Here is a 55,942-nt window from a genome sequence, read left to right on the forward strand (position 1 = left end):
CAAAAGACATGTCTTTTCCCTTTCCGTGTGCCGGTCTGTGGGCGCGTGTGTGCCGTGACCGGGTTGGGCTTGCTCTGGGGTAGACGGTGGGTCGGGGGTGGGTCTGACGGTGTGAACCGCAGGGTGAGCCCATCGACCGAGCCCGGCCTGTATCGGCACGGCATCCCCCCGTCATTGCGCTCGGTCGTTCTCGTCTGTCCCGCTGCACGGGGCGTTCCGGGACGATGACGAGGAGCAAGACGATGAGCACTGATGGCAGCCGGCGCAGGATCGCCGTGCTCTACGGGACGAGGCCCGAGGCGGTGAAGATGGCGCCCGTGGTGGCGGCGTTGCGGGCGTCTCGTGATCTGACGCCCGTCGTGGTCACGTCGGGTCAGCATCGCGAGATGCTCGACCAGGTGAACGACCTGTTTGGGATCGTTCCGGACCACGATCTGGGGCTCTTGCGGCACGGTCAGTCGCTTGACGACGTCGTGGCCGGCGCTCTCCAGGGTTTCGGTGCTTACCTGGACCGTCACCCGGTCGACGCGGTCGTGGTGCAGGGGGATACGAGCACCGCCTTCGCGGGGGCGCTCGCCGCGTACCACCGCCAGATCCCGGTCGTGCACGTCGAGGCTGGCCTGCGGACCGGTGACGTGTACTCGCCGTTCCCTGAAGAGGGAAACCGAAAGTTCGTGGGGTCGGTCGCGGCACTGCACTGCGCCCCGACCGAGGCTGCGGCCCACAACCTCTACGTCGAGAACGTGCCGCGCGAGAAGGTCGTCGTCACGGGCAACACCGTGATCGACGCCCTGCTGCGTACGGTCGAGCGGCAGGGCTCGACGGGCGACCCGGTGATCGATGTGGCCGTGTCCCAGGGGCGCCGTATTGTGCTCGTCACTGCGCATCGTCGTGAGTCGTGGGGTGCGGGGATCGGGGAGGTCGCGGGGGCGTTGGTCCGCGTCGCCAACCTCTACCCGGACGTTCTCGTGGTCCTCCCGATGCATCGCAACCCGCTCGTGCGAGACGTCGTCGTCCCGATCTTGTCCGAGGTGCCGAACGTCCACCTGACCGAGCCCATGGACTACGCGCCGTTCTGTCATCTGCTCGCGCACTCGACCGTCGTGGTCACGGACTCGGGTGGGATCCAGGAGGAGGCGCCGGCGGTCGACGTGCCCGTGATCGTCACGAGGGACACGACGGAGCGGCCCGAGGTCGTCCAGGCCGGCGGCGCGGTCCTCGTCGGCACGGACCAGAACCGCATCGTGCGCACGTTGCGCGAGCTGCTCACGAACGAGCAGTTCCACGCCCGCATGGCTCGTGCCGAGAACCCGTTCGGGGACGGTAGGGCGGCCGAGCGTACGGTGATCGCGCTACGAGCGATGCTCACAGCGCGTGGAGCGGCCACCGATGCCGGGGCGGCGGACCGCGCCGAGATCCTGGTCTCGTAGGTAGTGGTCGCGATGACGCTCTGGGGAGCGACGAGCGATCCTGCCGACCCGGACTGCGGTCTGCTGACGTCCTCGACCGCGTCCCGGCTGTTCGGCGTGGACGAGACCGTCCTCGTCGAGCTCGGTCGACGCGGTGCGTTGCGCACCCTGCGAGCATCGGACGGGCGCGCGCTCTACACGGCGGGCGACCTGCTCGATGTCGTGCGCAGCGGGTCCCCGCGGGAGAACGACCGATGACGGCGGACCTTCCTACCTACACGGAGACGTGGCCTCTCCTCACCTCGGCAGACCGGCGTCGCCTGGACGAGCTCGACGCGGCGCAGCGGGAGATCCTCGAGCGGCTCCTCGCGGTGCCGGCGGACGAGGTCGACGCGCCGCTGTTCGCCGAGCTCCAGGTGGAGAGACTGCGGGTCTATCGGACGGTGGTGAGTCACGCGGGCGGCAGATCGTCTCCGCCGCCCGCGGGATAGCGCTGGTGCCGGCTCAGAGGCCGGCCGCCTCCGCGCCTCGCAGTCGCGCGGCCGTGCGGCGCGCCTCCCGGTTCGCGTCCATCGTGCGACGCACCGTCGCACGAGCGCGGACGAGGAGCGCGGAGACGGCGTTCGGAGTCGTGTCGAGCTCGGTCGCGAGCTCTGCCACGGTCCGTCCGGCCATGGCGACCTGCCAGAGGACGTAGCGCTGGCGTTCCGAGCAGCCGGACATGCCCTCCACGGCCTCGTCCAGCTCCACCGAGCTCGTCGCGTGCGAACCGAGGTCGTAGGCCGAGGGGACGTCGACGGCCTCGTCGATCTCCACCGTCGGGAGCGTCTTGCGTCGAGAACGGTCGGTGGCGGCGTTGCGCACGGCCCGGGCGATGTAGGTCCGTGCGTACTCGACGGGTCCCTGACCGCGTCGGAAGAGGATGAGGATGCGGGTGAAGGCCTCCGCCGCGAGGTCGTCCGCTTCCCACTGGGAGCGGGTGTAGCGGCGGGCGACCACCAGGGCGTACGGGTAGTGCCTGCGCCAGAGCTCGGCGACCGCCTCCTGGTCTCCCTCGCGTGCACGCTCGCAGAGCACGGTGTCGGTATCGCCCGTGTCGAGGTGGCGCGGTGCATACCGGCGCCCGGTCGTCGTCTGCTCGTCGGTAGTGCTCAGGTCCATCCGTGGTGCCCCGTCCTCAGATGCTCGTCGTGGCCGCGCCGCCGCCCCGACGAGGCAGGTCGTGTGTGACTTCACCCACTGAGATGCGAGACGGTGCACATCGTGTCGCGGATCGAGGTGGTGATCGAGAGGGTGATTCAACATGCCCGGAAGGGGTGAGGCAGGGATGCTCTCGTGCGGTGTCGAGGCTGGTCAGGGTGTTGGGGGTCGGACGAGAGCCGAACGGCGGGTGCATGAGGCGGGGCGAGGGACGGTGCCGGGATGCGGCACCATCACACGTCGGGCCACGTGAGGACGGAGGCGACACGAGTCGTCCTCCGGAACGGAACGGTTGGACAGGGGTGGATGGAATGTGCCTGAGGAGAAGCACGTGACGGTGCGGGAGAGCGTGGCGATCTGGGCAGCGGGGACGGCCGTGGTCGTCATGCCGCTGAGCGCGAGCGTGTGGGACACGGAGGCCGACGCCGCAGCAGACGACGGGTACTGCCCGGTGCGCGTGGAGTGGCTCCAGGAGCTGCGCACGACGTTGGACGCCGATCACCAGGTGGTCTGTGCGCCGCTCGAGGATCCCGACTGGCTGGTCCTCCCGGAGGCAGACCTCGCGCAGGTCCGCCGTGTCCTCCGGGAGGAGGGGTACGACGTCGTGGTGGCCGACCCCGTGGCGGAGATGCCCGGTGCCGGGGGTGCGCCGGTAGAGCTCGAGATCGACGATCTTCTCGGGAGCGTTCCGCTGCCCGAGCAGTGAAGGACGGACGCCCCCCCGCTTGCGCCGCGGTCCTCGACGCGCTCGGAGCCGCCACGAGAAGCCGGATCCGCTCAGTCGGCGGCGTCGGTCTGGATGTTGGGGTCGTTGAACGGCATGTACTCCGACAGGAGCGGGAAGAGCCACTCGAAGCACGCGAGCACGACGGCGGCCAGCAGGACGAGCAGGATCCCCGCCCGGACCCACGCGGGCCCGGGCAGCACGCGCCACAGCGCCCCGTACATCACGCGCTCCCTTCGGCAGCAGGCGCCGCCTGACCGACCAGGTCCGGCGGCGTGCCGTCCTCGACCGGCATCCAGTAGTCGAGCTTCGCATTCACGATGAACCGGGCCACGAGCGAGTTCAACCCGATCGGATGGCACGTCGTCAACGTCAGATACCGCTCCGTGGGCTCGACGCCCGGCTGCCACGGCACCGGGGCCACGGCCTCCACCTGGTCAGGCTTGACCGCCTGCAGGTGGTCCACCCGGTACACGTACCAGATCCCACCGGCCTCCACGACGATCGGGTCGCCGACCTGCAGCTCCTCCACGTCGTGGAAGATCTTGCCGTACGTCTGCCGGTGGCCCGCGAGGGAGAAGTTCCCGACGTCGCCCGGCATGACCGTCTCCGCGTAGTGGCCCGCCTGGCCCTGGTCGAGGATCGTCCGCTTGTCCGTCCCCTCCGCGATCGGCATCATCTTCCCGTCCCACCGCGGCACGTACAGCGTGCCCCACACCTCGCCCAGCGCCAGCGCCTCCATGACCGGAGGCTCGTCCCGCCGGACGGTCGTCGCGACGTCGCCCGCGTCCGGCGTGGGCGCACCCATCTCCTCCAACACCTGCGCCTGCACCCGGTCCGCCTGCACGTCCGTCCACCACAGCTGCCACACCACGTACAGGCCCAGCACGATCCCGAGCGTGATGAGCAGCTCCCCGAGAACACCCACGACCGACGACACCGCACCACGCCCGGAGCCCGGTCCGGTGGCGGCGCGACGATGGTGCGGAGGGGGTGGGGGGAGCGGACTCCCGGCGGCCATCTCCTCGAGCTGGTCCCACAGCGTGGGATGCGTCATGGTCTGCTCCTCGTCCGCAGAGGCCCCCGAGGCGTGCCTCTCTGTGAAGACAGACTGGTGAAGCGGACGGTCATGGCGGACCACCGTGGGTGAACTGGCAGGTGAAGCTTGTCGGTAGCGTGCCGCGCCCCCGTCACGCAGGGAGCCACCGGGCGTCGCTCGAACCCGCGGACAGGGCGCGGTGGGACGGACGCGCATCTCGCGGCCGTCCGTGAAGCTGGGGAGGCCCCGCAGGGCCTCTGAGCTTCTTCAGCTGCCCAGCGCGAGCAGCAGGGAGGCCGCGACGCAGCAGAGACCCGCCGCGCAGACGGCGGCTGCGAGCCATGTGCCGAGTCGCGATCCCGTCACGACGGTGTCTCGCTCGTCCGGCCGGTGCGTGCGGATTCGATCAGGCGCTCGATCTCGTCGGCGTCGAAGCGTCGGTGGCCACCGAGCGTCCGGACGGACGTGATCTTGCCCGCCTGGGCCCAGCGGGTGACGGTCTTTGGGTCGACCCGGAAGAGAGCCGCCACCTCGGCCGGGGTGAGCAGTGACGGCCGTTCGCCCTCGTCGCGGCCCGCGGCCGCGCGTCGTCGTGCGATCATGCGGCGGCTCCTACGGCCGTGGCGGGCACGGGGTCGAGGTCGTCTCGGTCGAGCGGCTCGGCCGAGCGGAAGGCTCGCGCGAGCAGCGGGTCTCGTACCCCGAGATCGGGCTGGGGAAGCCACGCGAGCAGTGCGAGATCGAGGTCGTCGGCCACTGCCGCCGCAGCGCGCGCCCGGCAGCCCGGTGGGACGCCGAGCGCGCGGAGCGTCGCGCACAGGTCCTGCACGGCCAGGTAGAGAAGGGCCGCGTCCGCTCCGGCCGCGTAGGCCTGGCACAGCGGCACGATAGCGTCGACGACCGTCCTGCTGAACAGGCCGGTACGCCGCCAGTGCAGGCGCTCCACCCGGTTCACGTACGCCCCGATCTCGTGCACGAAGTCATCCACGCCCGTCCGCCTCTCTCCGGTCGACCCCCCGCTCCACATCAGACGTCGCCCGCGCTCGTTGCGACCGGTCGGACGAGGGTGATGAGTGGGATGAGATCGGGCGAACACGGCCGAACCGGCCCGAGCAGGGCTTCACGAGTCCTCCGCGAGGCTGCGCAGGTCCGGCCGGTTCGCCGCGGTCAGCCCGCGGAGTGCACCGGCGGCCCTGAGGACGCTGTCCGTCTCGCCCACGCGTGCGGCACACAGGCCCGCCCAGAGCAGCTCGCGCGCGAGGGCCTCGCCCGTCACGGTGAGCGGGGCGGCCTCCACGACGACCATGGTTCGCAGGAGGCGGGCCACCGGAGAGCCGTGACCGGGGTGGTCCGGTGGGCACTGCAGCACGGTCGTCGTCCGGACGTCGATCGCGTGCGAGAGGGCATGGCGTGCCGAGCGGCTCGCGCCGAGGAGCAGTGGGGTACGGCCCCACCACCTGCGAGGCCGGGCGTCGAGACGATCGTGCAGGTCCTCCAGCTCGTCGGGCGTGAGCACGGGCGCCAGCACGGTGTCCACCCGCTGGGTGGTGGCGCACGGCAGCGCTCGGTGGCGCGTCGTGGTGAGCGTGGCGTACCCCCAGATCGTCGGGAGCGCAGCCGTCGTCGAGCGTGCCAGTTCCATGTCCCGTCCTCCCACGTGCGGGCCCACCCCGTCACGTGTTCAGACGGCGCTTGGCTCCTGCCGTGACGGGCGTCACGCGAGGCCGAGGTCGGGGGCCGTGGTCGTCGCCCCCCCGCCAGGTCACCGATCGTGACGGTCAAGGACCCAGCAGCGCGGCCGGTACGACGGCGATCCCGTCCCGCCGCCGATAGGCGTGGGGCCCGGGCGTGACGACGGCCGCGTCGAGGAGGTCGGCGCCGATCCTGTCGCGGAGCCATGCGAGGTGCCGGACGTCGTGGTCGGTGACCGTGGTCGCGAGCTTGACCTCGATCGCCAGGACCCGGCCGTCCGGACGCTCGACGATGATGTCGACCTCGTGCGCGCCGTCAGCCGTCCGGAGGTGACGTACCCGTGCTTCGGACCGTTCGGCATAGACCTGGACGTCCAGAGTGACGAGGTGCTCGAACAGCGATCCGAGCAAGGTCCCGTCGCGCAGGTTGGGGACCGGGCCGTCGCTGCCCCCGAGAAGCGCGGACTGGTCTGCACCGAGCAGATGAGCGGCGAGACCGGGGTCCGCGAGCTGGTGCTTGGGTCCGCGCGCGAGCCGGGTGAGGTGATTCCTGCCTGGGAGCCACGCTTCGACGGGATCGAGCATCCAGAGCTGTTCAAGCACGTCGCGGTACGCGGTCACGGTGCTCCGAGCGGGCTTCTCGGAGAGGCCGGGTGTGGCGGCGTCAAGGATCCGTTGGTAGGTCGCAGTCGTCGACGTCGCGGCTGCATAGGCCGTGAGCCACGCGCGCAGGACGCCCGGGCGACGCACGACGAGTCCTTGCTCGGGGAACGCCCTCGTGACGATCAGGTCCACGTATCCCTCGAGCCGGTGCCGACGGGCTCGCGGCGCGAGGGCGTGGATGTCCGGGAACCCGGAACGCACGATCTCGTCGACGTAGTCACGTGTGCCGCGTCTCGACGACCCGGTGATCTCGGGCCGAGACCCGTCCAGCAGGTCGCCGAGGCTGACGGTGGGTTCTGCAAACCCTCGCTCCAGGAGGCTCATGGGACGCATGCGAAACGTGACGAACCGGCCTGCCCCGGAGTGGACGGGTGCTTCGAGGGGGACGGAGCTGCCGGTCAGCAGGTAGGTCCCGATGCCGTCGTCGACCGCTCGTCGAACCACGTCCCACGACTCCGGGACCCGCTGCCACTCGTCCACGAGCAGCGGGTGCTCTACGGCGCGGATTCGTGCCGGGTCGCTGGCGAACAACTCACGTTCGCGAGGATCGTCCAGGCGCATCACCGTGCGGGCGCGTTGTTGCGCGGTGGCTGTCTTCCCCACGCCTTTCGGCCCGTGGAGCTCGATCGTCGGCAGCTCTGCGACCAGCTCGTCGAGCACGTCGTCGATGACGCGCCTGCGGTAGTCCATCACTGATCGGCTCCCTGGTGCTCGCGTGCTCCCGGCCCCGGTAGAGAACCGACCAGGAGGCTCGTCGGCCTCCTACGCTACAGATTTCAGGACTCTTACGCTACAAATTTCATGCCCTCCACGCTACAGATTCCCGGCCCTTCTACGTGTTCCGGTGCTCGCGTCCTCACCCTGCCTGTCTGCCGGGGGTCACGGCCGGCGGCGCTCCGGCACGTGCAGGCGCTGCAGGAACCGGTCGGTGCGTAGCGGCGGGCCGTGCCGGTCGAGCAGCGACACGACGACGACGGTCGCGGTCGCGAGCGGGATGGTCCAGGCCGCGGGCTGGGCGAGCAGCGCGCGCACGACGCCGGGGACGCCGTCCGCCGTCGCGCCTGACGAGACCGTCCCGTAGCCCGCGGCGACGAGCGCGGACGAGGCGAGCAGCGCCGTCGCGCACAGGACGGAGCCCACGACCATCCCCGCCACGGCGCCGCGCGCGGTGAGGCGGCGCCACCACACGCCGAGCAGGATCACCGGCGACAGCGCGGAGGCGGCGAAGACGAACACCGTCCCGACGCTCGTCACGAGGCCCTGCGGGATGGCGACGAGCGCGAACGCGAGCGGGATGAGCGTGCACGCGACGGCGGACCACCGGAACGAGCGCACGGTCCCGCCGAACAGGTCCTGGCTCACGACGCCGGCGAGCGCCACGACCAGCCCCGACGACGTGCCGAGGAACGCCGCGAACGCGCCGGCGACGACGAGCGCCGCGAGCAGCTCGCCGCCGAGGCCCGGCACGAGTCGGGTCGGCAGGGTGAGCACCACCGTGTCGGCGACGCCGGGCGCCGCGAGGTCGGGCGCCACCACCCGGGCGACGAGCCCGAGCGTGCTCGACACCATGTAGAACACGCTGATCATCACGAGCACGACGACGGTCGTGCGGCGGGCCGAGCCGCCGTCGGGCGAGGTGTAGAAGCGCACGAGCACGTGCGGCAGCCCGGTCGTCCCGAGCAGCAGCGCGAGCAGGAGCGACGCGGTCGCGTACGCGTCGAGACCGCCCGGCCCGGCCTCGGGCGGGAAGACGGCGGCGGGGTCGAACGTGACGACGGCGCCCCCGGGCTCGAACGCACCGCCGAGCGCCATGAGCACGAACACGAGCGGCAGCGCGAGCGCGGTCAGCTTGACCCAGAACTGGAACGCCTGGACGAAGGTGATGGAGCGCATGCCGCCCGCCGCGACGACCGCGCTCACGACGACCGCGATCCCCACCGACCCGACCCACGGCGGGACGGGCGCGACGCTCGTGATGACGAGCGCCGCGCCGTGGAGCTGCGGCACCACGTACAGCCACCCGATGACGAGCACGAGCACGCTCGTGACGCGGCGCGCGACGACGGAGTCGAGCCGGGCGTGCACGAAGTCCGGGATCGTGTAGGCGCCGCTGCGCCGCAGCGGTCCCGCGACGAACAGCAGGACCAGCAGGTAGCCGGCCGCGTACCCGACGGGGAACCAGAACGCCTCCGCTCCCGAGAGCAGCACGAGCCCCGAGAGGCCGAGGAACGTGCCCGCCGACAGGTACTCGCCGCTGATCGCCGACGCGTTCCACACCGGCCGCACCGTCCGCGACGCGACGAAGAAGTCGCTCGTGGTGCGTGAGATGCGCAGGCCGTAGAACCCGATGAGGCCGGTCGCGAGCAGCAGCAGCCCGATCGCGACGAGGGGCAGCGCGCTCACGCGGCGCCCGCCTCGTCGGGTCCTGCCTCGTCCGGGCCGGCCTCGGCGGACCCGCCCGATCCCTCTGCGAGCGCGCGGTACCGGCGCTCGTTGTGCGCCGCCGCGACGGCGAACACGACCGCGAACGCGACGATCACGGGGTAGAAGCCGTACGCGTGCACGAGCCACGGGAGCGGGACGCCGGCGACCACCACCGCGTCCAGCGCGGGCACCGCGCTCATCGTCACCGTGAGCAGCGCGACGACCGCGAGGAACGAGACGACGCACGCGAGCCCGAGCCGGAGCTGCGCCCGGACGAGGCCGCGCGTGTAGTGCGCGGCGGCGTCGTCCGGCTCCTCGGGGCGACGCGGAGACGCCGTGGGCGTGCCCGACGACGGTCCGCCCGCCGGGACGCCGGCCGGGGGATCGGTCGACCGGACGCGCACGCGCTCGGGACGACGCCCGTCGGGCGCCGCACTCCGGGCCGGGGGATGCACCCCGGGGTGCGGCTCTCGACCGGGAGCGCGTCCGTCGTCGGTCGGGGGCGGGGCCGACGAGGGGTCCGGGCCGCTCACGACGGGCCCCGGTGGGGACCGAGCAGCGCCTCCCGCACGGCCGGGACCATGCGGCGGCTCACCGGCACCTCGTGCCCCGCCACGACGAGCGCGGGCTGCGCCCCGCCGAACCGCGCCGCGGTCACGGCGGCCCGGTCCACGAGGTACGACCGGTGGACGCGCAGGAACCCGGCGGGCGCCCACCGCTCCTCGAGGTCGGACAGCGGCTCGCGCACGAGGAACTGCTCGGTGTCCGTGACGAGGCGCGAGTAGTCGCCCTGCGCCTGGACCCACCGCACCGCGCTGCGGCGGACGAGGCGCGTCGTCGTCCCGACCGTCACGACGAGCGTCTCGTCCTCCGGGGCCCCGCGCGGCGGGGCGGCCGGCGCGGCGGGAGGGGCGGCGCTCGCGGGCGGCGACCCTGCGCCGTCGGGCACGCCGCCGGCCCCGACACCTCGCCCGGCGCGGTCCGCGACGCGCTCCACGACCCGGTCGACGGCGCGCGTCAGGCGCTCGCGGCGCACGGGCTTGAGCACGTAGTCGACGGCCTCGACGTCGAACGCCTCGAGCGCGCGGGCCTCGTCCGCGGTGACGAACACGACCGCGGGGCGGTCGGTGAACCGCGAGAGCGCGCGAGCCAGGTCGAGGCCGGTCAGCCCGGGCATGTGGATGTCGAGGAACGCCGCGTCGACCGTGCGCGAGGAGAGCTCGCGCAGCGCCTCCGACCCGGTCGCGACGCCGAGCACGGTCCGCACGCGCGGGTCGCGCCGCAGCAGGGCGACGAGCTCGTCGAGCACGGGCCGCTCGTCGTCGGCGACGAGCACGTCCAGCCCGACGGCGGGCGGGTCCTGGGGCGCCGGGCCGGGGGCCGGGTCGGTGCCGGTCACGGCACGCTCACCTCCGTCTCGTGCAGGGGCTGGGAGCGGGGCACGCGCAGGCGCACGAGCGTGCCGGAGCCGGGGGCGGTCTCGATGTCGAGCGCGTGGTCGTCGCCGTAGAGCTGGCGCACGCGCCGGTCGACGTTGCGCAGGCCCACGTGCTCGCTCCCGCGCGACGTGAGGAGCTCGCGCACGACGGCCGGGTCCATGCCGACGCCGTCGTCCTCCACCGTGATCTCCGTCTGGGTGCCCTCGTCGCGCGCGGTGATGACGATCGTCCCGCCCCGCTCCTGGGGTTCGAGGCCGTGCCGGACCGCGTTCTCGACGAGCGGCTGCACCGACAGGAAGGGGATGACGGTCGTGAGGGACTCGGGCGCGATCTGCAGGGTCACGGCGAGGCGCTCGCCGAACCGGGCCCGTTCCAGCTCGACGTAGGAGTGGATGGAGCGCAGCTCGTCGGCGAGCGTCGTGAAGTCGCCGCGGCCGCGGAACGAGTAGCGCGTGAAGTCGGCGAAGTCGAGCACGAGGTCGCGCGCCCGTTCCGGGTCCGTGCTGATGAACGACGCGATGGCGCCGAGCGCGTTGTAGACGAAGTGGGGGCTGATCTGGGCGCGCAGCGCGCGCAGCTCGGCCTGTGCGAGCGCGGTGCGCGAGGCCTCGAGCTCGCCGAGCTCGAGCTGCGCCGAGCACCACTGCGCGACCTCGCCCGTCGCGCGCACGAGCGGCGGGCGCACCGTGCCCGCGAACGCGACGACGACGCCCGCGACGCGCCCGCCCGTCACGACCGGCGCCCCGACGGCGTCCGCGACGTCGCCGCCCGCCTCGTCGCCGTCCTTGTGGTCCCGGCTCTCGACGTGCCGCCGACCGGTGGCGAGCACCCGCTCGGCGACCCGGCGCGCGTCGGGCTCCAGCGTCGTGCTGCCGTCGAGCGCGACCGCGCCCTCGGCCGTGACGACGGCGAGCGCGTCCGCGCCGAGGAGCTGGCGCAGCGAGCGGGCCGCGCGCCCGACGTCGTCGCCGTCGAGCCCGCCCCGCAGGTGCGTCGCGGCACGCGACGCGAGGTGCAGGGTGCGGAACGTCGCGCGGTCCGAGTCGCTCCCGAGCTCGCGCGACCCGCGCGCGAGCCGCCACGCGAGCACGAGCCCGAGGGTGAGCAGCACGCCCACGACGAGACCGGCGACGGCGCCGGCGAACACGGGCCCGGACATGCAGCGATCGTAACCAGCGTCACGTCCCGTCCTGTGTCGGCGCGAAGGTAAGGTGAGGCAACCCTACGGAAGGCGAAGCCCTGTGCCCATCTCCCGGACCACCTCGTCCAGCCCTCGCGTGCGCGGCGTGCTCGCCGGTGCCGTCGTGCTCGCCTCCGGTCTGCTCGCGGCCTGCTCGTCCGACCCCGCGCCCGCCGCGACCGGCGCGCCCGCGCCGGACGACACCGCGTCGGGGTATGCCGTCGAGCACGCGCGGGGGACCGCCGAGCTCGACGCGGCGCCCGTGCGCGTCGTGACGCTCGAGCCCGTCGAGACGGACACCGCGGTCGCGCTCGGCGTCGTCCCCGTGGGCGCCGCCGTGCTGAGCGTCGAGGCGGGCGTGCCCGCGTACCTCGGCGAGGAGGCGCAGTCGATCGAGGTCGTCGGGACCGTGCCCGAGCCGAGCCTCGAGGCCATCGCGGCGCTCGAGCCGGACCTCATCCTCGGCACGGAGTCACGCCACTCCGACCTCTACGACCAGCTCGCGAGCGTGGCACCGACCGTCTTCATGGCGACCCAGACCGACCCGTGGCAGGAGAACGTGCTGCTCGTCGGCCGCGCGCTCGGCCGCGAGACGGACGCCCAGGCCCTGCTCGACGCCTACGACGCGCGGTGCGCCCAGCTCCAGGAGGACTACGACGTCAGCGGGACGGCACAGCTCCTGCGCCCGCGCGACGGCATCGTGTCCGCTTACGGGCCCCGGTCGTTCGCCGGCAGCACGCTCGAGTGCGTCGGGTTCTCGACGCCGGCGCAGGACTGGGGCGAGGACATCTCGGTCGACCTCTCGCCCGAGCGCGTGACCGAGGCCGCCGCCGACCTCGTCCTCGTCTCGGCCGCCGACCCCGACGACGCGTCCGCGGTCCCGGCCGAGATCCCGCTCAACGCCGCGTCGTTCCCCGACGTGCGCGTCGTCGACCAGTCGTACTGGATCAGCGGCGTCGGCCCGCTCGGTGGCCAGGCCGTGCTCGACGACGTCGAGCAGTTCCTCCAGGACCGTGCCGGGTCCTGACCGGCCGGCCGGGCCTCCGGTCGCGGTCGGGAGCCCGGCCGGGAGCACGGTCGGGGGCGAGGCCGGGTGCCGGTTCCACCGGTCGCCCAACGTCCTCTTCCCGACGGCGGTCGCGCGCGTGCACGACGTCGGCCCGCGCCTGGTGCGCGTGACCCTCGCGGCCCCCGCCCTGGCGGGGTGCGCCGACGTCGGGCTCGACCAGCGCGTGAAGATCCTCCTGCCCGGACCGGGGGCGGACGAGCTCGCGCGGCGGGCGCGCCTGGCGGGCGAGAGCGCGTGGCGACGCGAGTGGGCGGCGCTCGACGACGCGGTGCGTCCGGTGATGCGGTCGTACACGCCCGTCGCCGTCCGGTCGCGGGACGCCGAGGTGGACCTCGACGTGTACCTGCACGAGCCGGCGGGCCCGGCGAGCGCCTGGGCGCGGCGCGCGGCGCCCGGGGACCGCGTGCTGCTGTCCGCGCCGCACGTGCGGTTCGGCGTGACCGACCACGGCACCCAGTGGGACCCGGGGCCGGACGTCGCGCACGTGCTGCTCGTCGGGGACGAGACCTCGGCGCCCGCGGTGCGCGGCATCCTCGCGAGCCTCGGACCCGACGTCCGGGCGGACGTGCTCGTCGAGGCCGACGACCCGGCGGACGCGCCGGTCGGCGACGTGCCCGCGCGCGTGCGGGTCGAGCACGTGCCTCGGCACCGTCGTGGGGGCGAGCGGGCCGTGCTGGGCGCGGTCCGCGCCTGGGCGGTGGAGCACGGCCGGTCCGCGGCCGACGCGGGCGCGGGCTTCTACGCGTGGTGCGCGACGGAGAGCGCGACCGTCGCGCGGGTCCGCGCCGAGCTGGTGGCGGCGGGGATCCAGAGGTCGCGCGTGCACGCCCAGGGCTACTGGCACGACCGGCCCCGGCGTCGCCCGGGGGACGCCGACGCGGCCTGAGGCCCGCACCGGCCGTCCGGCGTGCGCCCCTCGCCGCGCTCAGACGATGATCGCGACCACGACGACGAACAGCACGACGCACACCAGCAGCGTGCCGATCCCGACCAGCAGGCCGAGGGCGACCGGGTGCGCCTGCGGCCAGGGCACGAGCCGCCGGTCGAACGCACGGAGCTGGGCCGGCGTGACCGGCTGGTGCCAGGGCGTGAGCGGGACGCCGCGGCGCGCCAGGTCGAGCGCGACGGCGGAGAGCTGGTCGCGGTCCCACATCTGCCCGACGAGCAGGAGCAGCCGCTTCGACGGCCCGACCACGATGAGGTGGTGCGTCGCTCCGGCCGCCCCGAACGCCATGCGGTCCACGGTGACGACGCGGTCGACGTCCGCGACCGTGAACCGCTTCGACCGGCCCCAGCCGTGCACGGCGTACGTCCCGTCGCCCAGGACGAGCCGCGCGCGGTCGACCATGCGGCGCGCGAGCGCGTACGTCAGCGGGATCATCGCGAGCGCGAACGCGAGGAGGCCGAGGGCGAGCGCCGGGTAGCCGCCCGTGATCGCCGCCGGGAGCTGGGCGAGGCCCACGAGCGGCGCGAGGATCGAGACCACCGTCATGTTGGAGCGCAGCACCTGACGCTTCGCGGCGTCACCCATGGCCAGCACGGTCAGGGCCGGGACCGCCCCGCCACCCGCGATCGCCTCAGCCACGGCGGAAGAGCTTTCGTCCGGTGGCCGGGTGCAGGGGCGACCCGGCGGGGATCTCGACGGCGTTCGCCCAGACCGGCATGTCGTCCGGGCGCAGCGCCCCGGCGCGGACGGCACGGTCGCACACGCCGCGCGCGACCGCGGCGAGGCTCTCGCGGCAGGAGAAGACGCCGTCGACGAGGGACAGGGCGACGGTCGTGGCGGGAGGCCGGCCCGCGCCCCGGTCGAGGGGCCCGACCGTGGCGACGGCTCGGCCGTGCGCGACGAGGGCCGTCACGCGCGGGGTGACCCAGCGCAGCACGTCGAGGTCGTCGAGGAAGAAGGCCCGACCGGCGCCCCCGATCTCCCACAGCGCCGCACCGGCCTGGTGGGCGGCGTCCGAGGCGCGGCGCTTCCAGCGCTGGGAGCCGAACGCCTCGGCGACCCAGCCGGCCGCGGTCGCCGGATCGGTGTCGAGCGCGACCGACACGGTGGGGATCTGACCCCGCGGCGGGTCGAGCGTGATGGGAACAGGAGGACGAGCCACGCGGTCACGCTAGCGCTCCGGAGGCGCCGTCCGCGCCCCCGGGCCAGGTGCCGAACACGACGTCGGTGTCGTTATCGGGTGGATGACGACACCGACGTCGTGCTCGACGGCGCGCAGGGTCGTGCTCGACCGGCTAGAGGGCCGCGAGGGGACCGCGTGCGGGCCGGTCAGCAGCAGCGCGAGCCCGGGTTGGCGTCCTGCTCGGCGTGGCGCATGCGCCAGAACTCGCGCTCGGTCATCACGACCCCGCCCGGGTGCACCGCACGCTGGTGCGCGGCGTAGGTCGCGTACGCGTCGTCGCCCATGACCTGCCGCACGTACCAGCGGACGGACGCGGCGCCGTCGCGCACCCGACGGGCGACGCCCGCCGCGAGCGCGGGGAGACGGGAGCGGGACCCCGCCGCGACGGCCGGGACGACCGTCGCGGCGGAGCCCTGCGAGCCCTGCCGCACCGTCACCGGTGCCCCGTCGCGGCAGGACGCTTCTCGGGCGGCAGGGCCGCCCACTCCTTCTGGATCTCCTTCTCGGCCTTCGTCGCGAACAGGTCGGCCGGGGCGAACCGGCGCGACGCGACGGGCGGGTCCTCGTGGTTCGTGCCGCCGCCGTCGCGCAGCGCCTTCGCGGTCACGAGGACCGACGCGACGATGACGACGATCGCGAGGACGACGAACACGATCGACAGCGTGCCCTGGACGAACGTGTTGCGGACGACCGCCTCCATGGCCTCGACCGAGCCGGCGGTGCCGAACGACGTCTCTCCGGCGGCGAGGGCGTCCTTGAACGCGTCGTGGTTGGCCCAGTACCCGACCGCGGGGACGGGCGAGAAGATCTTCTCGATCGACGCCCAGATGGTGATGACCGCGGTGAACGCGAGCGGCGCCGCGACGATCCACAGCCAGCGCTGGTAGCTGCGCCCGCGCTTGGCGACGATCGCCAGCACGACGGCGAGCGCGATGGCCGCGAGGAGCTGGTTGGCGATGCCGAACAGCGGGAAGAACGTGTTGATGCCGCCGAGCGGGTCGGTCACGCCGAGGTAGAGGATCGATCCCCACCCGGCGACCATGATCGCGGTGCACAACCACACCCCGGGGCGCCACGTCACGTCCCGGAACCTCGGCACGACGTTGCCGATCGTGTCCTGGAGCATGAACCGCGCGACGCGCGTGCCGGCGTCGACGGCGGTGAGGATGAACAGCGCCTCGAACATGATCGCGAAGTGGTACCAGAAGCCCATCATCGCGGTGCCGCCCACGAGCTGCTGCATGATGTGCGCGAGTCCCAGGGCGAGCGTGGGGGCGCCGCCCGTGCGGGACACGATCGACGGCTCACCGACGGCCTCGGCCGTGGACGTGAGCATGTCCGGCGTGAGGTTGACGCCCATGAGGCCGAGCCCGTTGACGAACGCGACCGCGCCCTCCACGGTGCCCCCGGTCGCGGCCGCGGACGAGTTCATCGCGAAGTAGACGCCGCGGTCGATCGAGATCGCGGCGACGAGCGCCATGATCGCGACGAACGACTCCATGAGCATGCCGCCGTAGCCGATGAAGCGCGTCTGGCGCTCCTTCTCAACGAGCTTGGGCGTCGTGCCCGACGCGATGAGGGCGTGGAACCCGGACAGGGCACCGCACGCGATCGTCACGAACAGGAAGGGCCAGAGGGCGCCGGACACCACCGGGCCGGTCTCGCCGCTCGCGAACTCGCTGATCGCGGGGACGGTGATCTCCGGTCGCACGACGATCACCGCGACGGCGAGGACGACGATGACGCCGACCTTCATGAACGTCGACAGGTAGTCGCGCGGGGCGAGCAGGAGCCACACGGGCAGGACGGCGGCGACGAAGCCGTAGACGATCACCCCGACGGCGATGGTCGTGCGGTCGAGGGTGAAGAGGTCGGCGCCCCACGCGGTGTCGGCGATCCAGCCGCCGCCGATGATCGCGGCGAGCAGCAGGACGAAGCCGATGACCGAGACCTCGGTGATCTTGCCCGGGCGGAGGTAGCGCAGGTAGACGCCCATGAAGAGCGCGATCGGGATCGTCATCGACACGGAGAACACGCCCCACGGGCTCTCGCCGAGCGCGTTGACGACGACGAGCGCGAGGATCGCGACGATGATGATCATGATGAGCAGCGACGCGACGATCGCGGCGGTGCCGCCCACGCGCCCGAGCTCCTGGCGCGCCATCTGGCCGATGGTCCGCCCGCCCCGGCGCATCGAGAAGAACAGGACGAGGTAGTCCTGCACCGCGCCCGCGAGCACGACGCCGACGATGATCCAGATCGTGCCTGGCAGGTACCCCATCTGGGCGGCGAGCACCGGGCCGACGAGCGGGCCGGCGCCGGCGATGGCGGCGAAGTGGTGGCCGAACAGCACGTGGCGGTCGGTCGGGACGTAGTCCTTGCCGTCCTCGCGCGACTCGGCGGGCGTCGCCCGGCGGTCGTCGGGGCGCGTGATGTAGCGCTCGATGACCTTGGAGTAGAAGCGGTACCCGATGAGGTACGTGCACACGGCGGCGAACACGAACCAGATCGCGTTGACGGTCTCGCCGCGGACGACCGCGAGCATGACCCAGGCGATGCCGCCGAGCAGCGAGATCGCGACCCAGAGGGCGATCTTCTGCGGGGTCCAGCGGGTCCGGGTGCGGTCCTCGGGCACCGCCGTGGGGGGCAGCGACGGGTCCGGCACGATCTCCGGCTCGTCGGGGGCGGCGTTCCGCGCCGCGCGGGTGTCTGTCGTCATCGAGCCTCTCCAGGGTCGCGTCGTTGCGTCCGACCTCGGAAGGCTAGGGAGCCCGCGCGGGGGTGATCCAGGTCACGTCGACCGGCGGTCGAGGTGTGCGACGAACGGTGCCCCGCGTGCGACGAACGGCGCCCGCCGCGCGTCGCGACGAGCCCGGCGATACGTTCGATCCGACCCTGCCGGAGGTGCCCGTACCGATGCCGTCCCCCTCGCCGCCGCACTCGACGCACCCGACGTCCCGCACGCCCGGTCCCGCCGCGGCGCTCGCGGCGGTCGTCGCGCTCGTGCTCGCCCTCGGCACCGTGCTCGCGCTCGCCGCGGCCGGTGCCCTGCCCGCGTCCGCGCAGGCCGAGACGGGCAGGCTCTCGCTCTTCAAGCGCATCGAGAACCTCGACACGGGCTCGTCGGAGGGGCGGCGGGAGCTGTGGACGATGCACGCGCGGAACGTCGAGACCGGAGAGGTGATCGAGGGCGACGGCCTCAACGGCGTGCAGTCGCTCGAGGTCCCGGCGGGCACGTACCGGATCTGGGAGACGGGCGGCGTCGCGGGCTTCCGGTTCCAGAACTGGAACTGCGGCGGGGAGGACATCCTCGACCCCACTCCCGACGTCGTCGTCCCGCCGGGCGGCACGCTCACGTGCACGGTGGACAACGAGGCGATCTCTCCGACCCTCACGCTCGTCAAGGAGGTGGTCGGGGGCACGGCGTCGCCCGCGGACTGGACGCTGCGGGCGCAGGGACCGTCGTCGATCGCCGGCCCGTCCGGGTCTGACGCGGTGACCGACCAGGCGGTCCGTATCGGCCAGTACACCCTCTCCGAGGAGGGTGGACCGGCCGGCTACCGCGACGACGGGTGGGTGTGCGAGGGCGCGGAGGTCCTCGGGAGCACGGTGACGATCGACCTCGCCGACTCGGTGACGTGCGTCGTCACCAACGTCGCGCCGATGCCGCCGACCGTGCCGACGCTGACTCTCGTCAAGGAGGTCGTCGGCGGTCCGGCCACGGCAGCAGACTGGACGCTCACGGCGGAGAACGGCGCGGCGACCCTCACCGGGACCACGGGGGCCGCGGCGGTCACGGCGGCCGAGGTGAGCCCCGGGCGGTACGCACTGTCCGAGGACGGTCCCGCCGGGTACGACGGCGCGTGGTCGTGCACGGGCGCGACGTCGGGCGACGGCTCGGACGGCGCCGTGACCGTCGCGGAGGGCGAGGACGTCGTCTGCACGGCCACGAACACGTGGGCCGGCGGCACCCTCACGCTCGTCAAGGAGCTCGCGGGCAAGACCCTCGCTCGTCCGGTCGACTGGACGCTCAGCGCGACGGGGTCGGACGCCGAGGTCGTGGGCCGCTCCGGGACCGCGGCGGTCACGGACGTCCCGGTGCCCGCGGGCGCCTACACGCTCGCGGAGGACGGCTGGTCGGGCTTCACCGCGGGCGACTGGGTGTGCGACGGCGGCCCGGTGACCGGCGCCGTCGTGACGGTCGAGCCGGGCGCGGACGTCACGTGCACGATCGTCAACACGCCCCTGCCCTCGCGGCTCACCCTCGTCAAGGTGGTCGACGGCGGACCCGCGGCTCCTCGGGACTGGACGCTGTCCGCGACCGGTCCCCAGGCCGACGGGACGACCGGGGCGATCTCCGGCCCCTCGGGCGGCGCGGCGGTGAGCCACGTCGACGTGGGGGAGGGGATCCACGAGCTGTCGGAGTCCGGCGGGCCCGAGGGGTACGAGCCGGGGGAGTGGGTCTGCGTCGGCGGGGTCCAGCTCGGCGGTGCGAGCGTGCTCGTCGGGCCGGACGACGACGTGGTCTGCACCGTGACCAACACCTACGTGGGGTCGATGCTGACCCTCGTGAAGGTCGTCGTCGGCGGGTCGGGCGACCCGGAGGCGTGGACCCTCACGGCGACCGACGCGGGCGGGCAGACCGTCGCGAGCGGGCCGGTGGGCAGCGACGCGGTCACCGCGGTGCCGCTCCCACCCGGGGCCTACGACCTGGCGGAGTCGGGGGGCTACAGCGGCTACGCGTCGGAGGGGTGGACGTGCGGGCCCGCACCGGTCGAGGGGTCGACGGTGACGCTCGGTCCCGGCGACGACGTCACGTGCGTCGTGACGAACCGGGCCGAGCTGCCGCACCTCACGCTCGTCAAGGAGCTCGACGACCGCGGCTTCACCGGCGACGTCGCCGCGACGGACTGGACCCTGACCGCCACGGGCGAGGGGCGGGAGATCTCGGGTGTCACCGGGTCCGCCGACGTGTCGCACGTGACCGTCGCGCCCGGCCGGTACCTCCTGTCCGAGTCCGGAGGTCCGGACGGGTGGACGGCCCTGCGCTGGGTGTGCGACGACGCGCGCGTCGTGCAGACGCCGCAGGCCGGGTCGCTGATCTCGACCGTCGTGGTGGAGCCGGGCGACGACGTGACGTGCACGGTCACCAACCACTGGCTCGCGGGCACGCTGACGCTCCACAAGGAGGTGGTCGACGGCGCCGCGCCCGCCGACGACTGGCAGCTCACCGCCGCGGGACCGACGGCGATCTCCGGCTTCGACGGCAGCGAGGACGTCACGCTCGTCCCGGTGGCCGCCGGGACGTACGACCTCACCGAGTCGGGCAGCGACTGGGACTACACCCAGGAGGAGTGGGCGTGCGACGGCGGCGTGCTCGTCGACGCGGACACCGTGCGGGTCGACGACGGCGCGGACGTCGAGTGCACGGTGGTGAACACGGTCCTGGACCCCCCGACCCCGACCCCGACCCCGACCCCGACCGACCCGACCTCGCCCCCGACCGACGGGCCGACGCCGGGCACGGACGACACCCCCACGCCGGGAGCGACGCCCGGCGAGGACCTCGCCACGACCGGGACCGACGTCGTCGTGCTGCTCGCCGCGGCCCTCGCGGCGCTCGTCGCGGGCGGGACGCTGCTCGGGGTCCGGCGCCGGCGCGGGTGAGCGGGACCGCTCCGGCCCGCGGCTGACCGCGGCTCGCCGCGCGACACCCGGTCCTGCGGGCTACTGTCCTGCCGTGGCCGACGAGGGCGAGCAGACCGAGCGGACCGCGCAGCCGGAGCAGGTCGCGCGGGCAGGGCAGGGCGACCCGGGCGAGACGAGTGAGACGGCGCAGCACGGCGGGCACGCGGGCCGGTCGTGGCGCGAGACCGTGACCGTCGTGCTGCTCGCGGTGACGGCCGTCCTCACGGCGTGGAGCGGGTTCGAGGCGAGCAAGTGGGGCGGCGAGATGTCGATCGCGTTCTCGCGCGCGTCGACGCAGCGCATCGAGGCCTCGACGCACCGCGCGCACGCGGACACCGCCCGCTCGATCGATCTCCAGGTCTTCAGCCTCTGGCTCGAGGCGTACGCGACGGGGGACACGGAGCTGGAGGAGTTCACGCGCGCGCGCTTCACGCCGCACTTCCGGCCCGCGTTCGAGGAGTGGCTCGCCTCGCGCCCCCTCCAGAACCCCGACGCCGCCCCGAGCCCGTTCGCGCTCGACGCCTACGTCCCGCCGGGAGCCGTCGAGGCGGTCGAGGCCGACGAGCGCGCGGACGCCCTCTTCGCGCAGGCGCTCGTCAACAACCAGCGGGGCGACAACTACACGCTGACCACCGTGCTGTTCGCGCTCGTGCTGTTCTTCGGCGCGTTCGCCGGCCGGTTCCGCTCCGAGCGCGCGGCGTGGGCCATGGTCGGCCTCGCGTGCGCGGTCCTCGTCGTCGGCGTCGTCTTCCTCGCGACCTTCCCCAAGATCGTCTGACCCCGCCTCGGGGGGCGCGCACCCTCGTAGCCTGGGGCCATGCAGACCCTCACGACGGCCCGGCTCACCCTCCGCCCGTGGCAACCCGACGACGCCGACGCCGCCCTCGACATCTACTCGCGCTGGGACGTCATGCGGTTCATCGGGGTGACGCCACGCGTCCTGGAGCACCGCGACGAGGCGCTGGAGCGGGTCGAGCGCTGGGCAGCCGTCGACGACGGCACGCACGGGGTCTGGGCCGTCGTCCCGCGCGAGGGCGAGGGGGCGGACCTGCCCGACGCCGCGCCCGTGGGGACCATCCTGCTCAAGCTCATCCCGGCGTCGGGCACGGGCGACCCGTCGCAGCCCTCGGGCGACACGGAGATCGGGTGGCACTTCCACCCCGACGTGTGGGGGCGCGGCTACGCGACGGAGGCGGCCGCCGCGGTGCTCGCGCACGCCTTCGAGCGCGGGCTCGACCGCGTCGTCGCCGTCACGCACCCCGACAACGCGGCGTCCCAGGCGGTGTGCCGGCGGATCGGCATGACGCACCGCGGCACGACCGACGCGTACTACGACACGACCTGCGAGCTGTTCGACGTGACCGCCCCCTGACGGGAGCGCCGGTCAGAGGACCTGCGTGAGGCGCCGGACCGCGCCGAGGACGTCGACGTCGTCGTGCGGCTCGGTGTCGAGCGCGCGGTGGATGGTCATGCCCTCGATGAACGCGTCCAGCACGCGGCACGTCGCGGGGTCGAAGTGACGCCCGAGCGCGTCGCGGCTGCGGCGCATCCAGTCGTTGGTGAGCGTCCGGTAGGCCGGGTCGCGCGCCGCGAGCGTGTAGAGCTCGTGGGACAGGACGAGGTCGCGCTGGGTCGCGAAGACGTCGTGCGTGATGAGCGTCGTGACCGCCTGCACGGCCTCCTCGGGCGTGCGCGCGGCGCTCATGCGGCGCTCGAACTGGGCGGCCGCGTCGCGCGCGAACCGGCCGAACGCCTCGCGCAGCAGCTCGTCCATCCCGGCGAAGTGGTAGGTCATCGACCCGAGCGGGACGTCGGCGGCGGCCGCGACGCGCCGGTGCGACGTGCCGGCGACGCCGTGCTCGGCGACGACGTCGAGGCACGCGTCGACGATGCGGTCGCGGCGCTCCGGGTCGTGGCGGCGGGCGCGGGGGGTCGGCCCGGTCGGGGCCTCGGGGGCGCTCATGGTCAGATGTTCTCGCGGATCACCCGGGCCGGGTTGCCCACCGCCACCACGTTCGCGGGCAGGTCGCGCGTCACGACGGACCCCGCGCCCACCACGGTGTTGTCGCCGATCGTCACGCCGGGGCACACGATCACGCCGCCGCCGAGCCACACGTTGTCGCCGAGCGTGATGGGCTCGGCCGCCTCGAGCTTGTCGCGCCGGGGCTGCGGGTCGACGGGGTGGGTCGGCGTGAGGAGCTGGACGTTCGGCCCGAGGAGGCAGTCGTCGCCGACGGTGATCGCCGCGACGTCGAGCGCGGTGAGCCCGGAGTTGACGAACGTCCGGTCGCCGAGGTGCACGTTGCTGCCGAAGTCGACCGCGAGCGGCGGCTTGACCCACGACCCCTCGCCGAGCGACCCGAGCAGGTCGGCGAGGATCGCGCGGGCGTGCGTGTCGTCGCCGTCGCCGTCGAGGACGGCGCGGTGGAACGCGTCGACGAGGACCATGCCCCGGTGGACCCCGCGCGCGATCTCGGGGTCGTCGGCGACGTACAGGTCGCCCGCGGCCATGCGCTCGTAGCTCGTGCGGTCGTCACCGGCGAAGTAGTCGGTGGTCATGCGGTGGTGGCCTCCTCGGGCGCGGTCGTGCGGCGGTCGTGGTCATCATGCCGGTCGTGGCCGGCCGGGCCCGGTCGGCCCGCGGAGCGCCGGCGCGGGGCGAGCACGCCGGCCAGGAGCACGACGACGAGGCCGGCCAGCGGCAGGACGAGCAACCCGGCGCGCAGGCTCGTGGCGTCGGCGACGAGCCCGACGATCGGCGGGGACAGGAGGAACCCGAGGCGCAGGAGCCACGACACGAGGGTGAGCCCCGTGCCCGCGCGCAGTCCCGGGAGCTCGTCGGCCTGCTGCATCGCGGCGGGGACCAGGGTCGCGACGCCGAACCCGGCGGCGGCGAACCCGGCGATCGTGCCCGGGACGGAGGGGAACGCGAGCGCGAGCCCGGTGCCGAGCAGCACCAGCGCGCCCCCCGTCCCGGCGACGGCGCGCTGGCCGAAGCGGTCGACGAGGCGGTCGCCGACGAGCCGACCGACGAACTGCGCGCCGACGAGCGCGACGAACCCGGCGGCGGCGAGCGTCGCCGGGGCGCCGAGCGACCCGGAGAGGTAGACCGCCGCCCACGTGCTGCCCGCGTCCTCCACGAGCGTGCCCGCGACGGCGACGAGGACGAGCGCGGCGAGGACGGCGGCGGTGCGCGTGCGGGACGGGCGCGCGGCGGCGCCCGCCGCGGCGGCCTCGGCGCTGGTCGGGGCGCCCGGGGTGGTGAGCGTCCCGGCCTCGCCCGCGACGCCGTCGGGCACCTCGCCGTCCAGCCCGGGCAGGCACGCGCGCAGGGCGACGAGCGCGACGACGGAGAACAGCGCGCCGGTGATCGCCAGGTGCACGGCGAGCGGGAGGTCGAGCGCGATCGCGGCGGCGGCCATGCCGCCGCCGACCACGGCGCCGACCGACCACAGCGCGTGGAAGCCGTTGATGATCGACCGGCCGTAGCGGCGCTGCACCCGGAGGCCGTGCGCGTTCTGCGCGACGTCGGTGAACGCGTCCATCGCGCCTGCGGCGAACAGCGCGACGACGAGCAGCGGCAGCGCCGGGGCGAGGCCTGCGAGCAGCAGCCCGGCCGCGGTGAGCACCGTGCCCGCGACGGCGACGCGTGCCGAGCCGAAGCGCCGCACGAGCGCCGCAGCCGCGAGCCCGGCGGTGATCGCCCCCGCGGGGAACGCGGCGACGGCGAGCCCGTAGGTGGCGTTGCCCAGGTCGAGCCCGGCCTTGATCTCGGGGTACCGCGGCACGAGGTTCGCGAACAGCGCGCCGTTCGTGAGGAACAGCGCGGCGACGGCGACCCGCGCCCGCCGCACGTCCGGCGCCGGCCGCGCAGGGGGAGGCGACGACATGCGGACGATCGTACACACGATGTGTACGTCCGTACACACACCTGGTGCCGAACCCGGGGTTGGTCCCCACCTCGGCACCGAGGTGGGGAACAACCCCGGGTTCGGCGGGGTGGGGGAGACGACAGCACGGGTGCGGGGGCGGCGTCTGCACCTAGGCTGGCGGGCATGGACACCGAGGAACGCCTGGCCGTCTTCATCGACTACGAGAACCTCGCGCTCGGCGCGCGCGAGCACCTGGGCGGCATGACGTTCGACTTCGGCCCGATCGCCGACGCGCTCGCGGTGCGCGGGCGGGTGGTCGTGCGGCGCGCCTACGCCGACTGGTCGTACTTCGACGAGGACCGGCGCTCGCTCACGCGGCACCAGGTCGAGCTCATCGAGATGCCGCAGCGCATGGGCGCGTCGCGCAAGAACGCCGCCGACATCAAGATGGTCGTCGACGCGATCGAGATGGCCTTCGAGCGCGACTACATCTCGACGTTCGTCATGTGCACGGGGGACAGCGACTTCTCCCCGCTCGTCCACAAGCTGCGCGAGCTCAACAAGCGCGTGATCGGGGTGGGTGTCGAGAAGTCGACGTCGCGCCTCCTGCCGCCCGCGTGCGACGAGTTCCTCTTCTACGACCGGCTCGAGGGCGTCGACGTGCCGGACGAGCCGGAGCCCCGGTCGGTCCGGGGCTCGCGCGCCGGGGCGAGCGGGACGACGACGGGCGCCGGCAAGGCGAAGCGCGGCGGCGGGCGCTCGACCGGGCGCCGCAAGGCGACCGAGATCGCCGAGCCGGAGGTCGAGACGCCGGCTGCCGCGGCGCTCGCCGAGCTGGGCGAGGCCGTCGGCCGCACGACCCGCCGCGGCGAGCCCGTCGTGACGGAGAGCGACGAGGTCGACGTGACGACGACGCCGGTCGCCGAGGCGTCGGGCTCCGTCGAGGCGTCCGCGGCGGTCGAGCCGCCCGCGTCCGAGGCCGACGACGACGCACCCTCCGGCGAGGACCTCCCCATGGAGGTGCGCGTCGCGCAGACGCTCGCCGACCTCGAGGCCTCGACGAGCGGCGCGGTGACCGCGTCCGTGCTCAAGCGCACGCTGCTGCGCAAGGACCCGACGTTCAGCGAGGCCGACTACGGGTTCCGCAACTTCGGCGAGTTCCTGCGGTTCCTGGCCGACCGGGGCTTCGTCGAGCTCGCACCGGGGCCGGCGACGGGCGACCCCGAGGTCTCCCTGCCCGCGCAGGGCGACACCGACCAGGCGTTCGCGCTCGTGCGCGAGGTCGTGCAGGAGGAGGGCGGCTCGACCGTCCTGTCCGGGCTGAAGAACGCGATCCGCAAGAAGCGCCCGGACTTCAGCGAGAAGGCGCTCGGCTACCGCGGCTTTCTGCAGTTCTGCAAGGCGGCGCAGGCCGCCGGCGCCGTCGACCTGGCCTGGGACGACGACGCCGACGACTACCGCGTGTCGGTCGCCTAGCGGGCCTAGCGGGTCACCTAGCGGGCGACGAAGGCGAGCAGCGCCGCGTTGACCTCGTCCGCGTGCGTCACGAGCAGACCGTGGGGCGCGCCCTCGATCTCGACGTACTCGGCGTCCGGCACGAGCTGGCGGAAGCGGCGCCCGGTCGCGTCGATCGGCAGGATGTTGTCCTTCGTGCCGTGGAGGATGAGCGTGGGCTTGCCCGCCGCGCGGACGGCCTCGACGTCGGCCCGGAAGTCCTCGATCCACGTGGGCACGACGGCGTACGCGGCGACCGGCGCGGACCCGATCGCGGTGATCCAGCTCGCGCGCACGGTGTCCTCGCTGATGCGCTTCCCGAGGTTCTCGTCGAGGTTGTAGAAGTTCTTGTAGAAGTCGGTGTACCAGGCGTACCGGTCGGCGCGGGCCGCGTCGACGATCCCGTCGAACACCGACTGCGGGACGCCCTCGGGGTTGTCGTCCCGCTGGACGAGGAACGGCTCGAGCGACGCGAGGAACGCGAGCTTGGCGACGCGCTCGGGCCCGTGGTTGTGGACGTAGCGGGCGAGCTCGCCCGTGCCCATGGAGAACCCGACGAGGATCACGTCGCGCAGGTCGAGCGTCTCGAGGACGGTGTTGAGGTCCGCCGCGAAGGTGTCGTAGTCGTACCCGCTGCCGACCTTGCTCGACGCGCCGAACCCGCGGCGGTCGTACGTGACGACGCGGTGGCCGGCGTCGATCAGCTCGCGCTTCTGGAGCTCCCAGCTGTGCCCGTCGAGCGGGTAGCCGTGGATGAGGACGACCGGCTGGCCGGTGCCCTGGTCCTCGTAGTAGAGCTCGATGTCGGTGGAGTTCTCCTGCCCGACGGTGATGTACCCCATGGTCGTGCTCCCTTCGCGGATTGGGAGAACGGTCGTTCTCCCGTGAGTCGCTACACTAGAGAACGATGGTTCTCCCCGCAAGAGGGGGGCGATGAACAGGAGGTGACGATGCTCGACGACGCGAGCGCTCGCGCGCTGGTGGTGGCCGCCGCCGACCGGCTGTTCTACGCGCGCGGCGTCCAGTCGGTCGGGATGGACGCGGTCCGCACCGAGGCCGGGGTGTCGCTCAAGCGCATCTACGCGCTGTTCCCGTCCAAGGACGACCTCGTCGTCGCCGTGCTGCGGCACCGCACCGAGCAGTGGGACGCGGGGATCGCCCGCGCGGCGGCTGGTGCGACGACGCCCCGCGACCGGCTGCTGGCCGTGTTCGACTTCCTCGACGCGTGGTTCCGCGAGGATGGGTTCCGCGGGTGCGCGTTCATCAACTCCTTCGGCGAGCTCGGTGCGACGTCGCCCGCCGTCGCCGCGGCGGTCCGCGAGCACAAGGAGTCGTTCCAGCGGTACGCGCGCGACGTCGTGCGCGAGGCGGGCCTGCCCGACGACGTCGCGCTCCAGGTCGTCCTGCTCGCCGAGGGTGCGCAGACCACGGCGGCGATCACGCAGGACGTCGACGTCGCGCGCCAGGCGCGCCGTGCGGCCGAGGCGATCCTCGACGCGGCGGTCCCGGCGACGGCCTGAGGCGCCAGAAGGTGCCCGCGCCCCCGTGGTCTGAGCTCGGGGCGCTCGCGGGCCCCGACGCCCGACGGAGGCGTGGGAGTGGGAGCGATTCCACGACACGCCGAGAGAGCGCTTGCTCGGGCGCGGCGAGTGCCCGTAGGTTCGCGGGCGGAGGGCCGAGGAACGGCCCCCGCCCCGGTGCGGAGTCGCGCCGAAGCACGTCGCGCACCGTGGCGAGACGCAGGTGGCAGTCGCCGCCGGACCTGGAGGATCGATGGACCTCGCACGTCAGCGTTCACCCCGTCCCACGCCCCTGCGGGGCGCCCGTCCACGACCTGGCAGGCCACGACGCCGTCCGGCACCGCACCTCGGCGACGCCGCGCGCCGCGTCCTGGCGGGCGCGGTCGCGGTGATCGCCGTGAGCGCCGGGGCGCTCGTCGCAGCCCCCGCCGCGACCGCCGCGCCGGGTGACGTCATCTGGTCGGACGAGTTCGACGGCGCCGCGGGCTCGGCCCCGAGCTCCGCCCGCTGGAACCACGAGACGGGCGCCGGAGGGTGGGGCAACGCCGAGCTCCAGAACTACACGACGTCGCGCGCGAACTCGGCGCTCGACGGACAGGGCCACCTCGTCATCACCGCGCGCCGCGAGGCCGACGGGTCCTACACCTCCGCCCGCATGACGACGCAGGGGAAGTACCAGCCGCAGTACGGGCGCGTGGAGGCGCGCATCCAGATCCCGCGCGGCCAGGGCATCTGGCCGGCGTTCTGGATGCTCGGCGGCAACCTGCCGGGGGTCGGCTGGCCGGCGTCGGGCGAGATCGACGTCATGGAGAACGTCGGCTTCGAGCCGCACCGCGTGCACGGCACGGTGCACGGACCGGGGTACTCGGGCGGCGCCGGCATCACGGGCATGTACCAGCACCCGCAGGGCTGGTCGTTCGCCGACGACTTCCACACCTTCGCGGTCGACTGGAAGCCGGGCGAGATCACGTGGTTCGTCGACGGCCAGCAGTTCCACCGGGTGACGCGCGCGAGCGTCGGCGCGAACGCGTGGGTGTTCGACCAGCCGTTCTTCCTCATCCTCAACGTCGCGGTCGGCGGGCAGTGGCCGGGGTACCCCGACGGCACGACCTCGTTCCCCCAGCAGATGAAGGTGGACTACGTCCGGGTCTACGACAACGGCTCGGGAACCTCCAACCCGAACCCCGGTGGCAGCCTGCCGACCGGGACCGGGACGATCCGGATCGCGAACGGGTACTGCCTCGACGTCCCGTGGGGCCAGACGCACGACGGCAACCGCGTGCAGATCGTCCCGTGCAACGGCAACGTCGCGCAGTCGTGGACGCGGGGCAGCGACGGGACGATCCGGGCGCTCGGCAAGTGCCTCGACGTGAGCGGCAGCGGCACGGCGAACGGGACGGCGGTCCAGCTCTGGACCTGCAACGGCACGGGCGCCCAGAAGTGGTCCTACGACGCGGGGTCGAAGACGCTGCGCAACCCGCAGTCGGGTCGGTGCCTGGACGCCGAGGGCGGCAACCCGCTCTACGAGGGTCAGCGGTTCGTGATCTGGGACTGCCACGGGTCGACCAACCAGCAGTGGACCTTCTGAGTCCTCCGCAGCCGAGCGAGGCGTCCGTGTGCGAGCGCTGCGTCCCCGGACGCGTCGCTCGCGCGCGGACGCATCACTCGCCCGGGGTCATCCGGCGCCGCGTTCTCCCGTCGGCGGGGCCGCGACGTCGTCGGGCTCCGTAGGGCGCGAGCCGAGCCGGCTCGCGACCATCGGGAGCACGATCACGGACAGCACGCCCGCGCCGACGAGCGCCGCGCCGACGCGCGACGTCATCGCGTCCTGCTCGACCGCGATCTCGGTGAGCGCGACGAGCAGCGGCAGCGCGGTCGCCGCGTAGAGCGCGGTCTGGACGCGCTCGACCGACGGCAGCTCGCGCCGGAACCACAGCAGCACCGGCCCGCCCCGCACGATCACCATGAGCGCGAAGAACGTCAGCGGCAGCAGCGGCGACGCGACGATGGAGTCGATGTCCAGGCCCATGCCGGAGCTGACGAAGAACACCGGAACGAACACGCCCCACGCGACCGCGTCGAGCTTCTTCTCCAGCGCCTCGACGTCGCCGGGCGCCCAGCGGCGCAGCACCATCCCGCCGACGAACGCGCCCAGCACCGCGTCGAACCCGAGCCCCGCGGCGAGCGCGAGCAGCGCGACGAGCAGCAGCACGGTGAGGCGCAGGGTGCTCTGGCCGGTCCCGTGCTCCGCCGCGCTGAAGAGGCGGTCGCCGCCGAGCGCCTTGAGGCGCCCCAGCCTCCCCGGTAGCGCGGACAGCGCGATCGCGACGACGGCGAACAGGACCAGCAGGACCGCCGCGACCCCGCTCTCGCGCGTCCCGAGGAGAACGGCCATCGCGACGATCGGTCCCAGCTCGCCCACCGCCCCGACCACGAGCACCGCGCGGCCGAGTCGCGAGCCGAGCTGACCGCCGTCGCGCAGGATGGGGAGCACGACGCCCAGCGCGGTGGTCGTGAGCGCGATCGCCCCCGCTGCGACCGCGTGCGGGGAGTCGTGGCCGACGACGGCGAGGACGAGGGCCGCCCCGACGACGAGCGACGTCAGCCACGCCGCCCCGGCACGTCGCCCCACGCGCTCGCGCAGGAGGTTCGGCTCGAGCTCGTACCCGGCAAGGAGGAAGAGGAACCCCATGCCGAGGTCGGACAGGAGCGTGACGTCGTCGGGCGTCGCGAGGTCGAGCGCGGCCGGCCCGATGAGGATGCCGCCGAGCAGCAGCACGACGACCTGCGGCACGCGCGACCGCACCGGCATGAGCCCCGCGAGCAGCGGCGCCAGCAGCGCGACGACGAACACCGGGACGAGCGGGGCGTAGACGTTCACGGGCGGTTCTCCGGGTGTCGGCGGGCGGCGGGTCCCAGGATCCCGCAGCGCCGCAGGTCGCGCGCGGCGGAGGCCCGCGGCGTCGTCCGTCGGGGTTGACGGTGCGTCGCGCCCCGGCCTACGGTCGGCCCAGCCGCGGATCCCGCGGCACCTGGATCGGCAGACAGGACCACTGAGCCGGCGCACCGTGGCGCCGGAGCCGCGCCCCGGTGAGCGACGAGCCACCAGGAGGCACCATGACCAGCCCGTCGTCCGGCACCCGCACCTGGGTCCGTGACCCGCTCGGCGTCTTCACCGCCGACGACTCCCCGGACGCCCCGGACGCGCGCGGCGGGGTCGTCGTCGAGGACGGCGTGATCGCCGAGGTCGTCGCGGCGGGCGCGGAGCCGTCCGCCCCGGTCGACGCGACGTTCGACGCGTCCCAGCACGTGCTCACGCCCGGGCTGATCAACACGCACCACCACTTCTACCAGACGCTCACGCGCGCCTGGGGGCCGGTCGCCGACGCCCCGCTCTTCCCCTGGCTCCAGCGCCTCTACCCGGTGTGGGCGCGCCTGACCCCGCGCGACCACGAGCTCGCGACGACGGTCGCGCTCGCCGAGCTGCTGCTCTCCGGCTGCACGACGGCCGCCGACCACCACTACGTCTTCCCGGCCGGCCTCGACGACGCGATCGACCTCCAGGTCGCCGCGGTGAAGCGGCTCGGGATGCGCGCGACCCTCACGCGCGGGTCCATGACGCTCGGCCAGGACGACGGCGGTCTGCCGCCGCAGTCGGTCGTGCAGAGCCTGGACGTGATCCTCGCCGACTCGCAGCGCCTCGTGGAGAGGTACCACGAGCGCGGCGCCGGGGCGCAGGTCCAGATCGCGCTCGCGCCGTGCTCGCCGTTCTCGGTGACCACCGACGCGATGCGCGAGAGCGCGGCGCTCGCGGAGGACCTCGACGTCCGCCTGCACACGCACCTCGCGGAGACGATCGACGAGGAGGACTTCTGCCGCGATCGCTTCGGGATGCGCACGGTCGACTACCTCGAGTCGGTGGGATGGCTCACGGACCGCGCGTGGCTCGGCCACGGCATCCATTTCGACGACGAGGAGGTGCGCCGCCTCGGGGCCGCGGGAACCGGCGTCGCGCACTGCCCGACGTCGAACATGCGCCTCGCGTCCGGGATCGCGCGCGCCGTGGAGCTCGAGGACACGGGCGCGCCCGTCGGGCTCGGGGTCGACGGCTCGGCGTCGAACGACGCCTCGACGATGATCCTCGAGGCACGGCAGGCGCTCTACCTCCAGCGCCTCCGGTACGGCGCCGACATCCCCGTGACGCGCGCGCTCGGCTGGGGCACGCGCGGGTCGGCGCGCGTGCTGGGCCGGGACGACGTCGGCGTGCTCGCCGTCGGGAAGCAGGCCGACCTCGCGCTGTGGCGCCTCGACGAGCTGCGCTTCTCCGGCGCGCACGACCCGGTGGCGGCGCTCCTGCTGTGCGGGGCCGACCGCGCGGACCGCGTCATGGTCGGCGGCGAGTGGCGCGTGGTCGACGGCGCGATCCCGGACCTCGACCTCGGCGCCCTGGTCGCCGAGCACTCGGCCGCGGCCCGGCGCCTCGTCGCGGGCTGACCCGCGGCCGAGCGGGGACGTGCCCGGCCACCGGCCGGGGCGTCCCCGCTCAGAGCTCGCGGTAGTAGTGGACGACGGGGAGGGCGGTGAAGCCGCGCGACTCGTAGAGGGCGCGCGCGGCGTCGTGCCCCGGGTCACCGCCGGTCCAGACGTTGGCGTACGCGCACCCGGCGTCGCGCATGAGCTGCAGGGCGGCGTCCACGAGGAGGCTCCCGATGCCGTCGCCCTGAGCGTCGGGGTCGACGGCGATGATCTCGAGGTCGGCGGTGCGGGCCCCCTCGGCAGGAGGCTCGCCGATCACCACGGTGGCGAACCCGACGACCTGGCCGGCCCGCTCTGCGACGAGCGTCGTCGTGGGGTGCTTCTCGCACGCGCCGCGCACGTCCGCCTCCTGGCTGCGTCGCCAGTCCGGGTAGGCGAGCCCGTAGAGGCGCTCGCCGAGGATCGCGCGCCACGAGACGAAGGCGTCCTCCCACGCGCGCAGCGACAGGTCGACGACGGCGTCGAGGTCCGTGGGGCGGTAGGGGCGGAGCGTGGCGGTCACGGCTGGAGGCTACGGAGCCGGGCGGGCAGGTGCCAGTGCTGTGGTGCGGCCGGCGACCGAGGGCCGTCACCGCAGGCCACGCGCGAGTTGCCGGGAGGGACTTGACACACGTCACACTTGGCGTTCGAATAGTGGAAGTAGTTTTCCGCCAAGCGGAACGATAGCTGACGAGGAGGTCCGCTATGAACGCGCGAGCCACGAGGGCCACGGACGGCGCCGAACGTCGTCCGGTACGCCCCGAGGACGAGCGGCTGGCCATCGGGTCGACGTTCGGGTACGGGTTCCAGCACGTGCTCACGATGTACGGCGGCATCATCGCCCCGCCGCTCATCGTGGGCGGCGCCGCCGGGCTGACCGGGGCCGAGATCGGGACGCTCGTCGCGGCGTCCCTCTTCATGGGCGGCCTCGCGACGATCCTGCAGACGCTCGGCATCCCGTTCTTCGGGTCGCAGCTCCCGCTCGTGCAGGGCGTGTCGTTCGCGGGCGTGTCCACGATGGTCGCGATCGTCAACGGCGGGGGAGGGATCCCGGGCGTCCTGGGCGCGGTGCTCGTCGCCTCGGCGGTCGGTCTGCTCATCACGCCGTTCTTCGCGCAGATCATCCGGTTCTTCCCGCCCGTGGTCACGGGCGTCGTCATCACGACGATCGGTCTGACGCTCATGCCCGTCGCCGCGAACTGGGCCATGGGCGGCAACGCGAGCGCGCCCGACTACGGCTCGGTGAGCAACATCGGCCTCGCCGCGCTGACGTTCGCGATCGTCATCCTGCTGTCGAAGGTCGGCAGCGGGACGATCTCGCGCCTGTCCATCCTCATCGCGATCGTCGTCGGCACGCTCATCGCGCTCGCGCTCGGCAAGGCGGACTTCTCCGGCGTCGGCGACGGCCCGGTCGCCGCGTTCCCGTCGTTCCTCGGCTTCGGCGCCCCGACGTTCGAGATCGCCGCGATCATCTCGATGCTCATCGTCATCCTCGTGACCCTCACCGAGACGACGGCGGACATCATCGCCGTGGGCGAGATCGTCGGCACCAAGGTGGACCGCAAGCGCATCGCGAACGGCCTGCGCGCCGACATGGCGTCGTCCGTCGTCTCGCCGTTCTTCGGATCGTTCACGCAGTCGGCGTTCGCGCAGAACGTCGGGCTCGTGGCCATCACGGGCGTGAAGTCGCGGTTCGTCGTGGCGGCGGGCGGCGCGATCCTCGTGGTCCTCGGCCTGCTGCCGGTCCTGGGCCGCGTCGTGGCCGCCGTCCCGACGCCGGTCCTCGGCGGTGCGGGCGTCGTGCTGTTCGGCTCGGTGGCCGCGTCCGGCATCCGCACGCTCGCGAAGGTCGACTACTCCCGGCCGATGAACCTCATCATCGTGGCGGCGTCGATCTCGTTCGGCATGATCCCCATCGCCAAGCCCGACTTCTACGACCAGTTCCCCACGTGGTTCGGCATCATCTTCCACTCGGGCATCAGCTCCGCCGCGGTCATGGCGATCCTGCTCAACCTGCTCTTCAACCACGTCAAGCTCGGCAACCCGCCCGACCCGTCCGTGTTCGCCGCGGGCGCGGAGCACGGGGCGAGCGCGGTGGACGAGGACGACCTCGACGACCTCGAGGACGACGGCGTCATCAACGGCTCGACCCGGCGACCCGTGGCCGGCGACGCGACGCCTCCCGAGCCGGTGAACCCGGTCGCCCCGAGCGACGGCCAGGACCGCGACGGCCGACCGGCCGATGGGAGCACCGCCGCCGCGCCGCAGCCAGCACCGCCCGCCGAGGCGACCGGCGGCGGGAGCGCCGCACCGCGGCACCACGCCGTCGCGCCGCTCCCGCGGACCGCGACCCCGTAGGCGCAGGCACAGCGTCGTGCCCGACGCCGCCCCGCACCCGAGCGACCCCCTCGCGCCGGGTGCGGGGCGCCGTCGTGCGCGGAGCGGCCGGGGTGCCCGGGTGGGGCCACGGGCAGAGGGTGGCGTCGGGCCGTGTAGCGTCGTGGGTCGGCGTCGAGCACGGCGACCGGGACCCGACCGCAGGACCGCACCATGAGCAGCCCCATGCCCGAACCCTCGGCACCGACCGGGCACCCGTCCCCCTCGGAGCCCCCGTCGGCGTCCGGCGGCACCACCGGGTCCGCGACCTCCGCCGACCACCTCGGGACCGGGCTGCGGACGCGGCACCTGACGATGATGGGGCTGGGCTCCGCGATCGGCGCGGGGCTGTTCCTCGGCTCGGGCGTCGGGATCGCGACCGCCGGTCCCGCCGTCCTCGTGTCGTACGCGATCGCGGGCGTCGTCGTCATCCTCGTCATGCGGATGCTCGCGGAGATGGCGAGCGCGCGGCCCGCGAGCGGGTCGTTCTCCGTGTACGCGGAGGAGGCGCTCGGGCCGTGGGCCGGGTTCCTGCTCGGCTGGCTCTACTGGTTCATGCTCGTCATGGTGCTCGGCGCCGAGATCACGGGCGCCGCGCGCATCGTCACCGGCTGGTACCCGGACGTGCCGCAGTGGGGCGTCGCGCTCGTCGTGGTCGTCGTGTTCGCCGTGATCAACCTGTGGGGCGTCCGGCAGTTCGGCGAGCTCGAGTTCTGGTTCGCGTTCGTCAAGGTCGCGGCGATCGTCGGGTTCCTCGTCGTCGGCGTCCTGCTGGTCCTCGGGCTGCTGCCCGGGACCGACCCGGTCGGCACGTCGAACCTCCTGGGCCACGGCGGCTTCGCGCCGGAGGGGTGGGGCGGGATCGCCGCGGGGCTGCTCGTCGTCGTCTTCGCGTTCGGCGGCATCGAGATCGTCACGATCGCCGCGGCGGAGGCGCGCGAGCCGCGCACGGCCGTCGCGCGCGCGACCCGCAGCATCGTGTGGCGGATCCTCGTCTTCTACCTGGGCTCGGTCGCGATCATGGTGCTCGTCCTGCCGTGGGACTCGCCGCTGCTCGCCGAGAGCCCGTTCGTCGCGGTGCTCGACCTCGCGGGGCTGCCGGGCGCGGCCCGCGTCATGGAGGTCGTCGTGGTCGTCGCGCTGCTGTCCGCGTTCAACGCGAACGTCTACGGCACGTCCCGCATGGCGTACTCGCTCGCCGGGCGCGGCGACGGCCCGCGGGCCCTGCGGCGCGTGTCACGTCGCGACGTCCCGTGGGTGTCCGTGCTCGTCTCGGTGTTCTTCGCGCTCGTCGCGGTGGGGCTCAACTGGCTCCTGCCCGAGGCGCTGCTCGGCATCCTGCTCAACGCCGTGGGCGCGGCGCTGCTCGTCGTGTGGGTCCTCGTGGCGGTGTCGCAGCTCCGGCTGCGCCGTCGGATCGAGGCGCAGGCGCGCGCGTCGGGCGAGCCCATGACGCTGCGCATGTGGGGCTTCCCGTGGCTCACGTGGGCCGTGCTCGCCGGGCTCGCGGCGCTGGCCGTCCTCATGCTGACCGACGACGCCGCGCGCGCCCAGCTCCTGTCCACGGCCGGTCTCGTGGTCGTCATCCTGGCGCTCTACGCGGTGACGCGCGGCGGCCGCGCGCGCCGCGTGGCGTCGGCGGGGGCGCGCGGCGACGCATGAACCGGAGGTGACGTCGGACGACCTGCGGGAACGCCGGCGTCGAACGCAGCGTGCACGGACGTGCGCCGACGACGGTGCACAATGAACGGATGACCTACCGCGTCCTGAGGCTCATCCTGTCGCTGCTCGCCTACGTGCTGCTGCGGCCACAGGTGACCGGACGCAACAACATCCCGCGCAACGGGGCGGTCATCCTCGCGAGCAACCACCTGTCGTTCATCGACTCGATCCTCATCCCGATCGTCGCGCCGCGGCACGTCACGTTCCTCGCGAAGGCCGAGTACTTCACGGGCCGCGGGCTCAAGGGCCGGCTGTCGCGCTGGTTCTTCACGACGATCGGCATGATCCCCGTCCAGCGCGACGACCCGCGGGCGGGGCAGCGCTCGCTCGAGGACGCGCTCGAGGTGCTGCAGCGCGGCGGCGCGTTCGGCATCTACCCCGAGGGCACGCGCTCGCGCGACGGCAAGCTCCACCCGGGCCGCACGGGCGTCGCGTGGCTCGCGCTCGCCGGGCACGCGCCGGTCGTCCCCGTGGCGGTGCGCGGCACGGACAAGGTGCAGCCCATCGGCAAGCGGATCCCGCGCCTGCACCGCGTCGAGGTGCACTTCGGCAAGCCGATCGACCCGCAGCGTCAGATCACGGCCGGCACCAAGCCCGCGCAGGCGCGGCGCGAGCTCACGGACGAGGTCATGGCGTCGATCCACCGCATGAGCGGCCAGGACCTCGCGGCCTGAGGCTCAGAGCGAGCTCAGCCCGAACGCCGTCGCGAAACCCAGCACCGTGACGAGCCCGGTGACCGGGCCGCCGAACTCCGTCGCCTCGGGGATCATCGTGTCGACGAGCATGGTGAGCAGCGCCCCCGCGGCGAACGCCTGCGTGATCGCCACGACCGCGGGCGACGCGCCGTCGAGCGCGACGTAGCCGATCCCGGCTGCGAGCGCCGAGACCAGGGTCGTCGACCCCCACAGCACCCAGAGCCGCGACGGCTTCGTGCCCGCCTTGAGCAGTCCCGACGTCGCGGACATCGCCTCGGGCAGGTTCGAGACGAACACGGCGGCGAGCATCGCGACGCTCACGCCGCCGCCCCCGATGAGGGTCGCGCCGAGCACCACGGACTCGGGGATGCCGTCGAGCACCGTGCCGAGCGCGATCGCCGCGCCGCCGGTCCCGCCCGCCGCCTGGACGGACTCGGCCTGGACTCCCGTGGACCGCTTGCGGCCCTCGCCGCCCATCCGGTCGATGATGCGGTCGCCGACGAAGAACGTGAGCGCCCCGCCCGCGAGGCCCGCGAGCAGCACGAGCCCGCTCGCGTGCGTGGACGCGTCCTCCACGAGGTCGTACGCGACGGCGCTGATGAGGACGCCCGACCCGAACGCCATGATGAGCCCGACGAGCCGCTGTCCGGGCGGTCGCCAGAAGACCAGCGCGGCACCCAGGAGCAGCGACGACGCCCCGACGAGACCCCACCAGAAGCCGATCATGGGCCCATTGGACCAGCGGCGGGGCGGGACCGCGCGGGGGACGTGCGCGGCACGCGGGGAGGGCCGCAGGAGGGTGCCACGTTCCCCCGGCCGGGGGAGGCGCTCCCCGCGCCGTCCCGCGAGACTGGGGGCATGACGCCCGACGACGCCCGCACGACCCGTGCGGCGCCCGCGCCGGGGCAGGCCGGGTGGGAGCGCGTCGTCGCGCCGCTGCGCAGCGCGGCCACGGTGCGGGCCGGGGTCTACCTCGTGGTCGGCGGCGTGGTCGCCGGCGCGTACGTGACGCTGGTCGCCGGGTTCGTGCAGATGTTCGCCTCGTTGCAGACGCCGCGCGTCGCGACGGTCGTCCTCGCGCTCGTCTCGGCGGTCCTCGTGAGCACGCCGCCGTTCCTCGCCCCCGTCCGCGCGCTCGAGATCGCGGCGGTGCGGACGTTCCTCGACGTGGCCGTGCCCCAGCCGGCGCCGGGCGCCCCGCCGCCGGGCGCGGCCACGCGCTGGCGCGCCGCCGCCTGGTACGGGCTCCACCTCGCGCTCGGCGCCGCGGTGCTGGTCGTGGTGCTGTTCCTCGTCCCGGTGGCGACCCAGCTCGTCCTCTCCGCGACGGGCGTGGAGCCGGTGCTCCTCGCCGACTGGCGCCCGTGGGAGGCGCTGCCCCCGTGGGCGTGGCTGGTCACCGCGGTGCTCGCGCTGCTCGCCGTCCCGTACGCCGTCGCGCTCGCGCGCGCCGTGCTGCGTCAGGCGGCGCTCCCGCTCCTCGGCCCCGACCAGACGGAGCGCATCGCGGAGCTCGAGGCGGCGGCCGACCGCGCCGCCGAGCGGGGCCGGCTCGCGCGCGAGCTGCACGACTCGGTCGGCCACGCGCTGACCGTCACGACCCTCCAGGCCGCCGCGGCCGCCCGCCTCCTCGACCGCGACCCGGTCGCCGCGCGTGCCGCGCTCGCCGCGATCGAGGAGACGGGCCGCACCGCCATGGCGGACCTCGACCACGTGCTCGGCCTGCTCCGCGCGGACGCCGCCGCGGCCACGCGTGGCGGCGCGCCCGTGCGCAGCCCGGCGCGCACGCTCGCCGACCTCGACGCCCTGCTCGACGACGCGCGCCGCACGGGCGTCGACGTGCACCTCGCGCAGGACGAGGTCCTGCTGCCCGACGTCCCGCGCGCGGTGTCGCAGGAGGCGTACCGGGTCGTGCAGGAGGCGCTCACGAACGCGCTCCGCCACGCGCCCGGCGAGCCGGTCGCCGTCGCGGTGGCGCGGGGTCCGGGCAGCGCGCTCGTCGTCGAGGTGCGCAACGCGCTCGGACCGGGCACGCGCCGTCGGGCACCCGACGACCCCGGCCGCGAGCGTCGCGGTCTCGCGGGCATGCGCGAGCGGACCCACCTGCTGCGCGGCGAGGTGTCGGCGGGTCCGGCGCCCGACGCCGGCGCGTGGGTCGTGCGCGCGACGTTCCCGCTGGCAGGATCGGGCGGATGACCGACGGGACGACGCGCGTGGTGCTCGTGGACGACGAGCCCCTGGTGCGCGCGGGGCTGCGCGTCGTCCTCGGCGCGGAGCCGGATCTCGAGGTCGTCGGCGAGGCGGGCGACGGCGCGGAGGTGCCGGGCGTCGTCGCGCGGGCGCGACCCGACGTCGTGCTCATGGACGTGCGCATGCCGCGCGTCGACGGGATCGCGGCGACGCGCGCCCTCCTCGCGCGCGACGACGCGCCGCGCGTGCTGGTCCTCACGACGTTCGAGAACGACGACCACGTGCTCGACGCGCTGCGCGCGGGCGCGCACGGGTTCCTGCTCAAGCGCGCGCGGCCCGAGGAGGTCGCGCAGGCGGTCCGCGTCGTCGCGCGGGGCGAGTCGCTCCTGTTCCCCGACGCCGTGCGGCGGCTCGCGACGGCGCGACCGCCCGCGGGCGACGAGCTGCGCGCCGCACATCTCACGGAGCGGGAGGGCGAGGTGCTGCGGCTCGTCGCGCAGGGCCTCTCGAACGCGGAGATCGCGGGCGAGCTCTACCTCGGCGTCGAGACGGTGCGCACGCACGTCGGCAACGTGCTCGCCAAGCTCGGCGTGCGCGACCGCACGCAGGCCGTCGTGCGCGCCTACGAGTCGGGCTTCGTCCGGGCGGGCTGACCGCCGCGAGCGTTCCCCCGCACGGGGGAGCGGCGTCGTCGCCACGGGGGATCCGGCGCGCGACGGCGGACGCGAGGGTCGAGTCATGAGCACACGAACCCCGTCCCCGTCCTCTGCTGCACCTTCCGGCCCGCGCACGGTCGTCGTCGGGTCCCGCGTCGGCGCGCCGCCCGGTCCCGGGGCGCACGCCGCCCGTGGCCGATGGATCGCCCCGACCGCCGCGGCGTGGTGGGCGGTCGGGGGAGTCGTGGCCCTCGTCGTCACCCTGACCGGTGGCACGCTCGCGGTGGGTGACGCGAACGACCTGTCGTTCGGCGCCCTGAGCGAGGTCGCGGGCGCGACGCTCACGCCCTGGGTCGCGGTCCTCGCGCTCGTCGGCGCGGCGACCGCGCTGCGGGCGTGGCTCGGGGCCCGGCACGGCCCCGTCGCCCGGGCCGACCGCGCGCTGACGGTCGCGGCCACCGCGGTCGTCTCGGCCGGGGTGCTCGCGCTCACCGACGCGTCCATCCTGGCGCGTCTCGGGTACCTGCCGGTCACGCTCGTCATGGCGCCGTTCGACCCCGTGATGCGGGCGGCCTTCGAGGACTTCGTCGGCGCGGGCCCGCTCACGCAGCTCGCGCTCCTGGCCGGCGGCGCGCTGCTCGTCGCCTCGACGTGGCGGTTCGTGCGCCGTGGGGTCGGTGCGTGCGCGTCGTGCGGGCGCCGCCACGACGGCCACGACCCCGCCTGGACGACGCCCGCCGCCGCGGCCCGCTGGGGCCGGACGGCCGCGCTCGTCGCCGCTGCGGTCCCCGCCCTCTACGCGGTGACGCGCATCGCGTGGGTCCTCGGCATCCCGCTCGGCTTCTCGCCCGACGACGTCGCGCAGCTCGCCGGGGACGACGGGTGGGTCGCGGCGCTCGGGCTGGGCGGCTTCGCGCTCGTCGGCGCGGTGCTCACGCTCGGACTCTTCCAGCGCTGGGGCGAGGTCTTCCCCCGGTGGATGGTCGGGCTCGCGGGCCGGCGGGTCCCGGTCGGGCTGGCCGTGGTCCCCGCGACGATCGTGGCGGTCGCGGTCCTCCCCGCGGGGCTCTCGCTCATCGTCCTCGGCCTCGGCGAGAGCCGCCTGGCGCTCACCGCGGACTCGTGGGGCGCCGTCGGCCCGATGTTCCTGTGGCCGCTGTGGTCCCTCGCCCTCGGCGCGGCCACCTACGCCTACTGGCTCCGCCGCCGCGGCACCTGCCGCGCCTGCGGCCGGGGATAGACCTCCGCAGGCGCGCCGACCCACCCCCGCCGACCACGACGCCGCTCGCCGTCGAGCACGACAGTGCTGTCGTTATCAGCCCGATAACGACAGCAACGTCGTGCTCGGCGGGCTACTGGGGTTCTACCGGGCCGTCTTGGCCCGCTACCAGGGTGCCGCAGGTGGTCTCCTGGGCGGTCGTGACCACCGGGTCGTCCGGGGCGGCGTCCTGGGCGACCGTCTCCTCCTCGCCGTTCGTGGCGGTCTTCGCGCCCGTGTCGAGGTCGACGAAGGTGCGCGACACGGTGAAGGACGTGCCGTCGTCGGACACGGCGTTCAGGCCCGCGAGGTGCAGCTCCCCGTCGACCTCGGTGCAGCCGACGCCCGTGCCGAACCCGGTGAAGCCCTTGTCGAACGTGTACTGCTCGCCCTGGGCGTTCTGCGTCGGCGTGACGGCGCAGTCGGCGGCGGAGAACAGCAGGACCTCGCGGCCCGTGTCGACGAGCGCGATCGGGGCCGTCGCGTCGCCCGCGGCGACGAGCTGGACGATCGCGCTCGCCGCGACCGGGCTCGCGGACTCGATCGGCGCGGAGAACGTCGCGCCCGACGCCGTCGTGATCCCGAACGCGCGGTCCGCGCCGCCGGTCAGCCACGCGGTGTCCGGGCGGCCGTCGCCGTCGACGTCGACGATCTCGTGCGTGCCCGCGCCCGCGGGGACGCCGTCGCCTGCCGCGGGGCACCCCTCGGCGGCGGGCGACGACGTGTCGTCGGTCGGCGTGCCCGTGTCCGTCGGCGACGGGTTCGGGGACTCCGTCGCGGTCGGGGTCTCCGCCGCGGGAGCGTCCTGCGTCGGACGGTTGACGAGCCACACGACCAGGGCGATCACCAGGACCGCGACGATCGTGAGCACGATCCACGGCCAGGTCCGCCGTGGCTGCTCGGGTTCGGGCTCGGGCGTGGGGAAGGGCAGCTCGGGCGTCGTCATTCCCTCAGGCAACCACCCGCGACGACGCGCAGCATCCCGGCGCGCCGAGGCGACACGGTGTGGCGTCGGCCTCCCGGCGGAGCGGGTCGAGCACGTCGTCCCCGTCCGGCTCTCAGCGGCGCAGGGCTCGGGCGAGGGCACGGGTGAGCGCGTCGCCGTCAGGGCCGAACGCCGTCGGGACACCGGGGCCGACCTCGCCCGGGAGGCTGCCCGGCGTGGGCAGCGGCGAGCCGTGGGCGAGGACCTGCTGCGCGGGAGTCAGCTCGCGGATCGCGACGGCGGCGACGTGGTCAGGGTGCAGCCGCGCGGCGCGCGCGTAGATCTCGGGGTCGTGCTGGCCGTCGTCGCCCACGAGCAGCCAGTCGACGTCGGGCAGCTCGCGGAAGAGGCGGTCGAGCGAGGTGTCCTTGTGCTCCTGGCCGCTGCGGAACCAGCCGGTGTTCGTCGGGCCCCAGTCGGTGAGCAGGAGCGGGCCGGGCGGGAACCCGTGCCGCTGGAGGAACCGGCGCAGGTTCGCGGCGGTGTTCCACGCGCCGGTCGACAGGTAGACGAACGGGGTGCCGGGGCGCTCCGTCGCGATCCCGCGGTAGAGCGCGGCCATGCCCGGCACGGGGACGCGCGCGCTCGAGTGCCGGACGAACGTGTTCCACGCGGCGATGAGGGGGCGCGGGACGGCGGTCACCATCGCGGTGTCGTCGATGTCGGACACGACGCCGAGCCGGCGCCCGTCGGCCACGACGAGCACGCGGCCCTTCGCGATCGCGCCCGAGGACGGGCGGAACGTCACGTCGTGCCATCCCGGGCCGAGCGCGACGTCGATCGTCGCGTCGAGGTAGCCGCTGCGGTCGGACACGAGGTCGACCGTCGCGTCGCCCACGTGCACGCGGACCTCCTCGCGCGGGGCGGGGGCGGTGAAGAAGTAGCGCCAGCCGCGCCGGTCGGCGGACTCGCGCTCGTGCAGGGCGGGGTCGAACGCGGGGCTCGCGAGGAGCACGCGCGCGAGCACGCGCACGCGCCGGGGGGTGCCGTACCCCGCGAACGGCTCGACGCGGGGGCGCCACCCCCGCGCCTTCTGGAAGCGGGAGACGACGGCGCGCCACCGGTCCTCGATCCGGGCCGCCCGGTGCGGTCGCTGGGTCACGGCGTGCTCGGTCGGGGTCGAGGTCATGAGGGCGCGGCGGTCTCCGGTCGACGTCGGGGGCTGCTGCCCACTGTGTCACATCCCGGTGACGGCGCACCGTCCCGACGCGGCCGTCCCGCGGGCCGGGCACCGATGAGTTCCGGGCGCCGCCCGGGTCGACCCCGACGTCCGACGAGCCTCGACAGGAGCAACCCATGACCGAGACGCCTGCCCCGACCGCCGACCACGGCGACCTGCTCGCCGCCTACAGCACGCCGGAGGCGCCACGGGTGCCGTGGTCCGCCGTCCGGGAGGCGCTCGAGCGCGCGGAGGTGTCGTGGGTGTCCACGGTCCGGCCCGACGGGCGTCCGCACGTCACGCCGCTGCTCACCGTGACGGCCGACGGCGCTCTGTTCTTCTGCACGGGCCGCGACGAGCGGAAGGCGCGCAACCTCGCGGCGAACGCGCACGTCGTCCTCACGACCGGCGCGAACCGGTTCGAGGAGGGCATGGACGTCGTGGTGGAGGGTGACGCGGCGCGCGTCACCGACGACGCGATGCTGCACCGCCTCGCGGAGCGGTGGCGCTGCAAGTACGACTGGCACTTCGAGGTCCGCGACGGCGCGTTCTGGGACACCGCGGACGGGGGTGGGGAGGCGTACGTGTTCGCCGTGCGGCCGGACGTCGTCTTCGCGTACGCGCGCGGCGCCGAGCACACGGCGATGCGGTGGCGGTTCGGTGCCGACGCGCCGTCGACCGGCCTGGGCGCGGCGCGCGCACCGCAGCCCGCCCCGTGAGGGCGGGCTGCGGCGTCGAGCGCGGACGTGCTCAGTTGCGCGTGATCGTGAAGGTCGACGTCGTGTTCTCGATGTCCCGGAAGTTGCCCGAGAACGTGAGGTTGGTGAACGTCGCCGTGCCGACCGCCGGGCCCTGGCCGGCCTCCGGCATCGGGTTGGCCCAGATGCCGTAGCCCGACTTGGCGTCGTACCGGTCGCCGCTCTTCTTCGCCCCCGTGATGGTCACGTTGGTGAAGGTCGGGTTCTGGAACGTGTTCTGCGGCTGGCCCCCGACGTAGTTCGTCTGGAACATGATCCCGGAGTACGTCGGGTCGATGACGTCGAGGTTGTTCACCTGGATGTTCCCGAACGCCTTGGACGCCGAGAACATCCACACGGCCCCGAACACCTGGTCTCCCCAGAAGTGTCCGCCCGAGCGGACGACGGTGAGTCCGTCGAACACGGTGGGCGCCGGGCCGAAGCCCTCCATCGGGTACCCGAAGTCGAGCGAGCTGATCGTGACGCCCGAGTAGACGAGGGTGTCCGCGATGTAGATGTTGCGGAACGTGTTGTCCTGGCCGCCGTAGACCGCGAGGCCCGCCGCACGCCACGTGTTGGTCGACGTGAGGTTCTCGAACACGTTGCCGCGCTGCCCGCTGCCGCCGTTGTCGGTGGCCGCGAAGAGCGCGAACGAGTCGTCGCCGGTACCGCGCGCCTGGTTGTTGTGCACGTGGTTGTTCGCGCTGCCGTTGGTCATGTTGATCGCGTCCGCGAACGTGTTGCGGATGCGGGAGTTCGTGACCTCCGAGTCGTCCATGTTGGAGGCCCAGAACATGCAGATCATGTGCTCGACCCAGATGTTGTCGATCGTCATGTTCTTCACGTTGGCGAAGTCGAACACCTTGCCCGGGCCGTCGATGCGCGACGTGTAGTTGCCGAAGTAGGCGAAGTCGCGGAACGTCGAGCCGTTCGCGCTCGCCTCGGCGCGGAAGCCGACGTCGGTGTTCTCCTGGCCCTGCGGCGCGAAGAACCGCGTGAACCACGGCCCGGCGCCGACGACGTCGACCCCCTTGCCGTAGACCTGGAACTTGCTGGACGTCTGGTAGTCGCCCGCGGGCAGGTAGACGCCCTTGAGCGTGCCCGTGGAGTCCATGCGGACCTTGTCGAGGGCGGCCTGGACGTCCTGGTGCGTGAAGCCCGCAGGCTGGGTGTACTGCGCGGGGTTCGGGTTCGCCTGCGGCGTCGCGAGCTCGAGGTCCACGAAGTCGATCGCGTACTGCGACGTGTTCTGCGCGGTCTTCTGGAGGCGGATCGTCGAGCCTGCCGGGACGGTCGTGCCGAGCAGCGTGCTCGCCTCGTCGTAGACGTGGCGCGGCGCGCCCTGGCCCGGCTGGTTGCCCGGGTTGGTCTCGTTGCCGTAGAGCCACGCGTACCGCGAGGTGAGGTCGATGTTCTTGAGGAACTGGCCGTCCACGTAGATCGCGAGGGTCGCGTTCGTCCCGCCGCCACCCGCCGAGTCGGGGATGGAGAAGCGGGTCAGGAGCGTGTTCGTCGGGGCCTTGGTGGTCCACTCGACGTACGCGCCGGTCTGGTTGAGCGTGACCGCCCGACGGCCGGACGCCTCGCCCGCGAGGTCGCCGACGACGCGGTTGGGCGCCAGCACGGTCGCGCCGCCGCCCGTGACACCGTCTTCCGCCTCGTACGTGTCGAACGGGAGGTTCGCGCCGCGCCCGACGAAGAGCGGTCGCGTGGCGGTGTTGTTGGCCTGCTTCGCGGCGACCTCGGTCGAGTCCGGCGCGGCGACGACCTTCACGTCGTAGTTGCCGTTCGCGGCGGTCCACGTGCCGAGGTCGACGCTCGCGCTGCTCGCGCCCGCGGCGATCGCGCCGCTCGCGGAGCCGGTGAGGGTGCGCACGACGGCGCCCGTCGCCTTGTTGGTCACGGTCACGGTGAGCCCGTGCGCGGCCGTGGAGGTCGCGACGTTGCCCTGGTTGGCGATCGTCGCGGAGAACGTCACCGTGCCGCCCGCGGACGGGTTGCTGGGCGACCACGTGAGCGTCGGGACGAGGTCCGAGCTCGGGACGGCCGTGACGACGAGCGGGGTCGGGTTCGCGTAGGCGTTGTTGCCCTCGTTCTGCTCCGCGATTGTGCCGCCCGCGTCGGCGACCGCGCCGATCGTGTAGCTCGCGGCAGGCCGCGCGCCGACGTCGGCGGTGACGGTCGCCTGGGCGCCGGCCGCGAGGCCGCCGACCGGCTTCGTCGCGACGGTCTGGCCGTTCAGCGTGAACGCGACGTCGGTCGCGGCGGACGCCTGCGTGCCGATGTTCTTCACGACGGCCGACAGCGTGATCGCCTGTGACTCGAGCGGCGACGCGGGGGTCGCGGTGACGCTCGTGACGACGAGGTCGGGGTTGGGGGCGGCGGTGCCGAACACCTGGAGCTCGGCGACCTGGCCGTTGCCGGAGCCGGTGTTCCCGGTGAACCGCAGGCGCACGTCCTTGGCCGTTCCCGTGACCGGGATCGTGACGGTGTTGCCCGTGGCCGGGGAGAACGCGTAGCCCGCCGACGGCTTGAGGGTCTGCCAGGCGCCGGTCGCGGTCGCGCGACCCTGGACCTCGAACGTCTGGGTGCGCGGGCCCCACACGGACGCCGGCGGGAGCTTGACGACGACGTCCGTGAGCTGGGCCGCGGCGTCGAGCGAGACCGTGAGCGTGCTGGGGTACTGGCCGCCCGCGCCCTCCCAGTAGGTCGACGTGCTGTCGTCGTTCGCGTTCCTCGCCACGAACTGCCACTCCGTCGAGGACCCCTCGATCGGCTTGTTCAGCGCGAGGTTGGTGCCGGTCGGGGGCTCCGGGTCACCGGGGCCACCGGGATCGGTGCTGCCGGCGGTGCCGCGCACCTCGAGCTCGGAGAGCTGGCCCGCGGGCCAGCCCGTGTTCGCGGTGATCTGCACGCGCACGTAGCGGGCGGACGTGTCCGGCACGTCGACCGTCACGGTGTTCCCCGACGCGGGGTCGAACGCGTACGCCTGCGACGCCTTGATCGTGGAGAAGGTCGAGCCGTCGGTGCTGGACTGCACGCTGAGGGTCTGGCTGCGCGTCTCCCAGCCCGCGGGCAGCTTGAGCACGAGGTCCTCGACCGTGGCGGCCGCGCCCAGGTCGACCTGCGCCCACTGCGGGAACGTGTTGTTGGTCGACTCCCAGTAGGTGCCCTGGTTGCCGTCGGTGAGGTTGCCGGACAGGTACGGCGAGTTGTTGCTGCTCGCGGCCGTCGACTTCCCGGCGGACAGCACCGTGGGCGCAGCCGTGGCCGTGGTCGTCAGGCCGAGCGGGACGAGCAGGGCCGTCGCCGTCGCCGTGGCGGCGAGGGTGCGGAGCCGGCGCGTCGGCGCCCCGGCGGGTGTGCGGTTCGACGTGCTGGGTCGATGTCTCATCGATGTCCTCGATCTCCCGTCGTCGTCGACGGGCGTCAGGCCGCGCCGCGCGCGACCTCGCACCGGACCGGACGCCCGGTTCGGAGGACGGGCCACGGCGCACGTCCGGCCAGGGCCGGGTGGCTCGGGTCAGTACCTTCGAGAATTGCGGACCCGCTGTGCCGCACCGCACAACGGAGTGTTGATTTCTTGCATCAACACGCAAGAACGCTACTGCCGGGTGAAGGACGCGTCAAGAGATGCCGCAAGCACCCGATGCGCCCGGTTCGTCGAGACAGGGCCCTGGACCGCTGGCCCCGCGAGCAAGACCAGCCCCGTTCCGCCGAGGTAGAGCCCCGGTCCGCCGAGGTAGAGGCGTGGTCACCCGAGGTAGAGGCGTGGTTCCTGCGCCCGACGGCGCGTGGTCGCCCTGGGTGGTCGGGGTGGGTGGTGGTGCCGCGTCTACCATCCGCGCCGCTCGTTCCTCGCGGCGCTCCCGCCAGGCCCGACCACGACGCGGCACCACCACCCACCCCGACCCGGCTTCGTCTCGCCGTGGTCTTCGCTCGCCTGGGCGGACTGCCTGCGGTGCCGGTCCGTCCGCGCCGCGTCGTCCGCGTGGGACCGCCACGCTGTGCCCGAGGGTCCGCCTCGGACGACCCGCCCACCTCGGGCGGCGACCCGACCCCCGTCGGGCATGGTGACCACGGGTCTACCTCGGCGGACCGGGGCTCTACCTCACGTGACCACGGGTCTACCTCACGTGACCACGCCTCTACCTCGGGTGACCACGGGTCTACCTCGGTGGACCGGAGGGCTCGCCGGGGGAGTCAGTGGCGGGGGTCGCGGATCGCGGCGGTGAAGAGCTGCCAGCCGGTGTCGGTGTGGGAGACCGAGAAGAGATAGGGGCGGTCGACGCGGAAGCTGAGCGGGACGACCTCCGCCTCCGACGACATCGCCTGCGCGCCGAGCTCCGTCACGGCCGCCGCGACGGTGCCCTCGGCGTCGACCTGGAGCATCGCCTGCTGCTTCGCCTGCGACACGAACAGGTCTTCGTCGCTGATGCCGCCGAGGTCCGGAGGGTCGACGGGGTCGAACAGCCCGCCCAGACCGGCGGCGGCGAGCGCGGGGCGCAGGTCCGTCGCGCGCTCGACGGGGATGTCGAGGGTCGGCATCGTCAGCGCAACCCGCTGCGGTGCCGCGGAGTCGAGGGCCTCGCGCAGCGCAGCCGTGCGTGTCGGCGTGATCGTCGCGGGGTCGGTCCCCTCCGGAGGCAGGACGACGTCCGCGTGGAACCCGTCGACGTAGGGGAGGCGCAGCCCGCGCCAGCCGTCGTGCTCCGCGTACGCCCACGACTCGGTGAGCGACAGCGACTCGACGTCCACCCCCTCACCGGTCGGGAGCACGAAGGGCGAGGGCCGGGTCTCGCCCTCGTCGAACGGTGCTTCCCACCGCGCGGCGAAGAGCACGGCGTTCTGGAGCACGAGGCGGAGGCCTGTGTCCGGTTCGATCGCGCTCTTCTCGATCAGCCCGCCCGTGTGGAACCGGACCCAGGCGCTCAGCGGGGCGATGCCCGACGCCGTCCCGAGGTCCGTGTGCAGGACCCCGGCGCCGTAGCCGGTCGCGAGCGCCTCGAGGTAGGTGTCGTGGACCTGGGCCTGGTCGTCGAGCACGACCTGGTTCGCGACGTGCACGAGCGGGGTCTTCGGGAGCTCGTCCTTCTGCACGAGGGTGGGGTCGCCGTCGTAGGTCTGGAGCGCGGCGAGCAGGGCGTTGACGGCGTCGGTCCGGTCCTGGCCGGTCGCGCCGAGCGCGGCGTCGAGCGACGCGGCGGTCTCGCCGCGCGCGCCCTCCGCGAGCATGGACAGGGCGACGACGGCGCTCGCCGGCGACACGACGACGTTGCCCTCGCGCGGGGCCGCGTCGAGCATCGTCAGGCCGAGCTCCTCGGTCGCGCCGACCACGTCGGGCGTGGCGTCCGCCTCGGAGACCGCCACGACGTGCCGTGCCGCATCGGCCGTCGCGAGGGGCAGGTCCGGTCCGGCCGGGACACCGGTCGCGCACGCGGCGACCAGCCCGACGACGGCTGCCGCCGCTGCGACTGCCGCGCCGGTCCGGACTCTGCTCGTCTGCGGAGCCATGGTGCTCTCGCCGTCCTCTCGTCAGTGGCGGGGGTCGCGGATCGCGGCGGTGAAGAGCGGCCACCCGGTGTCCGTGTGCGACACGGAGAACACGTACGGCCGGTCGACACGCAGCTCGACGACGTCCTCGACCATCGGCGCGGACTCGACGCCGCCGACGACCTCGGTCACCGCCGCCGCGACGGTGCCGTCCTCGTCCACGCGCAGCACGGCCTGCTGCCACGCCTGCGTCACCCTGAGGCCGGGCTCGTCGCTGATGCCGGTCAGGTCCGGCTCGTCCAGCAGGCCGCCGAGCCCGGCCGAGGTGAGCGCGGGCGCCAGGTCGAGCGGTGCCGCGGCGTCGACGTCGAGCGTCGGGAGGGTGAGCGCGACGCTGCGGCGCCGTGCGGAGTCGAGCGCCTCACGCAGGGCGGCGCCCGTCTCGGGCGCGAGCGTCGCCGGGTCGACGCCGTCCGGTGGGAGCACGACGTCGGCGTGGAAGCCCTCGGTGTACGGGAGCCGGACGGCCTGCCACCCGTCCACCTCGGCGTACCGCCAGTCGTGCTCCTGGTGCATCGCCTCGGCGTCGACCTCGGTCCCGTCCGCGAGGACGAACGAGTCCGGACGGGTCGCCTGCTCCTCGAACGGCGACGACCAGCGCGCCGCGAGCAGCGCCGCGTTCTGGAGCGCGAGACGCGAGTCGGCGTCGGGCTCGACCGCGGACTCCTCGATCAGCCCGCCCGTGTGGTGCCGGACCCACCGGTCCAGCGGCTCGAGGCCCGCCGTCGAGCCGAGATCGGTCTCGAGCACGCCCGCGTCGTACCCGGCGGCGAGCGCCTCGAGGTAGGTGTCGTGGACCTGTGCCTGGTCGTCGAGGACGACCTGGTTCGCGACGTGCACGAGCGGGGTCTTCGGGAGCTCGTCCTTTTGCACGAGGGCGGGGTCGCCGTCGTAGTCCTGGAGCGCGGCGAGCAGGGCGTTGACGGCGTCGGTCCGGTCCTGGCCGGTCGCGCCGAGCGCGGCGTCGAGCGACGCGGCGGTCTCGCCGCGGGCTCCTTCCGCGAGCATCGAGAGAGCGACGACGGCGCTCGCCGGCGACACGACGACGTTGCCCTCGCGCGGGGCCGCGTCGAGCATCGTCAGGCCGAGCCGCTCGGTCGCCTCGACGACGGGGGTCGTCGCCGGGGCGTCGGCGACGGTCACGACACGGCGCTCGACGTCCGCGGTCGTCACCGTGGGCGGCTCGCCCGACGCCGTCGCGCACGCCCCGAGCACCAGGGTCGCGACGGTCGCGACCGCGAGCAGAGCGGCCGCGCGCCGCCTGCCAGGTCGACGTCTCGTCCGGGTACTCATACCGCCCCCTGTCGTGGAACTGCCGTGGCGCACGCGCGCCACGCTCACGACCTGACTGTGTCGCACCGCGGGCCGGGCTTGCGCGCCGCTAGGGTCCGCCCATGGGAATCGGGCCGATCTATCCCCTGCTGATGCTGCTCTACGTCGCCGTGCTCGCGACGGTCGCCGTGCTGGTGATCTGGGCGCTGATCCTCACGATCCGGCTGCTGCGCAGCGTGCTCGCGGAGCGCGAGGCGCGCGCCCGGGGCGGCTGGACGCCGCCGCCGGCGTAGTCGCGCCCGTCAGTCCCCGGCGGGCCCGAAGCGCTCGGTCTTGACGCGCGCCGGGTCGTGGCTCAGCGAGACGAGCTGGCGGGCGACGGCCTCGACGAACCCCGTCGGCCCGCACACGAAGCACGCGGGCTCGATCTCGGCGGGCCAGCCCCACGCCGCGAGATCGCGTCGTTCGAGGCGACCCGGCCCGCGCATCGATCCCAGCGGCACCGAGCGCGTGTAGACGACCTGGACGTCGAGCCCGTCGTGCGCGGCGGCGAGCCGGTCGAGGTCCGCGGTGTACAGCCGGTCCTCGGGGCGGCGGACCGAGTACACGAGCCGGAACGGGGTCCGGTCGCCCGCGTCGCGGCGCGTGCGGAGCATCGCCATGAGGGGAACGAGGCCCGACCCGCCCGCGGCGAGGAGGACGGGCGTCCCGCCGTCGCGCTCGGGGGACCAGACGAACCAGCCGCCGACCGGCCCGCGCAGCTCGATCGCGTCGCCCACCGCGAACACGTCGGTGAGGTAGGTCGAGACCTCCCCGCCGGGGACGCGCTGCACGGTGACCTCGACGCGCGCGGGGGAGCCGTCGTCGGGCACCGACGCGCGCGTCGCCGTGCTGCCGATCGAGTAGCTGCGCTCGGCGGTGTAGCCGTCGGGCGCGGTGAGGCGCAGGTCGACGTGCTGACCGGCCAGGTGCCCGGGCCAGGCGGGGACCTCGAGGACGAGCGTCCGCGCGGACGGGCTCTCGGCCCACGCGTCGACGAGCGTCGCGACCTGCCAGCCCGACGGCGTCGCGTAGCGGGCGCCGAGGCGGACCGGCGCCGCGGTCATCGTGAGACCTCAATCACCTTGGTACCTCTGCTCGCGCCACGGGTCGCCGAGGTCGTGGTAGCCGAGGCGCTCCCAGAAGCCCTGCCGGTCCATGGGCATGAGCGTGATGCTGTTGACCCACTTGGCCGACTTCCAGAAGTACAGGTGCGGCACGAGCAGCCGCGCCGGGCCGCCGTGCACGGGGTGCAGCGGGGCGCCGTCGAACGTGTGCACGACCCACGCCTTGCCGCCCAGCAGCTCCGCGACCGGGAGGTTCGTCGTGTACCCGCCGTAGCAGCCGATCATCGCGAAGTCGGCGGTCGACTCGACGTCGGCGAGGAGCGTGTCGAGCGAGACGCCGCGCCACGACGTGCCGAACTTCGACCAGCGGGTGACGCAGTGGATGTCGACCGTCGGCTCGTCCTGGGGGAGCGCCATGAGGTCCGACCACGACCACGCGCGCGTCGCGCCGGTCTCGGTCGTGACGTCGAGCCGCCAGGTCGCGGTGTCGACGCGCGGTGTGGGCCCCGCCGAGAGCACGGGGAACCCGGTCTCGACGTACTGGCCCGGCGGGAGCGCCACGCCCTGCGGGCGCGGCCGGCCGTGGAAGCCGGGGGTGAGCGTGCTCATGGCACACCGTAGGCGCGGTGCCCGACGGCGCGCCAGGGCTCAGGTGTCGGCGTCGTCCTCCGGGGGCGCCGCGACGAGGCGCACCACGCCGTCGCGGAGCCAGGCGCGGTACCGCTCGCCCGACCAGCCGGCGCCCGCGACGAAGTGCGTCCAGCCCTCGGGTGCGAGGAGGTAGGACAGCGACTCGGCCGCCTCGTCCCGCGGTGCCCGGGGGCGGAACCCGTGCGCGGCGAGCACGTCGACGCTCGCGCGCAGGTCCGCGCGGCGGCGTTCGAGGAGCGCGTCGAGCTCCGCGGCGACGGCGTCGTCGGAGCGCGCCGCCGAGGTGAAGGCGGACCACAGGCCGGCGACGCGCTCGTTCGCCGCGGCGACGAGCGCGACGAGGCCGTCGAGGAACTCCTCGGGGTCGGTCGTGCCGGCCACCGAGCGTCCCTCGGGCCGCTCGCCCAGGGACTCCTGGCCCTCCGACCCGGCGAACGTGAGCTCGAACGCGGCGAGCAGCAGGGCGCGCTTGGGGCCGTGCGCCTTCACCGTCTCGAGCGAGACGCCTGCGCGCGCGGCGACGCGCGCGAGCGTCGTGCGCTCGTAGCCGTGCTCGGTCAGCTCGTGCGCGGCGGCGCGCACCACCCGTTCGCGCGTGCGCGCGGCCTGCTCGGTGCGGAGGTCGGACGTGTAGGCGCGAGGCACCACTATTGACTACCCCTCGAAGGTGATGAATACTCCTGACGGTTGATCGATCTTCTCACACGCCGTCTCCCCACCGGCGTCCCCCGCGCAGACGGCCCGGTCCTGCGCCTTCCCGTCCGACCGGCGCGACGCGCGCCGCCACGAGAGAGGCCCCACCGATGGCCACCGTCCTGCTCTGCTCCACCCCGGTGCACGCCCACGTCACCCCGCTGCTCGCCGTCACCCGCGCGCTCGTCGCCCGCGGGCACGACGTCCGGTTCCTCACCGGCGCACGGTTCGCCGCCGCCGTCGAGGCCGCCGGCGCCGAGCACGTCCCGCTCCCGGCCGCGGCCGACTTCGACGACCGCGACCTCGCCGCCGCGTTCCCCGGCCGCGCGGGACGCACCGGGCTCGACGCGATCCGGCACGACATGCTCGAGATCTTTGTGGCGCCCGGCGCGGCGCAGCACCGGGCGGTGCTCGCGGCCCTCGCCGAGCGCCCGGCGGACGTCGTGCTCGTCGAGCCCCTGTTCCTCGGCGCGATGCCGCTCGTCTCGGTGCCCGCCGACCGTCGACCACCGGTGCTCGCGCTCGGGATCTTCCCGCTCGGGCTGAAGAGCGACCACACCGCGCCGTTCGGCCTCGGGGTGCTGCCCGCGCGGGGCCCCCTCGGCGTCCTGCGCAACCGGGCCCTCCACGCCGTCGTCGAGCGGGTCGCGTTCGCCGCCCCGCAGCGCGCGGCGCAGGACATGGTCCGGGCGGCGGGCGGGGAGCCGAGCGGCACGTTCTTCCTCGGCTGGCCCGCCGACGCCGACGCCGTGGTGCAGCTCACCGTCCCCGGGCTCGAGTACCCGCGGCCCGACGTCGTGACCCCGGTCCGGTTCGTCGGCCCGCCGCGCCCGGCGCCGGGCAACGGTGACCTCCCCGCGTGGTGGGGCGACCTCGACACCCGCCGGCCGGTCGTGCACGTCACGCAGGGCACCGTCGCGAACGAGGACCCGACCCAGCTCCTCGTCCCCACGCTGCGCGCGCTCGCGGGCGAGGACGTGCTGGTCGTCGCGGCGACCGGCGGACGGCCCGTCGGGTCGCTCGGGCCGCTCCCGGCGAACGCGCGCGCGGCCGAGTACCTCCCGTACGACGCGCTGCTCCCGCGCACCTCGGTCCTCGTCACGAACGGCGGCTACGGCGGGGTGCACCACGCGCTGCGGCACGGCGTCCCCGTGGTCGTCGCGGGCAAGACCGAGGACAAGGCGGAGGTCGCCGCACGCGTCGCGTGGACCGGCGCCGGCGTGCGGCTGCGGACGAGCACCCCGCGCCCCGGCCAGGTCCGGCGCGCGGTGCGGCGACTGCTCGACGACCCGTCGTACGCCCGCGCGAGCCAGCGCCTCGGCGAGCACATCGCCGCCTCGCCGGGCGAGGCCGGCGTGGCCGACGTCGTCGAGGAGGTCGTCGCCGCCCGCGAGGCGTCGCGCGCCGCCCGCTGACCCGGAGGCAGGATCGGGGGATGCCCAGCGACCTGCTCATGCGCATCCACGGTCCCGAGTTCCGCGCCATGTCCGAGAGGGTGCTGCGGGCCACCGAGCTCACCTCCCGGCTCAACGTCCTGCCGTTCGACGACGAGGACGGTCGGGCGCGGCTGCTCGCGCAGATCCTCGGCCGCCCGCTGCCCCCGAGCGTGACGATCTACCCGCCGTTCTTCACCGACCACGGGCTGAACCTCGACCTGGGGGAGCGCGTCTTCGTCAACCAGAACTGCACGTTCCTCGACTACGCCGGCATCCGGCTGGCCGACCGCGTCATGGTGGCGCCGAAGGTCACGTTCGTCACCGTCGGGCACCCGGTCGACACCGACGACCGCAAGGTCTGGCTCACCGGCGGTCCGATCGACGTGCACGAGAACGTGTGGATCGGCGCCGGGGCGACGATCCTGCCCGGCGTGACCATCGGCCGCGACGCCGTGGTCGCCGCCGGTGCGGTCGTGGCCGACGACGTCCCGCCGCGCAGCCTGGTGACCGGCACCAAGGCGTCCGTGCGCCGCACCTGGTGAGCGGCGCTCCGGCTCAGCACTCGGGCTGTCGGTCGTGCTGAGGCCTGCGCTTGCTTCGCTGCGCTCCGGCTCAGCACTCGGCCTGGTGGTCGTGCTGAGGCCTTTGCTTGCCCGGCTCAGCACTCGATGACGTTGACGGCGAGGCCCCCCGTCGAGGTCTCCTTGTACTTGGTCGACATGTCGACGCCGGTCTGGCGCATCGTCTCGATGACGGTGTCGAGCGAGACGACGTGCGAGCCGTCGCCCTGGAGGGCGAGGCGCGCCGCGGAGACGGCGGTGCACGCGGCGATGGCGTTGCGCTCGATGCACGGGACCTGGACGAGCCCGCCGACGGGGTCGCACGTGAGCCCGAGGTTGTGCTCCATCGCGATCTCGGCCGCGTTCTCCACCTGGGCGGGCGTGCCGCCGAGGACGGCGCAGATCGCGCCCGCCGCCATGGAGCACGCCGAGCCGACCTCGCCCTGGCAGCCCGCCTCCGCGCCGGAGATGGACGCGTTGCGCTTGTAGAGCGCGCCGATCGCGGCGGCGGTGAGGAGGTACGTGCGCATGGCCCGACGCCGGCGCGCGGGGTCCGCGGCGACGTCCGGGTGGGTGCGCAGGAAGTGGCGCCCGACCGCGGGGATGATCCCCGCGGCGCCGTTCGTCGGGGCGGTGACGACGCGGCGCCCGTCGGCGTTCTCCTCGTTGACGGCCATGGCGAACGCCTGGAGCCACTCGATCGTCGTGTCGGCGCCGCGCTCGTCGGCGAGCTCGAGACGTTCGCGCTGCGCCCGTGCCCGACGGCGGACCTGGAGACGACCGGGCAGCACCCCGTCGCGCTCGAGACCGGCGTCCACGCACGCGCTCATGGTGTCC

At 74.0% G+C, this 55,942-nt stretch carries 53 protein-coding genes (1 of these 53 cut by a window edge); 22 read left to right on the forward strand and 31 right to left on the reverse strand.

Features of this window, described 5'->3' with window-relative positions; genetic code table 11:
• Positions 1-242 precede the first annotated feature (242 nt).
• Both wecB and ABWU78_RS06005 read left to right on the forward strand, forming a co-directional pair.
• Positions 243-1,430: a non-hydrolyzing UDP-N-acetylglucosamine 2-epimerase gene (gene wecB / locus ABWU78_RS06000; RefSeq protein ID WP_439157832.1), complete on the forward strand. Its 1,188-nt coding sequence runs from the start codon at positions 243-245 to the stop codon at positions 1,428-1,430.
• Positions 1,431-1,442: 12 nt separating this feature from the next.
• Positions 1,443-1,667 (forward strand): hypothetical protein, encoded by a 225-nt coding sequence (locus tag ABWU78_RS06005; protein WP_253054891.1) that lies wholly within the window; start codon positions 1,443-1,445, stop codon positions 1,665-1,667.
• A 246-nt stretch (positions 1,668-1,913) separates the two neighbouring features.
• Here the strand turns inward: ABWU78_RS06005 and ABWU78_RS06010 are convergent, their stop codons facing one another.
• Positions 1,914-2,570, reverse strand: a complete 657-nt coding sequence (locus tag ABWU78_RS06010) for an RNA polymerase sigma factor (protein ID WP_253054889.1) — start codon at positions 2,568-2,570, stop codon at positions 1,914-1,916.
• A 352-nt stretch (positions 2,571-2,922) separates the two neighbouring features.
• On the opposite strand from ABWU78_RS06010, the gene ABWU78_RS06015 reads away from it, so the two are divergent.
• Entirely contained in the window at positions 2,923-3,315 is a 393-nt protein-coding gene (locus ABWU78_RS06015; RefSeq protein WP_353706854.1) for a hypothetical protein, read from the forward strand.
• Between the two features lie 71 nt (positions 3,316-3,386).
• Here ABWU78_RS06015 and ABWU78_RS06020 read toward each other — a convergent pair whose 3' ends face one another.
• The 10 genes from ABWU78_RS06020 to ABWU78_RS06065 all read right to left on the reverse strand — a co-directional run bounded on the left by ABWU78_RS06020 (position 3,387) and on the right by ABWU78_RS06065 (position 11,748).
• Positions 3,387-3,557 (reverse strand): hypothetical protein, encoded by a 171-nt coding sequence (locus ABWU78_RS06020; protein WP_353706853.1) that lies wholly within the window; start codon positions 3,555-3,557, stop codon positions 3,387-3,389.
• Positions 3,557-4,390, reverse strand: coding sequence for a class E sortase (locus tag ABWU78_RS06025; RefSeq protein ID WP_439157833.1), 834 nt, complete (start codon positions 4,388-4,390; stop codon positions 3,557-3,559). Before ABWU78_RS06025 ends, ABWU78_RS06020 begins: the two co-directional genes overlap by 1 nt.
• 344 nt (positions 4,391-4,734) lie before the next feature.
• On the reverse strand, positions 4,735-4,974 hold the full coding sequence (locus ABWU78_RS06030; RefSeq protein WP_253054881.1) for a BldC family transcriptional regulator: 240 nt from the start codon (positions 4,972-4,974) through the stop codon (positions 4,735-4,737).
• Positions 4,971-5,360, reverse strand: coding sequence for a hypothetical protein (locus ABWU78_RS06035; RefSeq protein ID WP_353706851.1), 390 nt, complete (start codon positions 5,358-5,360; stop codon positions 4,971-4,973). Before ABWU78_RS06035 ends, ABWU78_RS06030 begins: the two co-directional genes overlap by 4 nt.
• A 132-nt stretch (positions 5,361-5,492) precedes the next feature.
• Positions 5,493-6,014, reverse strand: a complete 522-nt coding sequence (locus ABWU78_RS06040) for a hypothetical protein (RefSeq protein ID WP_253054877.1) — start codon at positions 6,012-6,014, stop codon at positions 5,493-5,495.
• Between the two features lie 136 nt (positions 6,015-6,150).
• On the reverse strand, positions 6,151-7,386 hold the full coding sequence (locus tag ABWU78_RS06045; protein ID WP_439157834.1) for an ATP-binding protein: 1,236 nt from the start codon (positions 7,384-7,386) through the stop codon (positions 6,151-6,153).
• Positions 7,387-7,605: 219 nt separating this feature from the next.
• On the reverse strand, positions 7,606-9,129 hold the full coding sequence (locus ABWU78_RS06050; RefSeq protein WP_253054873.1) for a sodium/solute symporter: 1,524 nt from the start codon (positions 9,127-9,129) through the stop codon (positions 7,606-7,608).
• Entirely contained in the window at positions 9,126-9,554 is a 429-nt protein-coding gene (locus ABWU78_RS06055) for a heavy metal transporter (RefSeq protein WP_253054871.1), read from the reverse strand. The genes ABWU78_RS06050 and ABWU78_RS06055 overlap by 4 nt, the downstream gene beginning before the upstream one ends.
• Positions 9,555-9,679: 125 nt before the next feature.
• Positions 9,680-10,549 (reverse strand): LytR/AlgR family response regulator transcription factor, encoded by an 870-nt coding sequence (locus ABWU78_RS06060; protein ID WP_439157835.1) that lies wholly within the window; start codon positions 10,547-10,549, stop codon positions 9,680-9,682.
• Positions 10,546-11,748 carry a sensor histidine kinase gene (locus tag ABWU78_RS06065; RefSeq protein WP_439157836.1) on the reverse strand — a complete coding sequence of 401 codons (1,203 nt, stop codon included), beginning with the start codon at positions 11,746-11,748 and terminating at the stop codon, positions 10,546-10,548. Before ABWU78_RS06065 ends, ABWU78_RS06060 begins: the two co-directional genes overlap by 4 nt.
• 82 nt (positions 11,749-11,830) lie before the next feature.
• On the opposite strand from ABWU78_RS06065, the gene ABWU78_RS06070 reads away from it, so the two are divergent.
• Together ABWU78_RS06070 and ABWU78_RS06075 are read left to right on the forward strand one after the other, a co-directional pair.
• On the forward strand, positions 11,831-12,796 hold the full coding sequence (locus tag ABWU78_RS06070) for an ABC transporter substrate-binding protein (RefSeq protein ID WP_439157837.1): 966 nt from the start codon (positions 11,831-11,833) through the stop codon (positions 12,794-12,796).
• Positions 12,783-13,724 (forward strand): siderophore-interacting protein, encoded by a 942-nt coding sequence (locus ABWU78_RS06075; protein ID WP_439157838.1) that lies wholly within the window; start codon positions 12,783-12,785, stop codon positions 13,722-13,724. The genes ABWU78_RS06070 and ABWU78_RS06075 overlap by 14 nt, the downstream gene beginning before the upstream one ends.
• A 39-nt stretch (positions 13,725-13,763) precedes the next feature.
• Here the strand turns inward: ABWU78_RS06075 and ABWU78_RS06080 are convergent, their stop codons facing one another.
• The 4 genes from ABWU78_RS06080 to ABWU78_RS06095 all read right to left on the reverse strand — a co-directional run bounded on the left by ABWU78_RS06080 (position 13,764) and on the right by ABWU78_RS06095 (position 17,686).
• Positions 13,764-14,423, reverse strand: a complete 660-nt coding sequence (locus ABWU78_RS06080; RefSeq protein ID WP_439157839.1) for a hypothetical protein — start codon at positions 14,421-14,423, stop codon at positions 13,764-13,766.
• Positions 14,416-14,946 (reverse strand): hypothetical protein, encoded by a 531-nt coding sequence (locus ABWU78_RS06085; RefSeq protein WP_439157840.1) that lies wholly within the window; start codon positions 14,944-14,946, stop codon positions 14,416-14,418. Before ABWU78_RS06085 ends, ABWU78_RS06080 begins: the two co-directional genes overlap by 8 nt.
• Positions 14,947-15,113: 167 nt before the next feature.
• Positions 15,114-15,404: a YbdD/YjiX family protein gene (locus ABWU78_RS06090; protein WP_308202341.1), complete on the reverse strand. Its 291-nt coding sequence runs from the start codon at positions 15,402-15,404 to the stop codon at positions 15,114-15,116.
• Complete coding sequence (locus ABWU78_RS06095; RefSeq protein ID WP_439157841.1) at positions 15,401-17,686, reverse strand: carbon starvation CstA family protein; 2,286 nt, start codon at positions 17,684-17,686, stop codon at positions 15,401-15,403. Before ABWU78_RS06095 ends, ABWU78_RS06090 begins: the two co-directional genes overlap by 4 nt.
• Positions 17,687-17,883: 197 nt before the next feature.
• On the opposite strand from ABWU78_RS06095, the gene ABWU78_RS06100 reads away from it, so the two are divergent.
• The 3 genes from ABWU78_RS06100 to ABWU78_RS06110 all read left to right on the forward strand — a co-directional run bounded on the left by ABWU78_RS06100 (position 17,884) and on the right by ABWU78_RS06110 (position 22,027).
• Entirely contained in the window at positions 17,884-20,634 is a 2,751-nt protein-coding gene (locus ABWU78_RS06100; protein ID WP_439157842.1) for a hypothetical protein, read from the forward strand.
• 73 nt (positions 20,635-20,707) lie between these two features.
• Entirely contained in the window at positions 20,708-21,433 is a 726-nt protein-coding gene (locus ABWU78_RS06105) for a hypothetical protein (protein WP_353706841.1), read from the forward strand.
• Positions 21,434-21,472: 39 nt separating this feature from the next.
• Positions 21,473-22,027 (forward strand): GNAT family N-acetyltransferase, encoded by a 555-nt coding sequence (locus ABWU78_RS06110; RefSeq protein ID WP_439157843.1) that lies wholly within the window; start codon positions 21,473-21,475, stop codon positions 22,025-22,027.
• A gap of 12 nt (positions 22,028-22,039) precedes the next feature.
• Here ABWU78_RS06110 and ABWU78_RS06115 read toward each other — a convergent pair whose 3' ends face one another.
• The 3 genes from ABWU78_RS06115 to ABWU78_RS06125 are packed head-to-tail and all read right to left on the reverse strand — an operon-like array spanning position 22,040 to position 24,545.
• On the reverse strand, positions 22,040-22,618 hold the full coding sequence (locus tag ABWU78_RS06115; RefSeq protein WP_253054849.1) for a TetR/AcrR family transcriptional regulator: 579 nt from the start codon (positions 22,616-22,618) through the stop codon (positions 22,040-22,042).
• A 2-nt stretch (positions 22,619-22,620) separates the two neighbouring features.
• Positions 22,621-23,214, reverse strand: coding sequence for a sugar O-acetyltransferase (locus tag ABWU78_RS06120; RefSeq protein WP_253054847.1), 594 nt, complete (start codon positions 23,212-23,214; stop codon positions 22,621-22,623).
• The gene (locus ABWU78_RS06125; RefSeq protein WP_353706839.1) at positions 23,211-24,545 is read right to left on the reverse strand and encodes an MFS transporter; all 1,335 of its coding nucleotides are present in this window, start codon (positions 24,543-24,545) and stop codon (positions 23,211-23,213) included. Before ABWU78_RS06125 ends, ABWU78_RS06120 begins: the two co-directional genes overlap by 4 nt.
• Before the next feature lie 165 nt (positions 24,546-24,710).
• Here ABWU78_RS06125 and ABWU78_RS06130 point away from each other — a divergent pair, with 165 nt between their 5' ends.
• A complete protein-coding gene (locus ABWU78_RS06130) occupies positions 24,711-26,003 on the forward strand; it encodes a PIN domain-containing protein (protein ID WP_253054839.1) in 1,293 nt (430 codons plus the stop codon).
• A gap of 17 nt (positions 26,004-26,020) precedes the next feature.
• Here ABWU78_RS06130 and ABWU78_RS06135 read toward each other — a convergent pair whose 3' ends face one another.
• Positions 26,021-26,863, reverse strand: coding sequence for an alpha/beta fold hydrolase (locus ABWU78_RS06135; protein WP_439157844.1), 843 nt, complete (start codon positions 26,861-26,863; stop codon positions 26,021-26,023).
• A gap of 108 nt (positions 26,864-26,971) precedes the next feature.
• On the opposite strand from ABWU78_RS06135, the gene ABWU78_RS06140 reads away from it, so the two are divergent.
• Together ABWU78_RS06140 and ABWU78_RS06145 are read left to right on the forward strand one after the other, a co-directional pair.
• The gene (locus ABWU78_RS06140) at positions 26,972-27,541 is read left to right on the forward strand and encodes a TetR/AcrR family transcriptional regulator (protein ID WP_353709546.1); all 570 of its coding nucleotides are present in this window, start codon (positions 26,972-26,974) and stop codon (positions 27,539-27,541) included.
• A gap of 253 nt (positions 27,542-27,794) precedes the next feature.
• The gene (locus ABWU78_RS06145) at positions 27,795-29,129 is read left to right on the forward strand and encodes a ricin-type beta-trefoil lectin domain protein (RefSeq protein ID WP_353706836.1); all 1,335 of its coding nucleotides are present in this window, start codon (positions 27,795-27,797) and stop codon (positions 29,127-29,129) included.
• Between the two features lie 87 nt (positions 29,130-29,216).
• Here ABWU78_RS06145 and ABWU78_RS06150 read toward each other — a convergent pair whose 3' ends face one another.
• The gene (locus tag ABWU78_RS06150; RefSeq protein ID WP_353706835.1) at positions 29,217-30,422 is read right to left on the reverse strand and encodes a cation:proton antiporter; all 1,206 of its coding nucleotides are present in this window, start codon (positions 30,420-30,422) and stop codon (positions 29,217-29,219) included.
• Between the two features lie 236 nt (positions 30,423-30,658).
• Between ABWU78_RS06150 and ABWU78_RS06155 the strand changes: the two genes are divergently transcribed.
• Entirely contained in the window at positions 30,659-32,035 is a 1,377-nt protein-coding gene (locus tag ABWU78_RS06155) for an 8-oxoguanine deaminase (RefSeq protein ID WP_439157845.1), read from the forward strand.
• Positions 32,036-32,084: 49 nt separating this feature from the next.
• Here the strand turns inward: ABWU78_RS06155 and ABWU78_RS06160 are convergent, their stop codons facing one another.
• Positions 32,085-32,579 (reverse strand): GNAT family N-acetyltransferase, encoded by a 495-nt coding sequence (locus tag ABWU78_RS06160; RefSeq protein WP_439157846.1) that lies wholly within the window; start codon positions 32,577-32,579, stop codon positions 32,085-32,087.
• A gap of 182 nt (positions 32,580-32,761) precedes the next feature.
• On the opposite strand from ABWU78_RS06160, the gene ABWU78_RS06165 reads away from it, so the two are divergent.
• The 3 genes from ABWU78_RS06165 (at position 32,762) to ABWU78_RS06175 (ending at position 36,828) form a co-directional block, all read left to right on the forward strand.
• Entirely contained in the window at positions 32,762-34,414 is a 1,653-nt protein-coding gene (locus ABWU78_RS06165) for a nucleobase:cation symporter-2 family protein (RefSeq protein ID WP_439157847.1), read from the forward strand.
• 192 nt (positions 34,415-34,606) lie between these two features.
• Entirely contained in the window at positions 34,607-36,094 is a 1,488-nt protein-coding gene (locus ABWU78_RS06170; protein WP_439157848.1) for an amino acid permease, read from the forward strand.
• Positions 36,095-36,183: 89 nt separating this feature from the next.
• The gene (locus ABWU78_RS06175; RefSeq protein ID WP_253054823.1) at positions 36,184-36,828 is read left to right on the forward strand and encodes a lysophospholipid acyltransferase family protein; all 645 of its coding nucleotides are present in this window, start codon (positions 36,184-36,186) and stop codon (positions 36,826-36,828) included.
• A gap of 3 nt (positions 36,829-36,831) precedes the next feature.
• Here ABWU78_RS06175 and ABWU78_RS06180 read toward each other — a convergent pair whose 3' ends face one another.
• On the reverse strand, positions 36,832-37,575 hold the full coding sequence (locus ABWU78_RS06180; RefSeq protein WP_277514237.1) for a ZIP family metal transporter: 744 nt from the start codon (positions 37,573-37,575) through the stop codon (positions 36,832-36,834).
• 132 nt (positions 37,576-37,707) lie between these two features.
• Here ABWU78_RS06180 and ABWU78_RS06185 point away from each other — a divergent pair, with 132 nt between their 5' ends.
• The 3 genes from ABWU78_RS06185 (at position 37,708) to ABWU78_RS06195 (ending at position 40,935) form a co-directional block, all read left to right on the forward strand.
• A complete protein-coding gene (locus ABWU78_RS06185; RefSeq protein WP_439157849.1) occupies positions 37,708-39,045 on the forward strand; it encodes a sensor histidine kinase in 1,338 nt (445 codons plus the stop codon).
• A complete protein-coding gene (locus tag ABWU78_RS06190; protein WP_439157850.1) occupies positions 39,042-39,692 on the forward strand; it encodes a response regulator in 651 nt (216 codons plus the stop codon). The genes ABWU78_RS06185 and ABWU78_RS06190 overlap by 4 nt, the downstream gene beginning before the upstream one ends.
• An 85-nt stretch (positions 39,693-39,777) precedes the next feature.
• A complete protein-coding gene (locus tag ABWU78_RS06195; RefSeq protein ID WP_439157851.1) occupies positions 39,778-40,935 on the forward strand; it encodes a hypothetical protein in 1,158 nt (385 codons plus the stop codon).
• A gap of 112 nt (positions 40,936-41,047) precedes the next feature.
• Here the strand turns inward: ABWU78_RS06195 and ABWU78_RS06200 are convergent, their stop codons facing one another.
• Complete coding sequence (locus ABWU78_RS06200) at positions 41,048-41,899, reverse strand: hypothetical protein (protein WP_439157852.1); 852 nt, start codon at positions 41,897-41,899, stop codon at positions 41,048-41,050.
• Positions 41,900-42,011: 112 nt separating this feature from the next.
• Complete coding sequence (locus tag ABWU78_RS06205; RefSeq protein ID WP_439157853.1) at positions 42,012-43,040, reverse strand: App1 family protein; 1,029 nt, start codon at positions 43,038-43,040, stop codon at positions 42,012-42,014.
• A gap of 194 nt (positions 43,041-43,234) precedes the next feature.
• On the opposite strand from ABWU78_RS06205, the gene ABWU78_RS06210 reads away from it, so the two are divergent.
• Positions 43,235-43,816, forward strand: a complete 582-nt coding sequence (locus ABWU78_RS06210; protein WP_353706827.1) for a pyridoxamine 5'-phosphate oxidase family protein — start codon at positions 43,235-43,237, stop codon at positions 43,814-43,816.
• Positions 43,817-43,847: 31 nt separating this feature from the next.
• Here the strand turns inward: ABWU78_RS06210 and ABWU78_RS06215 are convergent, their stop codons facing one another.
• The 3 genes from ABWU78_RS06215 to ABWU78_RS06225 all read right to left on the reverse strand — a co-directional run bounded on the left by ABWU78_RS06215 (position 43,848) and on the right by ABWU78_RS06225 (position 50,680).
• Positions 43,848-47,228 carry a discoidin domain-containing protein gene (locus tag ABWU78_RS06215; RefSeq protein WP_439157854.1) on the reverse strand — a complete coding sequence of 1,127 codons (3,381 nt, stop codon included), beginning with the start codon at positions 47,226-47,228 and terminating at the stop codon, positions 43,848-43,850.
• Positions 47,229-48,037: 809 nt separating this feature from the next.
• Positions 48,038-49,348 carry a serpin family protein gene (locus tag ABWU78_RS06220; protein ID WP_439157855.1) on the reverse strand — a complete coding sequence of 437 codons (1,311 nt, stop codon included), beginning with the start codon at positions 49,346-49,348 and terminating at the stop codon, positions 48,038-48,040.
• A gap of 21 nt (positions 49,349-49,369) precedes the next feature.
• Positions 49,370-50,680, reverse strand: coding sequence for a serpin family protein (locus ABWU78_RS06225; protein ID WP_439157856.1), 1,311 nt, complete (start codon positions 50,678-50,680; stop codon positions 49,370-49,372).
• 101 nt (positions 50,681-50,781) lie between these two features.
• Here ABWU78_RS06225 and ABWU78_RS06230 point away from each other — a divergent pair, with 101 nt between their 5' ends.
• A complete protein-coding gene (locus ABWU78_RS06230) occupies positions 50,782-50,952 on the forward strand; it encodes a hypothetical protein (protein WP_353706823.1) in 171 nt (56 codons plus the stop codon).
• Between the two features lie 9 nt (positions 50,953-50,961).
• Here ABWU78_RS06230 and ABWU78_RS06235 read toward each other — a convergent pair whose 3' ends face one another.
• From ABWU78_RS06235 to ABWU78_RS06245, 3 genes are read right to left on the reverse strand one after another with little or no spacing between them, the layout of a single operon-like run.
• On the reverse strand, positions 50,962-51,765 hold the full coding sequence (locus ABWU78_RS06235; RefSeq protein WP_439157857.1) for a ferredoxin reductase: 804 nt from the start codon (positions 51,763-51,765) through the stop codon (positions 50,962-50,964).
• A gap of 9 nt (positions 51,766-51,774) precedes the next feature.
• Positions 51,775-52,374 carry a molybdopterin-dependent oxidoreductase gene (locus ABWU78_RS06240; protein ID WP_253054793.1) on the reverse strand — a complete coding sequence of 200 codons (600 nt, stop codon included), beginning with the start codon at positions 52,372-52,374 and terminating at the stop codon, positions 51,775-51,777.
• 39 nt (positions 52,375-52,413) lie between these two features.
• Positions 52,414-53,061 carry a TetR/AcrR family transcriptional regulator gene (locus tag ABWU78_RS06245; protein ID WP_439157858.1) on the reverse strand — a complete coding sequence of 216 codons (648 nt, stop codon included), beginning with the start codon at positions 53,059-53,061 and terminating at the stop codon, positions 52,414-52,416.
• A 158-nt stretch (positions 53,062-53,219) separates the two neighbouring features.
• On the opposite strand from ABWU78_RS06245, the gene ABWU78_RS06250 reads away from it, so the two are divergent.
• Positions 53,220-54,524, forward strand: a complete 1,305-nt coding sequence (locus ABWU78_RS06250) for a glycosyltransferase (protein WP_253054789.1) — start codon at positions 53,220-53,222, stop codon at positions 54,522-54,524.
• Positions 54,525-54,544: 20 nt separating this feature from the next.
• On the forward strand, positions 54,545-55,087 hold the full coding sequence (locus ABWU78_RS06255) for a DapH/DapD/GlmU-related protein (protein WP_253054787.1): 543 nt from the start codon (positions 54,545-54,547) through the stop codon (positions 55,085-55,087).
• Between the two features lie 116 nt (positions 55,088-55,203).
• Here the strand turns inward: ABWU78_RS06255 and ABWU78_RS06260 are convergent, their stop codons facing one another.
• Positions 55,204-55,942, reverse strand: partial view of an L-serine ammonia-lyase gene (locus ABWU78_RS06260; protein ID WP_439157859.1) — the 3' portion only. The gene runs 704 nt beyond the window's last position; the window shows 739 of its 1,443 coding nt (coding positions 705-1,443); the start codon falls outside the window, past its right edge — the gene reads right to left on this strand; the stop codon is at positions 55,204-55,206.

The organism is Cellulosimicrobium sp. CpK407 (assembly GCF_051844275.1).
In the GTDB taxonomy this organism is placed as follows: domain Bacteria; phylum Actinomycetota; class Actinomycetes; order Actinomycetales; family Cellulomonadaceae; genus Cellulosimicrobium; species Cellulosimicrobium cellulans_G.

Bases quoted from the DNA above. Each gene is read 5' to 3' on its own strand.
- wecB (WP_439157832.1), top strand. From the start codon at position 243: ATGAGCACTGATGGCAGCCGGCGCAGGATCGCCGTGCTCTACGGGACG.
- ABWU78_RS06005 (WP_253054891.1), top strand. From the start codon at position 1,443: ATGACGCTCTGGGGAGCGACGAGCGATCCTGCCGACCCGGACTGCGGT.
- ABWU78_RS06010 (WP_253054889.1), bottom strand. From the start codon at position 2,570: ATGGACCTGAGCACTACCGACGAGCAGACGACGACCGGGCGCCGGTAT.
- ABWU78_RS06020 (WP_353706853.1), bottom strand. From the start codon at position 3,557: ATGTACGGGGCGCTGTGGCGCGTGCTGCCCGGGCCCGCGTGGGTCCGG.
- ABWU78_RS06025 (WP_439157833.1), bottom strand. From the start codon at position 4,390: ATGACGCATCCCACGCTGTGGGACCAGCTCGAGGAGATGGCCGCCGGG.
- ABWU78_RS06030 (WP_253054881.1), bottom strand. From the start codon at position 4,974: ATGATCGCACGACGACGCGCGGCCGCGGGCCGCGACGAGGGCGAACGG.
- ABWU78_RS06040 (WP_253054877.1), bottom strand. From the start codon at position 6,014: ATGGAACTGGCACGCTCGACGACGGCTGCGCTCCCGACGATCTGGGGG.
- ABWU78_RS06065 (WP_439157836.1), bottom strand. From the start codon at position 11,748: ATGTCCGGGCCCGTGTTCGCCGGCGCCGTCGCCGGTCTCGTCGTGGGC.
- ABWU78_RS06095 (WP_439157841.1), bottom strand. From the start codon at position 17,686: ATGACGACAGACACCCGCGCGGCGCGGAACGCCGCCCCCGACGAGCCG.
- ABWU78_RS06100 (WP_439157842.1), top strand. From the start codon at position 17,884: ATGCCGTCCCCCTCGCCGCCGCACTCGACGCACCCGACGTCCCGCACG.
- ABWU78_RS06110 (WP_439157843.1), top strand. From the start codon at position 21,473: ATGCAGACCCTCACGACGGCCCGGCTCACCCTCCGCCCGTGGCAACCC.
- ABWU78_RS06115 (WP_253054849.1), bottom strand. From the start codon at position 22,618: ATGAGCGCCCCCGAGGCCCCGACCGGGCCGACCCCCCGCGCCCGCCGC.
- ABWU78_RS06120 (WP_253054847.1), bottom strand. From the start codon at position 23,214: ATGACCACCGACTACTTCGCCGGTGACGACCGCACGAGCTACGAGCGC.
- ABWU78_RS06125 (WP_353706839.1), bottom strand. From the start codon at position 24,545: ATGTCGTCGCCTCCCCCTGCGCGGCCGGCGCCGGACGTGCGGCGGGCG.
- ABWU78_RS06130 (WP_253054839.1), top strand. From the start codon at position 24,711: ATGGACACCGAGGAACGCCTGGCCGTCTTCATCGACTACGAGAACCTC.
- ABWU78_RS06135 (WP_439157844.1), bottom strand. From the start codon at position 26,863: ATGGGGTACATCACCGTCGGGCAGGAGAACTCCACCGACATCGAGCTC.
- ABWU78_RS06140 (WP_353709546.1), top strand. From the start codon at position 26,972: ATGCTCGACGACGCGAGCGCTCGCGCGCTGGTGGTGGCCGCCGCCGAC.
- ABWU78_RS06145 (WP_353706836.1), top strand. From the start codon at position 27,795: ATGGACCTCGCACGTCAGCGTTCACCCCGTCCCACGCCCCTGCGGGGC.
- ABWU78_RS06155 (WP_439157845.1), top strand. From the start codon at position 30,659: ATGACCAGCCCGTCGTCCGGCACCCGCACCTGGGTCCGTGACCCGCTC.
- ABWU78_RS06165 (WP_439157847.1), top strand. From the start codon at position 32,762: ATGAACGCGCGAGCCACGAGGGCCACGGACGGCGCCGAACGTCGTCCG.
- ABWU78_RS06170 (WP_439157848.1), top strand. From the start codon at position 34,607: ATGAGCAGCCCCATGCCCGAACCCTCGGCACCGACCGGGCACCCGTCC.
- ABWU78_RS06175 (WP_253054823.1), top strand. From the start codon at position 36,184: ATGACCTACCGCGTCCTGAGGCTCATCCTGTCGCTGCTCGCCTACGTG.
- ABWU78_RS06180 (WP_277514237.1), bottom strand. From the start codon at position 37,575: ATGATCGGCTTCTGGTGGGGTCTCGTCGGGGCGTCGTCGCTGCTCCTG.
- ABWU78_RS06185 (WP_439157849.1), top strand. From the start codon at position 37,708: ATGACGCCCGACGACGCCCGCACGACCCGTGCGGCGCCCGCGCCGGGG.
- ABWU78_RS06190 (WP_439157850.1), top strand. From the start codon at position 39,042: ATGACCGACGGGACGACGCGCGTGGTGCTCGTGGACGACGAGCCCCTG.
- ABWU78_RS06195 (WP_439157851.1), top strand. From the start codon at position 39,778: ATGAGCACACGAACCCCGTCCCCGTCCTCTGCTGCACCTTCCGGCCCG.
- ABWU78_RS06200 (WP_439157852.1), bottom strand. From the start codon at position 41,899: ATGACGACGCCCGAGCTGCCCTTCCCCACGCCCGAGCCCGAACCCGAG.
- ABWU78_RS06210 (WP_353706827.1), top strand. From the start codon at position 43,235: ATGACCGAGACGCCTGCCCCGACCGCCGACCACGGCGACCTGCTCGCC.
- ABWU78_RS06215 (WP_439157854.1), bottom strand. From the start codon at position 47,228: ATGAGACATCGACCCAGCACGTCGAACCGCACACCCGCCGGGGCGCCG.
- ABWU78_RS06220 (WP_439157855.1), bottom strand. From the start codon at position 49,348: ATGGCTCCGCAGACGAGCAGAGTCCGGACCGGCGCGGCAGTCGCAGCG.
- ABWU78_RS06225 (WP_439157856.1), bottom strand. From the start codon at position 50,680: ATGAGTACCCGGACGAGACGTCGACCTGGCAGGCGGCGCGCGGCCGCT.
- ABWU78_RS06230 (WP_353706823.1), top strand. From the start codon at position 50,782: ATGGGAATCGGGCCGATCTATCCCCTGCTGATGCTGCTCTACGTCGCC.
- ABWU78_RS06235 (WP_439157857.1), bottom strand. From the start codon at position 51,765: ATGACCGCGGCGCCGGTCCGCCTCGGCGCCCGCTACGCGACGCCGTCG.
- ABWU78_RS06240 (WP_253054793.1), bottom strand. From the start codon at position 52,374: ATGAGCACGCTCACCCCCGGCTTCCACGGCCGGCCGCGCCCGCAGGGC.
- ABWU78_RS06250 (WP_253054789.1), top strand. From the start codon at position 53,220: ATGGCCACCGTCCTGCTCTGCTCCACCCCGGTGCACGCCCACGTCACC.
- ABWU78_RS06255 (WP_253054787.1), top strand. From the start codon at position 54,545: ATGCCCAGCGACCTGCTCATGCGCATCCACGGTCCCGAGTTCCGCGCC.